Genomic DNA, 57671 nt, shown 5'->3' on the forward strand with positions numbered 1-57671 from the left:
GCTATATATAAAGTATTTGCTCATTTAAAACATAATCACCCTTTTAACAAGAGATGCTTATTATTTGGTATTGAATAATTTAAATACATTCAATGATACTTCTTAGCGTTTATATACGTAAATGTCTTTCAAACGATATGTACCGTAAAGTAGGAGCAGCTTACATTCATGACTATTATTATTTATTCGTTACTTTTAAAACATCTAACACTATTTTCGTTGCATCTGCAATAAGCTTATCATCGTACTTCGCATCCTCTTTCGCATGATTAGAAAGTATCGCAAGAATAATTGGCTTCTTATTTGGTGGCCAAATGATTGCGATATCATTCCTTGTTCCATAAGATCCAGAGCCAGTCTTATCGGCTACTTCCCATTCTCCTGGAACTCCAGCACGAATTAAGTTGTCCCCCGTAGTATTTCTTTTCATCAAATCTATTAAAAAGTTCCGATTCTCAATTGAAAGTATATCGCCTAGCGCATAAGCTTGAAGACTAGTAGCTAATGCCTTTGGGGTACTAGTGTCACGAGTGTCTCCTGGCTGCACTTCGTTTAATTCTGGTTCAAAACGTTCAGGATTTGTGACAGTATCTCCTATTTCTCTCAGTGATTTTTTGAATTCACTTGGCCCACCTAATTGCTTAAGAATAAGATTTTGTGCAGTATTATCGCTATATCGAATGGAAGCATCCGCAAGTTCTTTCAAAGTCATACCTGTATCTACATATTTTTCAGTAATTGGATTGTAATTCACAAGATCTTTGCTAGTATACTTAATTCTTTGTTCTAAATCTTCTATTGATTTCTTTTGTAACAGTGCTCCAACAGCAAGTGCTTTGTGGGTAGATGCGTATGCAAAACGTTCATCTGAACGATAAGTAACAGTTTGATTCGTACTTGTGTCCAATGCATAAATACCAAGTTTAGCATCATATTCTTTTTCAAGTTTAACAAAAGAATGATTACTTGTATTTTCTTGTTTTGTTTGTTTCGGAGGTTCGGATTGAATATTACTATTGGAACAGCCTATAAGCGTTACACATGAAAGTAATACTACAGGTAGCATCTTTTTATAATGCGAAATGTGAAAAAACTTCTTTGGAACGATCATACATTTTCAACCTCTTTCAAGAATTTATGGATTTTGTATTGGTATTTTACATACCAATACAATTAACAAATGTACAGGATAGGACTCATCTTGTATTTCTTGCATTACAAAAGGAGAGAACTACCAAGAACACCTTTTTATACGTAATAGACAATCTAAGTAACACATTTGTTCCATTTATGAGTACGGTTTTTAATATATCCATTAATTTTATTTATAAAAATCACAAAAACAACAAGCTTCATCACAATATCATTGGAAATATTATCTAAAGACGATGATTTTTCAAATGGCTTTTATCCTAGACGAATTAATGTCATGTTGTGGCTACGCAGATACATTCCTGACCATCTGCACGTTTGGAAGCCTGAAGACCACTTTATCTTTAGTAAACAATAAGATTTACAAAGTGAGAAACAATGAGAGGATTCCTTTTTTTCAACTAAAGGAGAGCTTTAGTTTATGGGACCTTCCTTAGTCTTTCTTTTTAGGGAATACCACATCACCATCAAGCTAAGGAAGGTTGTCTTTAAACCAGAAACTTATTCTATCCAAGGAAATATATTGCATTATATAATAAATACTATACCATTCTTACAAATAGCGGGAGAGACTCTATGAGAAAAGTAATAATTTATTTCGGAATCTTTTTTATGATTGTATTAAGCGGTTGTATCCGATTTGGAAAAGACACCACAAATACGATTTATCTCATTCCTGAAGCGTACGAAGGAGATTTAGTGGTACTATACAATGTACCTGGAGCGGAATTGTTGCCAGAAGAAGATAGTTTTCGTGTAGTTACATTCACCGCAGACGGAACCGCAGTAACATCTACAGCCGATATGAAATATGGTACGGTCAACGATACCTATTACACGGTAAACAAGGAAGGGAAGCGCACAAAACTTGACGAGAACTGCATACGCGCTGGTTCAAATGGAAGCGCTACTGAAAACGTTGGTGAAGAAAATGAGCACACTTTCCCATATGCAAAATTTGAAGTTACACAAAGTGCATGCTCACAAAGCTTTTCATCAAATGGAAGAGAAGTACCAGAAAATCAAGAACATCCTGTAGAAAATAAGCTGCGGGACTTACTGGCACGTGTAAAAGAGCAGTATATGAAAGTGAAAAGCTAGATTTTTAAATTTTAAAAAGGGTGAATTGATGAATGATGTTAGGGATAGGATTGATTGTGTTAGGCATTTTAATTGTTAGCATTGTATCTTACCGAGAAATAAAAAAAGCAGGGGGCGTAACCTGGATCGAAATTGTATTCTATCCCTTTGGATTATTAATAGGTGCGCTACTAGACCACTTTGATCTACCAGAGTTTTTAATCCTGTTAGGTTTACTATGTATTGTATTTGGTAGCTGTATGGTCATGGGCGTCAATATTCTATAAAATTGAGAGTTAAGCATCTGAATCAGATGCTTTTTTATTTTATTCTGTAATTCTTATTTTTAATGTCTTGTATGGTGAAGGCTAAGGCTAAGGCACATAAGGATAGCAGTGCAAGTATAAAGCTTAACCAGTTAAATGTACTGTCCATAATAAGTAGTGAGATGAAGATGCTAGAAAAATAAATTAACATCGCAATAAAAAGATATGTATCACGTTTTCAAGACTTTAAAGTTCCCATTCGTTTCGCCTCTACTATCTGACGCTATGTTATAAAAAAGAACCCGCACATCTGCAGATTTTCCTGATGATGATTTCAAAATATGTAACTCAGTCCTAACGATATGATATGTTGAGTTACTAAAAAATCAAATATAAAATTGTAAAAAACTTTTATAAATCTTAATACGTTAGAAATATAGGGACGAATCTTTACGAACTGTTTCCTATGAATACGATTCTATTAATCAATTAAAGAAAGAAACATTGGCAGATGGAACGATCAATGCGTATGGATATGATGGATTCGGAAACCGTACGTGTGATATTGTTGTAATTCTTCTGCAAATGGTAGTAGTTCATCTTGAATCGAGGGATTTATAAGAAAACGTCATCCTTTCTAATTTACCTTGCTTAGAAAAGATAACGCTTTTGAGGGTATTAAAACCTCTTGAGATGATGGAAATGTATCGTGACCCCCGTTTATGAAAAATAAAATTCTTTAAAAATGGAGAGCCGCGACCATAAACCTGCATTATTAATGTAGAATTGTGATGTCGGCTCTTTATTCACTAAAATGGCAAGTTAGTGAATAAATTGATCATATTTATTTAAAGTTTATTTTCGGGAGGAGGTTAAACAATGAGAGCACCATATCAAGTATTGATTTTTCCTTATATAAAAACTGACGATTCCATTCAATATGCCATTTTTAACCGAAGTGATTATGGTTATTGGCAAGGAATAGCTGGTGGTGGAGAAGATGGTGAGACTCCTATTGAATCAGCAAAACGGGAAGCGTTTGAAGAGGCTGGTATTATAAGAGAATGTCCATATATAACATTAGATTCTGTGTCTTCATTACCAGTAGAGGATGTAGTTGGAGGATTCCTTTGGGGAGAAGATGTTTATGTAATAAAAGAATTTTCTTTTGGAGTTAAAGTTCCTACAAAAAATATTTCATTATCTAAGGAACACTTCAATTATAAATGGTTATGCTTTGAGGAAGCAGTAACGCTTTTGAAATGGGATAGCAACAAAACAGCATTGTGGGAATTAAACAAAAGGCTATTAAAACAATTAAATTTTTAGCTAACAAAGACGTTAGTGGAACAAGAATTGAGCAATTTAAAAAAGCCTTGCCATACTTCAAATGCAGCAAGGCTTTTATTTTTCTTAGTGTGGGTTTTTTCTGATTTGCGGTCTGTGCCTCAACATCAATGGTAATAACTATAGGTTTTCTAAAACCAACTAGTGATCAAATCTATTTAAGGATTTTATATATATAATTGTTATGCTAACTCCAAAATCAAATTATAAAATGAACTATCCTAAACTTGAATCAATTTCATAATCTATTTCCACTACAATGATTTCATCATAAGTTTATACTTACTACAAAAACAAATAAACTCGTCCTACTAAGAGGGGAGTTTATTTGTTTTTTGTTTAGATAATGGAATGTTCATACAAAATTGCACACTATGTTCCATATTTTTTATAGAATACTTTATATCTAGCGTTTCAAGAATTTGTTTCACAATATACAGTCCTAAACCGCTTCCTCCAGTATTTCGATTCCTTGATTTTTCAATTCGATAAAACGGTTTGAAAATTTGTTGTATATCTTCTTCTTTAATATTGACACCTGTATTCATAATTTGTATTTTAATTTGACCTTGTTTAGGATCCTTACTTAACTGTATATAAACTTTTTCATTATGTGGTGAATACATAACCGCATTATGGATAATATTTTTACATGCTTTTTCTAAAAGAACATAATCTGTATAAACGGAAAGATCAGAATCAATTTCTTTTATTATTTGGATGTTTTTTTGTGAAGCGAAAAATTCGAGATCTTTTGTAATTGTATTTATTAACTTTGAAAGATTAACTTTTTCTACTTTTAGTTTAAAGGTGTGTTGTTCTAATTTCGATACGCTTAAAATTTCACGAACTAATTGTTCCATACTTTCAATAATTTGATGATTCTTCTTTAAATATTGATCGCGATTTTGATAAGGGCCAATATTGTATATCATTCCTTCTAAGTATCCTTTCATTACAGTAAGAGGGGACTTTAATTCATGTGCTACAATCGCAAAAAACTCTCTGCGTTTTGTTTCTATTTCTCTTTCTTTTTCAATATCATTTTTTAATTGTTCATTTGCTTTTTTTAAATCAAACATAGCTTGTTGCAAGTTAATAGACATGTCATTCAAACTATTAGATAATTCTCCTAACTCATCTGTAGAGCGAACCTCAATTTTTTCGGAGAAATCTAAATTTGCCATCTTTTGTGCACCTTCATTAATATAAATAAGTGGCTTTGTAATAAACCTGGAATAAAAATAAGCACTCCCTATACCAATAACGAGCACAATGATACTAATATAGGGGAGAAAGCGTACTAAAACCTGTGAAGCTTCATCAATCGGTTGAAATGTAGCAAACACTACAAGCGTTAAACTACCATCTTGAAATTGAATTGGTTTCGTAACGTTATATGAATTGCTAAGGGTACTTGCATTCTCGAATCGTGTTGCTTTAGTAACTACTGTTTTTTGCGTACCACTTTGAATAAAAGAAAATGAAGGAGAGTAAATCATTATTCCTTCTTTATTTTGAAGATAAAGCATCGCATTATTTTTTTGGGCGTATTCATCAAAAAGTGGTATCGCATCTTGAAACGTAAGATTTTTAGATTTATCAATGATTTCGTTTATCCCTGTTTGAAGTTGATCTGTTTTATATTGCTCATAAAACGTCGGAAGAAAGAAGTATAAAGTTAAATAAATCAATATTGCAAAGGATAATAAAATGAGAGATGTAGTCATAAAGAGTTTATAAGTAATTTGCTTCATTTTCATGAGTTTCACAATACTATTCATCAATTTTATATCCAATACCCTTTATTGTTTTAATATAAGGGATAGCTAATTTTTTGCGTAGGTTTTTAATATGTGTATCGATTATTCGTGTTTCTCCAAAATAATCGTAACCCCAAACCTTTTCTACGATATTTTCTCTTGTAAGTACTTTTCTCTCATTTTGAAATAGTAGTTGTAGAATTTCAAACTCTTTTGTCGTTAATATAATTTCAACGTCATTTACATATACTCTATATGCATCCACATCAATACGCACTTCTTTAAATATCAAATGATTATTTACATTTTTATCATAACTTCTTCTAAGTACAGCTTCGACTCGTCTAATCAAAACATGAAATGAAAAGGGCTTTGTTATATAATCATCGATCCCAAGGTCGAATCCTTTCATTTGATCTTCTTCTTCTTCTAACGCAGTTAGCATAATAATTGGTACGTTTGACTGACTTCGAATCATTTTAGAAACTTCAAACCCATTAAGATTGGGCATCATGACATCTAGAAGAACTAAATCAAATGATTGCTTATTAAATTGTGTCATACCCTCTAGTCCATCTGAAGCGACTACCACTGTATAATGCTGTGTCATTAAAAATTGTTTAATTAATTCCTGAATTTCTTGATCATCCTCTACCACGAGAATATGATAGTTTTTCATAATATCACCTCTGGTAGTCATTATAGCCGTACTATCTGGAGTTTATGTGGAGATACAATAGGAACTTCATAGGACGTTTAACGTATTAGCTTCATTTTCAAGAATGTGTATTCTCCAAAAAAATATTATTAGCCATATTCCGTTTTATGAAAAAATAATTGTATGCTTGAAAAAACTTATCGTATGAAAAGCTGAACGATTTATATTTCCAAAAAACTAATGTATAATATTGGGAATTACATGTGATTTCTTAAACTGTGTGAACATATACTTTCGCTACTTACTAGAAGGGGAAACGGAAATGAATTTCAATATAAAAAAAGCTAGCGAAATTATAGAGTGTACGTCACAAACTTTAGAGTTTTTTTGCTAATTTAGTAAACGCTTAAGGTGTGAACTAAGGATTATTTAAATCATGCGAGAAAGGTTGTGAAATTATTTGATGGGTTATAAAGCGATGCTGTTTGATTTAGATGATACATTACTTGATAGGGATACAGCAGTAGAGGCATTATTTTTAATTGTTTTAGAAAAGTGTTATGAAAATGTAGATGGTGCGGCTAAAAGCAACATGTTACAGAAATTCAAAGAATACGATAAAAGAGAATATGGCATAAGTAATAAAACGACGGTTTTAGAATCATTGTTTGATGAATTCACGCCGAGTTATAGATTGCCACGCAATTACATCCAAGATTTTTGGAATAATAATTTCCCTAGATGTTTTTCAATAGACCAAAATACTATTCATTTCTTAAATCAAATAAAGAAGCACTTTAAAGTTGGAATTATAACAAATGGCTCAACTCAGAGGCAAAAAGCTAAAATATTTAACACGAATTTAAATAGGTATTTTGAAACAATCATTATTTCTGAAGAAGTGGGATTTAGTAAACCTGATAAACGTATATTCGAACTAGCATTAAAAAAGCTAGATTTACAGCCGGAAAATACTTTATTTGTTGGGGATGACTTAGAAAAGGATATTGCTGGTCCTCAAAATGCAAATATAAAAGGTGTGTGGTTTAACCCTCAGAAAATCAAGAATACTACCAAAACACAACCATATGCCGAGATTAACACTTTGGATAGTTTGTTAAGTTATGTTACTCCACAATATTTGTATAACAAGTAAAAGCAATTTCATATATATATTCAAAAATATAAAAAAGAGAAACTATCCATTAATTTCATTGACCGTATTAGTAATAAAAAATAGAGGCGATTTTAATAGCTGCGGCTAATTTAATCTATGATTAATACGAAGTTTTGTAAAACAATTTTACTCATACTGTGTAAATTATAAAGGGGTGGGACTATGGAAATAAAAAAAGTAATAATCGATGGAATCAATATTGCGGTCATTAGAAACGATAAGGTATTAATATCGGATGTTCAGTCTGCATTAGATACTATGGCAACAGTTCAATATGAGGTAGATGCGAAACATATTATTATCCATAAATCTTTAATAAGTGAAGATTTCTTTGATCTAAAAACACGGCTTGCGGGCGATATCCTTCAAAAGTTTATAAACTACAAGGTAAAGATTGCTATTGTTGGAGATTTCTCTATGTATACTAGTAAAAGCTTAAAGGATTTTATTTATGAATGTAATAAAGGGAAAGATATTTTTTACTTAGCAACTGAACAACAAGCAATTGAAAAATTGAGTACATTGAAATAATCTAGTCAACCTGCATAATCATGTTCCACTAAAATACCCCTCTTTTTCACTTCGTTATTACTATATGTTATCTATATGATATATAAGAACTAACGTTTGTGATAAACTAAAAGATGGATAAAGGGGGCGTTTACTTGAACAACTTTAATGATATCATTCAAAATTTAAATAACATAGTATATAAACCTAATAACTTAATAATCACTAATCTAAAAGAAGAAAGACAAAACTCAGAGTATGCTGGGGGGTTATTTCACTTAAATGACAAAACGATACGTTTTAGAGTATCAAAAATTACTCCTAACAAAATTGGTCAATTTGTTTCTTTTTGGGAGAAAAATGAAAACATGCAAAATCAAGCGTTTTCTTATGACGCTGCTCCTGACTTATTAGTTATCACTTGTATTAACGATCATAAACTAGGACAATTTATTTTCCCAAAAGAGATTCTTCTTGAAGAAAAAATATTAAAAACTCAAAATCAAAAAGGAAAGATGGCTATGAGAGTTTATTCTATATGGGATAAACCTGTTAGTAATCAAGCTAAAAAGAGCCAAATGTGGCAACTTCAATATTTTATTGATTTAAGTAATATTAATAATGTATCCATAGACAAACTATTACATTTATATTCGTAACATCCCAGAGTAAATAAGAGGCATTTTAATGATGCCTCTTATTTTAATTCTTATATTAGGCAATCTTGTGAATTAGAATTTTTGTACCGGTACAGTTAAACGAAATGTACATTGTTACAGTACCTCATCACATATACAATCAGCATATATTATTTAAACTTATAACTTATTAAGGGGTGCTGAATATGACAAAGTTACAAGACCAACTCTTTACAAGATTAAACCTTGAAAAACGTACTGAAATAAAATTTGAAGAATTAAGTACAATACTCTTTGCATTTGCTCACACAATACCGTTTGAGAATTTAGATGTTATAGCAGGTAATATAAATGCAATTTCTATGAAAAACTTACAAGAGAAAATTTTAACTAGTTCCCGCGGTGGGCTTTGTTATGAATTAAATACTCTTTTTTATTATTTTTTAAAAGATAGTGGTTATGATGTACAACTCGCACTAGGTACTGTATATAAAAATGATATAAACGCTTGGGCACTTGAGGACGGACATATAACAATTATTTTAAATAAAGATAACGTACAGTATTTAATTGATGTAGGTATAGCTTCGTTAGTACCCCTCGTTCCTGTACCTTTTACTGGTGAGTCTGTTTCTTCAAAAAACGGTTCGTACCGGGTAAGACGAAAAGATACGAGTAAAGGCAATTATGTTCTAGAAAGAATAGATGTTGCTGGAGAATGGAAAGTTTGTCATGCTTTTTATACTCATATTATTGACGAGACAGTAGTAAACGATGTTCAAAGAAGAGTGGTAGAAGATGAAAAGTCTATTTTCAATAAAGGATCAATTGCAGTAAAGTTGACGAACGCTGGCCATATCTCTTTAACGAATTCTAATTTAACTAAAATGATGTATGGAGCAAAAACTAAGCGTGAAATTACAGAAGATCAATATAGAGAGCTTTTATATACTTTATTTACTATTGAGTTGTGATTGTACAAATAGCCTGTTCTTATTCGGAATCGGCTATTTGTATAATTTTTGGTTTAAAAGGTTTTCTTCTAATGTTTTTAATGTTTCTGCAGCCTCTTCATATGAATTAAAAACTGGTTCCTTTCCATCATCCTCTTGTAAAACCAGTTCTTCAAATAAAGATTTTTGTTCTTTTGAAACAGAATAATACTATTTAAAGTTTGATTTTCTAAATAGATATAATACACTAGAACAGTATAAAAAAGTATGTACAATGAATTTCGAATGTAAAGGAAGATTATTATGTCAGTTATCGATAAATTGAAACTTAATAAGTATACGAATATGGTTGTTATTAACGAACCAAGTGATTATGACATTTTCACAGGTAAAGAAACTGCATATTCAAAAGAACACGATGCTATTTTTATTTTTGTTGAAACGCTTGATGAAATGGTGAAACAAACGAATTTTATTATTAGTAATGAAGCATTATTACTTGAAAAAGGTTATATCTTTTTCGCATATCCGAAAAAAGGTAATGCTCGTTACAGTACGTTTATTCACCGCGATGAGATGTTTCCAGCATTAAGCGTTGGAGAAGATGGCTATGTAGGAGAAAGCGAAATTAAATTTGCTCGAATGGTAAGTATGGATGACGTCTTTACTGTTGTAGGCTTAAAGCGTGAAAAGAAAAAAGCGACGAAAACGCCTGCTATGAGTCAATGTGTTGCCGATTATGCAGGTCGAATTAAAGATGTTGAAGCTTTATTAGCTAATCATCCAAATGAACTTAAGTTTTATCAAAGTTTAACTCCTGGATATCAAAAAGATTGGGCACGTAATTTATTTTCAGTGAAACAAGAAAAAACACGTGAAAAACGCCTTGAGAAAATGATTGAAATCCTTTCACAAGGCTATAAAACAATTGAATTATTCCGTAAGCAGAAGAAATAACGATTAGGAAAGTCACAATGGTGAAATAATTAATTGCGATGAGTACATTGAAAAAAGGATTCCTTCTATTATACTTAAGAATGTTCTTATATTTATATAATTAGCAAAGAGAAAAGGTGTTTGAAATGAAATCGTATATTGTAGTTGGATCTGGAATTTTAGGAGCGTCTACTGCTTATCATCTGGCTAAGGCTGGTGCGAATGTTACTATCGTGGATCGCCAACAATTAGGGCAAGCCACTGATGCAGCAGCAGGTATAGTATGTCCATGGCTTTCACAACGTCGTAATAAAGCGTGGTATAAAATCGTTAAAGGCGGTGCGCGTTACTATTCGTCGTTAATTCAACAATTAGAAGAAGACGGTGAAACGGATACAGGATACAACCGTGTAGGTGCAATTAGTTTACATACTGACGAGAAAAAACTAGATCAAATGGAAGAGCGAGCTTATAAACGACGTGAAGATGCACCAGAGATTGGTGAAATTACGCGTTTATCAGCTGAAGAAACGAAAAAATTATTCCCGGCATTATCAGAAGAATATAGTTCTGTTCATATTAGTGGTGCTGCAAGAGTAAACGGAAGATTATTACGCAACGCATTAATAAGCGCTGCGAAAAAACATGGTGCAACTTTTTTAAAAGGCGATGCAGTATTAGTCCGTGAAGGGAATCATATTACGGGTGTTAAAGTAAATGATGAAACAATTTTAGCAGAAAAAGTTATTGTAACTGCAGGTGCATGGGCGAATGAAATATTAAACCCATTAGGAATTAATTTCTTAGTTACGTTCCAAAAAGGACAAATTGTTCACCTGCAAATGGAAAATACAGCAACAGAAAATATGCCAGTTGTTATGCCGCCAAACGATCAATACATTTTAACATTTGATAATGGTCATGTCGTAATTGGTGCGACACATGAAAACGACACTGGTTTTGATCATCGTGTAACAGCAGGTGGTTTACATGAAGTATTCCATAAAGCATTAGCAGTTGCACCTGGTTTAGAAAATGCTACAATGCTTGAAACAAGAGTTGGATTCAGACCATTCACGCCTGGATTCTTACCTGTTATTGGCCCACTACCTAACTTTGAAGGTATTCTCGTTGCGAATGGATTAGGAGCTTCAGGTTTAACGGCTGGTCCATATTTAGGATCTGAATTAGCTAAACTAGCGCTAGGACAACCAATTGAATTAGATTTAAATGATTATGACGTTGCTGGTGCAATTGAATAATAAAAAAGATTAGGAGCGAATCCTAATCTTTTTTATTTATAAATATTTTTTGTAATTATATCACTATCAATTCCAAAACGGGATATTTTGAATAAATGAAACCGTCAAAATAATTGTTGATGCGGAACCGGCCGTTAATAAAGTTACTATTTTTCGTCCATTCTGTTCTTTTGAAGGTTTTATAAGTTCTGTAATCAACACAATCCATATTATTATAGAAACTATAGAAATAATATTTATAGACATATGTAACACACTTCTTCTTGTTTTTACATGGACATTTCTTCTTTTGTAAAATAAAAGCAATAGGATAAGAAAATATGTACAGCGTTACAAATTAGTATTTTCCTGTCAGACCTCCTTTTTTAAATAGAAATACGACTGATAAAATGATAACAACAGCTTTCAAACTGCCCCAATATGGATACACAGCATGATCTGTTAAACTAGCATATTGAAAAATATTCTCTAAACCGAAAATCCCAATTATGACCGCTAAAAGGAATGAAGCTGATCCAAACTTCTCATTACGATAGAGGATAAATAAATACACTGCGAAAATTAGTGGTAAGATGATTTGTAGTACGATTGTCATCGTTGGTCCCCCTAGATTGTATATACTTATATTATATACAAAATTGTAATAAAAAGGAATATCGTTTGTTTAATACTAATAGAACTACTCTTATCATATTCTTCTATAAAAAGAAGCAAAAGGGGTGTAAAGTTAATTGACAAAAATTCAAGTTAGTTTACGGCCCATTGTTCATAATATAAATTTACCGACTGTGATGAAAACCACTATACTTCCGGGTGATTCAACTGAAAGACTATTTGTCGCAACTCAATTAGGAGAGATTTTTTACATAGGAGACGGAGCGATAAAGACATTTTTAAATATTCGTAATCGGATTATTAAATTAGGCACATCTGAAGAAGGCGTTTCTAGTAGTGGCTATGATGAGCGAGGGTTACTAGGACTAGCGTTTCATCCACAATTTAATCATAACGGTTTATTTTACCTTCATTATTCAGTAGCTGGAACTCAAGGGGCTGGTGCGCTTTCAGAACAATTTAAACCGAATCCTTGTGACCCTAAATCTTTAAACTTAAAGTGGGTAAATAGAGATGCTCAATATGACCATATTGATGCAATTGAGGAATGGGTTTTACAATCAAACGGTCAACCTGAAAAACGAAGAACATTACTTAATATAAGAAGGCCATTTTTCAATCATAACGGCGTTAATAGTTTAAATTTTTCACCGGAGACTGGAAAACTTGTTTTTACAAATGGAGATGGTGGATCAGGTTATGACCCATTTAATTTAAGCCAAGATGATTTAGAAATAGCAGGTAAAATCATTGAAATCGATGTAAGTAAAAATACAATCATACATAATCCTCCAGTAGTAACGCGCTTTAATGAACTTCCTTTATCTATACAAGAAACCCTTACAGTAATTGCGAAAGGTGTTCGAAATATAACCGGTATTACATTCCAAAGGTTTTATAATCAATATATCAAATACGCTGGAAATGTCGGACAGGATATCGTAGAGTCGATTTTCTCGTTTGTTCATTATAAATCAATTCCGGTTACAGAACTTGTTCAAACGTATTTAATGAGTTCTACTCCTAATCAAGAAGGATTTCTTAATTTTGGTTGGCGAGGATGGGAAGGAGATTTACCAACCTCTTTTATAAGACACTGTTCTGAGAATCCTACTTTGGATGAGAGGATAATGGCTTATTATGATGAAACAATCCAAACATCAGTGAAGCGTATTCAGCCTCTTATTAGTTATTTCCATAAAGACTCTAGACCGGATAAATTTGGAGGAACTTCACTTACAGGAGTTCAGCCATATATGGGGACTGCAATTCCAAATTTAACAGGTAGTGTCGTATTTACTGACCTCGCTAAGAAAGAAGATTCTCGTCCTCCAGTTAAAGGTGTTTTAGCATATACTAGAGCCGGTACAGACGGTAAACATAATGACTTTCATGTTATTGAAACCAATTATGATTTTGGTACGCAAGCAGCTTATTATATGAGTTTAGGAGCAAATTTGGATCAAACTAAATTATATTTAGGTGTTTACGGTTCTATGAAAGTATCTGATTTTAACAAAGGTACTATTTATGAGATTGTTCCTTGATATGATATAAACTCTCAGTCTACATTCTTCAAAATGCACGACCTGTCGTCTCCCTAAAAATACTACTATGAATAAATGACTCCTGGATAGTGAGTCATAACCATGCAGAAAGTAACACATAAACAAAAAGTGTATGAATAATATAGAAAGTGATTAATGAGGTATCTTTAGGGGGTATTTTGATGAATCGGTTTGTACGTTATTGGTATCAACTGATGATAGAGCATGACGCGAACTTTGTTCATAAAAGAAAGTTGTCCCTTGTAAATAAGTTAGCAATGACAGCTTTAATGAGCGCATTGGCCACCATGTTTCAAGTAGCTGGGAACTTAATTCCTGGTATAGGATTACTCATTAGTCCATTTGCGACGTTACCTATTTTCTTTGCTATTTGTTATTCTATTCGTGAGGGAATACTTTCTTATGTTCTAACTATTTTTCTATTATTTATTATTCAACCAAGCGAACTATTTGTTTTCCCTTTTACTACTGGCTTATTAGGTATAGCGTTAGGAGTATCCTTTTCAAGATTAAGGAGGAGAATATGGGTTGTTTCCTTTTCTGCGATATGCCTACTTATAGGTATTATGATCATTCTCGATATTTTCCGTTTTCCAGTACTTGGCCCTACTGTTCATACAACTTTAGACATAAAAATTATTTTATCAATCTTTGTACTGAGCTTTCTTTACTGCTGGATCTATGCAGGTTTTTGTAGAATAATATTGAATAGAGTATATAAAGTATTGTATTAATCATGTCATATAATAGTTTTAGACGAATATATGTTGTGATGATATATAAATTCAAAAAGAAGCAATTCACATGATAAAGTTATTGTTTAACACCAAAATACATCTACAATATAAGCTGTTCTCGTATATTTTCATAGATTGGAGAATTCATTCATGACTAACGTTGCGATTAGAAGGCCGAATTTGGATGATTTAGAGGAACTTCACTTGTTTTTCCGTATAGTTATTACGGATACATATAAAAATGAAGGATTATCACAATTATTGGATGACATAGAAAATGAAATTAACTCGAAAAAGCAATATTTAAAAGATGATTTTGATAGTAATGGAGAAAATCGTTACTTTTTATTAGCGATAGATACAAATAACGATAAAATGATTGGAACAATTGAAATTGGTCCAGCAAGTACATTGATTACTAGTTGTACAGGCGGTGTACTTAAGGATTTGTATGAAATAGGAACTGTATTTATACTTCCTGAGTATCAAAGAAAGGGTATAGGGAGTTTACTATTACATGCAATGCATCTTACATTACTTAGCAGAGGAATAACAGAATACTGTTTAGATAGTGGATACAAAAAAGCACAAAGTATATGGACAAAGAAGTTTGGAGAACCTAGTTATGTACTGAAGGATTATTGGGGAAAATCAAGTGATCATATGATTTGGAAGAAGAGTTTACATGATACACCTATAATATTTGAATTATAAAATGAAATATGCCTCTGGACATAGCTTTTCTTACGTATGTATGCTATTATTTATCTTTATAATAAAAGAGGACGTGAATGAACTTGATTAAAATTAATATTCCTGAAGCTGATGTTTCAATTACTGAACGTAAACAAGTTATTAAAGGAGACGAGGCAATCATTACTCCAATTAATGGTTTTATCGATTTCCACTTGTTCCCTAGAGATAAAGGCGGCATTTTTATGTTTTACAATATTAATGACGAACTGCTTTTCGTAGGTAAAGCTCGTAAAATTAGACAACGTATTAAAAAACACTTTGAAGACAATGTTTCACCAATTAAAAATCATCGTGACGAAGTATACCGTATTGATGCATGTATCGTAGAAGATCCAACAGAAAGAGAAATTTACGAAACATATATCATTAATGAATACAAAGCAAAATATAACGTTGATAAAGTATTCTATAAATAAGCAACATAAACGAAAAACAATCCTAGCATTTATACTGGGATTGTTTTTTTATTTAGCTTTATTCTTCATTTCTTTCTCCTTTTTTAAAATAATTAGCAGCAATTAAACAGAAAACCCCTATAAATAAAATTATTATTCCGAGCGTTTTATGTTTTCCTTCAAAGAAAGGAATGTCTGAAATAACATTAGTCATACATAATCCTAAAAACACAAGGATAGGTCCCACCCAAAGTAATACATTGCCGAATTTTGTGTGCCTCCACATATTAACCCACCTCGACTCTCTTTACATATATATCCATAATTTAAAAGTAAATTCTTAGAGAAATATAGTTTTTTTCATATCGAAAATTTAACCTTCATATATTGGAACAAGCAAACGAGAAAGGAGACCATCATGAATTGGTTAGAAGCATTTATTTTAGGTATAATTCAAGGGTTAACAGAGTTTTTACCGATTAGTAGTACAGGGCACCTTTATTTAGGACGGCATTTGTTTCAATTAGATGAAGCGGGATTGTTTTTAGATACGACGCTGCATATTGGGACTTTGCTTGCCGTGTTTATTTATTACAAAAAAGAATTTATATATTTAATGAAAAATCCATTTTCAAAGCTTATGTTATTACTTATCGTTGGGACGATACCTGCGGTTGTAATCGGTTTATTATTTAAAGACTTCTTTGAAGATATTTCAAAAACAGGCATTACCATCGGTTGGGAGTTTTTAGTGACAGGTTTCTTTCTATATATGGCCGATAAACAAAAGGATGGTCGTAAAAAAATGGACGACATTACATATAAAGATGCATTTATCATTGGTTCATTTCAAGCGGCTGCTATTTTCCCGGCAATTTCTCGCTCTGGAATGACGATTGTCGCTGCTTTATGGAGAAAACTAGACCGTGAAACAGCAGCATACTTTTCTTTTTTATTATCTACGCCAGCAATAGTCGGAGCAATCATCTTGCAATTTATAGATGTTTTTCAAGGGAAAGCAGAATCTATTTCTAGTACATCATTAATTGTCGGAACGTTATCAGCAGCTTTCTTTGGTTACATAGCAGTTTCATGGATAATTCAATATTTAAAACGTCATTCCTTAAAAGTATTCGCGTATTACGTATGGGGATTAGGTATTTTAATTTTAACGTTGCAATTTACTCATGTATTTTAATTATAATGATAAAGAAGCAATGTAATTAAGGTCCTGTTTCATTTATACACGACAGGATCTCTTTTTATTAAGGGGGAGAATATGTTTAATAAGGCTATTGTTATTGGTGGAAGTATGGCGGGAAAGTTTGCAGCAAAGGCATTATCAACTTCTTTTAAAGAAGTAATCATTTTAGAAGTCGGTGACAAATGGGATGGAAAAGCTTCAAGAAAAAGAGTTCCACAAAGCGATCATCCTCACGTGTTATTAAAAGGTGGAGAAAAAGCAATTGAAGAATTGTTTCCTACTATTACGAATGAATTAATAAAAGCGGGCAGTATTATAAATAACTTTACGCGTGATTTGAAATGGCATCAATTTGGTCTATGGAAACAACCATTCATAGGGGAAGTTCATATGATTCAACAAAGTCGTCCTTTATTAGAATGGCATATTCAAAAACGAATTGATCAAATTTCAAATATTACTATTACATATAAAACATTAGTTAATGGGTTATTAGTAGATGGGAAGCTTAACAAAGTGTGTGGAGTAAAAGTTAAATATTTAGAGACAGGCATGCAAGAAGAAGTTCATGCAGATATTGTAATTGATGCAAGTGGATTTGGCTCAAAAAGTATGGAGTGGCTACGAGAATACGAAATTGAAGTACAAGAAGAGAAAGTTCGTATCGATTTATTTTACGCAACAAAAATGTTCCAACTTAAAGAAAATGAGGAGTTAGACTGTTGTAATATGCTAATGTCTCCGAGTTTCCCTGAAAACCCTTATGGCGTTCTTATTCAAACGATTGAAGATAATCGTTATTTTGTTACTTTCAGTGGATACGCAAATGAGAAAGCACCACAAACAGATGATGAGTTTTATGATTTTGCTGAAAACCTATCAATTTCTAATGTTACAGACTTCCTAAACAAGGCTGAGGGAATTACTGATATAAAGACATACAAAATTCCCTATCAAGTACGCCGGCGATTTGATTTAGTTAACAATGTACCAGAAGGGTTGTTAGTAGTTGGAGATGCACAATGTCGTTTTGATCCTGTTTTCGGTCAAGGTGTTTCAGTTGCTGCTATGGAAGCTCACCAATTGCAATTACTTTTGCAAAGTAGAAAACAGCTCGATAAAACATTTACACAACAATTTTATAAAAAGACAGCTGACATAATAGAAATCCCTTGGGATATGACAACAACGGAAATATCACGTCACCCGCAGCTAAAGAGAGAATTAACTACGAAACAAAAATTTCAGCTATGGTATACGAAACAAATATATCGACTTTCCGCAAGTGATTCTGATGTTTATATTCGGTTAGTACGAGTGATGAATTTAATTCGTAGTCCATTTCACCTTTTTCATCCGAAAGTGCTACTAGCTGTATTACTTAATCGAAAGAAATAGCAGGAATATAATTGATTAAAAAAGAATGTATAACAGTTAGTAAATCAAGAAGGAGAATACGGGATGGAAATATACATAGAGAAACTAAAAAAACAAGATGCTGCGGATTTATTTACATTTGAACTTACGAATAAATCTTTTTTTGAAACGATGGTACCAAATCGTGGTTCGCAATATTTCGATTTTGAATATTTTCAAAAACTATTAGACGATTTATTAATAGAACAGGCAGATGGAAGTTCTTATTTTTATTTAATTCGTAATGAAGAAAAAGAAATTGTAGGACGAATTAACTTAGTAAATATAGATACCGAAACTCGAATCAGTTCGTTAGGTTATCGAGTCGGAGAAAAATTCACTAAAAAAGGAGTTGCAACAGCAGCTGTAAAATTAATTTTAGACGTAGCGAAAAATAATGAAATTAATGAGGTTCATGCTAAAACAACGACTAATAATCTTGCATCACAAATTGTACTAGAAAAAAGCGGATTTTCTTTTAAAAATGAAGCAGATACAACTTCTGTAGACTTAAACGGAGAACGTGTAAATTTTGTACATTATATTTGCAGAACTACTTCGTGTTCAAAATAATAGGGGGGACTTATTCATGAATGATTTACGATATCCAATTGGCCAATTTACATACAAGCGTCCTATTACTGAGGAAATGATTGATAAATGGATTCAAGAAATTGAGGATGTACCTACTGATTTAGCAAAGGCAATTAAAGATTTAGATCAGAAGCAGTTAGACACACCGTATCGCGTTGGTGGATGGACAGTTCGTCAAGTTGTTCATCACGTTGTTGATAGCCATATGAATAGTTACATACGCTTTAAATTAGCACTAACAGAAAAGAATCCAACTATTAAACCGTATAAAGAAGAAAAATGGGCAGAATTACCAGATTCGAAACTACCTGTAGATGTTTCACTAGTAATGCTAGATTCATTACATAAAAGATGGGTTAACCTTTTATATTCATTAGAACCTACTGATTTAGAAAAGACATTTAATCATCCTGAATCTGGTGAAACAAAACTGGCTGTTGCAATTGGACTATACGCATGGCACGGTCGTCATCATACAGCTCATATTACTTCATTAAGAAAGCGTCTAGATTGGTAAGATGAATATTATACTAAAAAGAGCAACTGAGAAAGATGCACTGGACATATTTACAATGCAAATTACATCATTTTATCCGTTATTAGAGAAGTATCAAGACTATGAGACGAGTCCAGCAAATGAGCCGATTCAACGAACGATGACAAGAATAAAATACCCAAATGGTGGATTTTATAAAATTATAGTAGATGGTCAGTTTGTTGGGGCAATGTGTATATATCATAAAGAAAAAACAAATCAATTTTGGATAAGTCCTATGTTCATACATCCAGAGTTTCAAGGAAACGGAATTGCTCAAAAAGTATTATTATTAATTGAGGAGATGTTTCCTGAAGCGATGAGTTGGGAACTTGCTACTATTTTAGAAGAAGAGAGAAATTGTTTTTTATATGAAAAGATAGGTTATAAAAGAACAGAAGTTATAAAGAAATTAAATGATAAAGCTACACTTATTTATTACAAAAAAGAAAGGTAAAGCATTAGAAGTACGCTTTACCTTTTTATGTTAATAGAGATTAAATATACAAAAATATTGTATATACTTCCAAAATATTCGGGTTAGTAATTTCATAAATGAATAAAAATACAAAATAACTATTTTGTCGTATATATTACTAACGCTTTTTGAATGCTTAAAATACTATCGTCACCTTTAAATTCTTTTGCAATTGGATCATCCATACTAGACACCCAAATTTTAAGCTCTGCATCTAAATCAAAATGCCCAGCTGTTTCAATGCTAAATTGTGTAATACTTTTATAAGGAATAGAATGATACTCTGTTTTTTTACCTGATATTCCTTGTTTATCTACTAAAATAAGACGACGATTTGTAAATACGATTAAATCGCGAATTAATTTATAAGCATGCTCAACTTTCTCATCGTCTAGCATAATCTTCTCTAAATCACGTTCTACACTTTCTGTACTCGCATTCGATGCATTTCCTAAAATACCGCTAAATAAGCCCATATGAAATTCCTCCTTTAATATATGTGGGATGTGTTACTTATATTGTACCATGCTACTTACTAAGAAATTATGACATTACTTTAGTAGTTTCTGGTTATTGTTGCAATTCAATTATATAACCTCATCTTAAAATCTTGTGCTAATATGTAAGTAAGAAAAAAGGAGTAGAGGGATATAGCATGAAGAATATTGGTTTAGTATTAGAGGGCGGAGGAATGAAAGGTTTATATACTGCAGGAGTACTCGAATATTTCATGGAACAAAACTTATTCTTTCCGTATGTAGTCGGTGTATCTGCTGGAGCGTGTATGGGAGCAACCTATTTGTCACGTCAAAAAGGAAGGAATAAGAAAGTAAATACAGAGCTAGTAGCAGATCACAGATATATATCTTATCGAAATTTAATCCGAAAACGTGAATTATTTGGTATGGATTTTCTATTTGACGAAGTACCAAACAAGATTGTACCTTTTGATTTTCAAACTTTCCTACATTCAAATGAACAGTTTGTAATTGGAACGACCGATTGCGATTCAGGACAGGCTGTTTATTATAATAAAAAGGAACATGGAAATGATATTTTAAAAATCATTCGTGCATCAAGCTCTGTACCGTTTATAGCACCTGCTGTAGAATATGATAATCGAAAATTGTTAGATGGAGGAATTATAGATCCTGTACCAATTTTGAAAGCGCAAAATGATGGTTATGAAAAGAATGTTGTTATTATGACAAAACCAGAAGGATATGAGAAGCAGCGAAATAAATTTTCTGGCCTGGCTAAAATTTTATATAGAAAATATCCGAAAATCGCAGAGACTTTAGTAGAGCATTATCGTTTTTATAATGAGACGATATCTTATATGAATCAAAAAGAACAAAAAGAAAATTTTTATGTTATTCAGCCTAGCGTACAACTTCCTATAAGCGGAATAGAAAGAAATAAGGAAAAGCTTGTTAATCTATATAATCTTGGGTATATCGATGCTCAATATCACTATGAAAATTTATTAAATTGGATAGAGAAATAAAGGAGTGGGTATTTGAAGTTAGGAAAACAAGTTATGTTTAATGAATTGCAAAAAATGCATAGTCCTCTATATAAACCATTTCCGAATTGTGACATTCAAAAAATACGGAAAGATTATAAAAATATGTTCACAGAAGATGATTGTATAAGCGCTGATTTAAATTATTATTGGATGCATACAGCAGGGACTTTGAGTTACGTACTTAATGAAAACGAAAAGGAGATTTCGTTTGAGCAAATAAAGTGGCTGAGAAAATCATTTTTCGAATGGTTTCCGCAATATCGTTCTATAGAAACAGAAATTGTGAAGTATCCCGTTTTGTATAGAGATTTCATGAATTATGAGAAAGCGCGAAAACTATTACTATATTATCTTGCTGAATAAAAATTAAAACGTACAAGTTATGCTGCTTGTGCGTTTTTTTTTTCATAAAAAATACAATTTTAATACCTTGTTTATATAGGGATTCTAATACGAAGAAAGAAGTACATATAGAATGATGTAAGGGAGGGAGAGGCGCTTAGATACCGTTTTCCTTTAATCCATTATCCATCTGGAAAAATTGAAACATATTCTTTTCATAGTTCAATTTTAAATAACACACGTAAAATTCATATTTATACGCCTCATGATTATTCTCACACTTCACATCTTCAAGAACTTCTCATTGTGTTTGATGGGAATTCTTTCGTTAATAACCTTTCAATCACAAGAACACTTAATTATTTAATATACGAAAAAGAAATCCCATCTTGTATTGCTGTTGCTATAGAACCAGTTGATCGACTAGAAGAGCTAACTTATAACGATAAAATGAATGCATTTTTAACGGAGGAATTACTTTCGTGGATTCACGCTAAGTATCGTGTGCATCAAGAAGCGAAACATACAACAATTGCCGGTTTCAGTCTTGGTGGCTTAGCAGCTTTTTATGCAGCGCTTCAAAATCCACATGTTTTCGGAAACGTGTTGTCAATGTCTGGATCCGTGCATTGGAAAAAGGATGGTTATGAAAATCAAATTCCTTGGACTGAAAATCAAATTTCATCTATAGATTTCAATACGAGTCAACCTCATTTTTACATAGCAGCAGGAGAACTTGAAAACAAACCTCTTTTAACAGCTAATAGACGCCTGTATAAAGCTTTAAAAGAAAAAGGATACCAAATTACTTATGAAGAGTTTCAAGGCGGTCATGACGGTGTTTGGTGGCGAGAAAAGTTATTTGATGGGTTGAAAGCATTAAAACCTACAAAAACGCTACTATAAAATATAAAAGGGAGAGATTTTATGAATCAAGAAGAACTAGATAAAAAACTAAAAAAGCAAGAGATTTTAGTAAAAGATGAGAAAGTTTGGTCCTATACGTATGAGGATCATATTAGTTCTATCGTTAAAGAAGCAGAAAAGAAAGGGTCTTTTGATAATTTGCCAGGTAAAGGGAAACCTCTAAATCTAGATAAAGATCTTTCGTATAATCCTGAAAAACAACTGTATAGAACTTTGAAAAATAATCATGTTTTACCTAGGTGGATTGAGCTTTCAAAGGAAATTGATGATTTAAAAGAAAGGCTAAAAGAAACTACAAATACTGCAGAAGCAGCGGATTTAATTCGAACTATTAATAAAAAGGTTTTAGAACATAATCTACTTTGTCCACCAAGTGCGCAAAAAACGAGGATGAAAACGGACTTTTAACAATTTTCAATGAAGCTATCTCTTACTATATAATTAAGTAAGGCATTTTCAATTCATTATTAAAGGGAGGCAAATGTGATGAAGAATACGTATCAACTTCAAATTCCGAAAGAACTAGAACAGTATCGTAGTATTTTAGAAGAAAGTGTGAAACCGTATGTTAAAGTTTCTGGAACATTAGCAGAGACAACTCTTTTTGAGAGTAAGTTTGGTGGTCATCCGTATTTACCTATAGATCAAGAGTATCCTAAAGACTCAAATGGGCAACCGATGATGCTACTTGCTCAATTAAACTTTGAAGAAATGCCTCATATTGAATATATGCCTCAAAATGGTATGTTACAGTTTTTCGTAAGTGCTGATGATGAGCTTTTTGGAGCAGATTTTGATCATCCAACTGACCAAAAAGACTTTCGAATTATGTATCATTCTACAATTACAGAAGATTTAACTAAGGTTATTACTGATTTCAGTTATTTAAACACTTTAGATTCAGAGGATTTTATCATACCTCAAGCAGCAAAACTAAAGTTTGAATTGAATTATCAACCAGTAACATCTAGAGATTATCGATTTGAAATGATTTTTAACGATAACATTGATTGGGAAGAAATCGTTGATAAAGAAAACAATACAGAATTAGGCGAACTGTATGATGATTTATGCGAAGATCAAGGGCATAAAATTGGTGGTTATCCATTTTTTACACAGACAGATCCAAGAGAATGGCAAGAAAAATACAAACAGCATGATGTGTTATTGCTGCAAATCGATACAGACGACTCATTACATATTATGTGGGGAGATTCTGGTGTTGCTAATTTCTTTATAAAGAAAGATGATTTGTTAAATCTAGATTTTTCCAATGTTATTTACAATTGGGATTGCTACTAAAAAGATATATATAATCTAATAGCAAGTTAAAAAATCTTCCTGAAGGTGAGGAAGATTTTTTTATGTTACAAATAAACGTTATGTTAACTAGCGTATAGAACAATAAGCGCATTAAAAGTCAAGCGTAAATGATAGAAATAACAACAAATAAAGTAAAGCTGTAAAACGTGTGTAAATAGCAATAAATTGAATAAGTAAAACATAAAATAAAATTATTAATTTATATGTTGTATAGAAATAATTTTTATGCAGAAAAATTATTTGTCGATTAAAAATGATTTGGATTCGTTAAATCTTAAGCAATTATTGATTAGGATTTGCTGTGATAGATTTATAGCAACATAAACAATAAAAACTGCAAAAATGCGTTTAGATACGATTTTATGTGAATCTCACTGAAAATCTCTGTCTCGTCTCATTAAGTATAGTTTACTTGGTTTTTGATACCTGATATTACTTTGTTTCTATAACTGCCTATAATATATATTATGTCAACTAATAAAAAGTAATAAACTTATTAAATATTAGTATTATTTTTTTATACTCCCCTTTTCTTTGTTTGTACGTGATTGATTAGTTCGTTACTTTTAAATCAGTGCAATTTGTTTGACTTTGCATTTATAATTTATATGTTCTTGAAAATGCTTTTTAATTAAACAACAAATAAAAAGCAACTTGTTTTAATTAAAGAACAAGTTGCTTTGAGAATGATTAATATATGTTTATTTATTAGTTTGCTACAGCAATTGCTTCGATTTCAATTACTAATTCGTCGTGAATTAGTTTGTTAACTTCTACAGCTGAACTTGCTGGTGGATTGTTTGTATTGATATACTGATCACATATTTCTCTATCTATCGCCATTTTTGAAATGACTGTTAGAAAAAATGTTAATTTTATAACCTCATTAAAGTTTAATCCGGAAGATTCAAAAGTAGTCTTTATATTTTCAAATACTTGTCTTGTTTGTAAACTTAAATCGTTAATTCCAACTATTCGACCATCAGTATTTATAGCGATTTTTCCAGATATATACGGTCCGTTTGGTGTTGCTAACCTCGACTATATGTGAATATCCAAAAGTGGCTGGCATCGTTTCTGGATTCAAAAATTTCTTTTGCAATAAACAATCTTCTAATATGTTATATCATAAAAGAATTCTTACTTATTAGTATATTATTCTTCTTTTTGCTGAAAAATAGTGTATTTACGCTCTAAATACAATCCTTTATCTTTATAAATCCACTTTGAAAATTTATTAACATTTTCTTTACCACTAAGGTATATGCGATATTGTTTTACTTTGTCAACAAAACTCGAATTTATTATTCTCAAGTATACCTTTAAAAGAATTCATAAAATTATATGATCCACCAACGAAGCTAACAAAGTATTTATGAGAGTTTACATGTCCATCCCCATCAAAATACCCACGAACAAAATGATGTAAATATTCTTCTGGTACTAAAGGAAATTCGATGTTACATGATTTACACGGCATGATTCCGTGTATGTTCATAATGTCGTCTTTTATTGTTTTACTATTAATGTTTAGCATATATACGCCAGTTTTTTTATTTTGGTAAAGTGGCTGGTTTGTGTTTAGTTCTTTTTTAATATCTTCTAAAATGTCACTTTCTTTTTGTGAGATACTGACACATTGGTTTTCTTTTTGGATTACACCATCTGCTGCTATAAACCCTAAAATATAAGCCATGTTATTTGACCACGTTTTAAAATAATCTTCTGTTATGTCATACTTTCTCCTCCAGCTCCCTATAGCGCGCCTTGGAACGTTGTTGTCTGTTAGAACCATACGAATATACCTTGCAGACACATTAGCAAGCATAGCAATTTCTGAGGTACTCTTCCCTTCTGCATACAGCTGGATGATTTCAGATTTTGATAGTTTACATTTTGACTTCTTTTTTCTCTCTATTTGCATCTACATCCTCTCCTTCCTATTGTTCATTAGAGACATATTCTCTTCTATAACATACAACGGAACATACGTTCTCAGATTCTTATAAGAGGAATTTTACTAAATTAAAATAATTTACATTTACTTCATATTAGTTTTATCTGCTGCTGAATAAATTCTATTTTATATATACGAATAATGAATTTGACGAATTTATGAAATGTACTGCATGTAAGATGAAAGGTAAAATGATATAGTTTAAAATACAAATAGCTACAATAACAACATACGTATATTGTTAAACGTAAAAAGGAGAACCAATGAATAAGAAATATACAAATCAAATTCATACTGATATGAGTTTTAAACCGAAAGATATTATAGGTTTAATGACGGATTATTTTAAAATGAAATCAAAGCTGCGTCCTATAAAGGATTTACCTATCGTTTTATCAAATAAAGACGATGAATCTTTAGAGAGTGTTACATGGTTTGGCCATTCTGCGTCTCTTTTAAAAGTAGAAGGTAAAAAGCTGTTATTAGATCCTATGCTTGGTGATGCATCTTCTACATTTCCTATTTTTAATAGTAAGCGGTATAGTGGTGTGTTTTCTTTAGAACGTGAAGACCTTCAAGAAATTGATGCGATTATCATTTCACATAATCACTATGACCACTTAAATTATAAAAGTATTATGGAGTTAAAAGATCGTACGAAGCATTTTTACGTTCCGACGGGAGTTGCACAATATCTTATTAAATGGGGTGTTTCACCTAGTAAGATTAGTGAGCATAAATGGTGGGATGAAATTACGTTTGATACTATTAAGTTAGTATGCGCTCCTGCAAGACATTTCTCTGGACGAAGTATGACAGATAGAGATCGTTCGTTATGATGTTCATGGCTTATTCTTGGTCAAGAAACTAAAGTCTTCTTTAGTGGTGATAGCGGATATGCTCCTCACTTTAAAGAAATTGGTGATAAATACGGTCCATTTGATCTTACTTTAATGGAATGCGGGCAATATGATACACGTTGGTCTGCTATTCATATGTTGCCAGAAGAGACGGTACAAGCTCATATTGACGTTAAAGGAGAATTACTACTTCCGATTCATTGGGGTGCTTTTACATTAGCGTTGCATGAATGGAGCGATCCAATTGAACGCGTTACGAAAGAAGCAAAACGTTTAGGAGTTACAGTTGCAACGCCACAAATTGGTGAATCAATTACATTAAAATCTACAAACTATCTTTCATCAACTTGGTGGCGCGAAGTTTAATTGTATATGTAAAAAAGAGCGAACCTTTTTATAAGGGATTCGCTCTTTTTGTAATTAGGTTTCTTTGCATTTAAGCGCACCTATTAGTTAAAAATTATCCGCTCTTTTATGTTAAAAGATTTACTTCTTTAAAAATATTTCTTAAATAATTACATCTGCTTCTTCCTATTAAATTTGCTGTCCAACATAACCAATTCTTCATTCCTATAATCTATTAATTTATGATTAGATAATACAAAATTGTGCTCTAATATGAATTCATTATGAAGTACTTCAGGTAATAATTTAGGTAACATCTCTCCTACACCGTAATTATAGTCGCTTAATATCCAAGACACACTTTTCCAATCTAAAATCCCTTCGGATACTTTTTTAGGTGTATCATATGTAACTTCATTTTGTAGTTCTACCACATAAACATACATGCCACCAGAGTATGAAAAGTCTTCCCACTTAACAATTCCTTTAAATTGAATTTGATTTTGCTTAACATCTATATCAGTCTCTTCTTTTATTTCACGGTTTCTCCCGGTTCTATCTTCCCTCCTACCCCGTTCCATAATCCTTTTACAGGGTCATATTCTCTATTTAGCATCAGTATTTCTTCATTTCTTTTTATGAAGCATAAAGTGTGCTTGTGCATAATGTAAGTCCTTCCTTTGTTCCTAATAAGCTCTTACTGGCGATATAAGATGTACTGCGGCAGATTGCTCTCCTGCTTCGATTAATATCGGTCTCATTGAACCACCAAAACTTAAAGTAACCATTTCTTCTGTTATTGCCCTTAAAGCATCTACCATAAATCGTCCGTCGAAAGATATATTTAATTGTTTTTCACCTTGAATCGCATCTACTTGTTGTGTTTCAGCTATTTTACCAATCTGAGAAGCGTTAGAAGAAATTTTAATTGTGGATTCATTGATGATTTCTAAGTTGACGTTGTTATTTGCCCATTCACTTGCTAATAAGCTTGATCGATCTACACCTTGTAAAATCTTTTTTCTTTCTACGTTAATAACCGTTTGAAATTCATTTGGAATGAGATTAGATATATTAGGATATTTCCCTTCAATGAGTCTTGAATAAAACGTAGTTGTTCCGAATGTAAAAATAACGTGACTGTCTGAAAGGTATATGTATACGAATTCCGTATGACTGTTCATTAATTTTAGAAGTTCACTAATGGTTGCGCTTGGTACGATACAATTTGCTTTCGCATCTGAAGAAATTAGCGTTTCACGTATAGCTAGTCTATGCGAGTCAGTTGCAGCGCAAACTAACTTATTATGATCTAACTCTATATGTACTCCGGTGAGAACAGGTCTGGATTCGTTTTTAGCTACTGCAAAGACAGTTTGTTTAAACACTTCAATCAATTGTTCTGTTTCTACTTGTATTTCTGCATGATCCTCTATAAGTGGTACATTCGGAAACTCATTTGCTGGAAGTCCATTTAAGTTTAATGTGATTTCTTCTGATTGTATCGTAATGATTTGTTCATTCTTACTTTTTATTACTATATCACTTGGCATTTTCTTTATAATTTCAATGAAATATTTTGCAGGTACAACAATAGTTCCTGCTTGTAATATAGTTGCAATCTGTTCGTCTTCGATTGAATTAGGTATAAATTTTTTAATAAAAACATTCGAGTTACTTGCGATTAAAGTAATTCCAGATTGATCGGCTGTTATTTTGATACCAGATAATATAGGAATTAAAACTTTTGTAGATATAGCTTTACTTACTTCTGAAAGTGCTTGAGTGATATGTTTGTGATTAACGATAAACTCCATGTTTTTCCCCGCCTTAAATGAAATGATTTATTTATAAAGATTGATGAACGATTGTTCCGTTAAAAAAGTAAGGTACTGTTTCTTTCCTTTGTAAAAAATCTAGTAACTGTTCAGGTATACGTAAATACGGTGCTGCTATATGTAATTCCATCCAAGTAATCTCTTCGATTTCTTTTGGACGGGATATATATGTCTCTCCGCCGATTATTTCACCTAAAAAATTAAAGAAAATGGCATGATGGCCTCTCTCCTCGAAAAAGGCTTCGCTTATGGAACAAATCCCCTTTACAGTTATATGTAGCCCTGTTTCTTCTTTTACTTCCCGAATGACTGCCTCTTCTAACGTTTCCCCAAATTTAACTGCGCCACCTGGTAATGTGTAATAAGATCCATTTTTCCCTTTGTTTTTTACCATTAAGATTTTTTCGTTCGTTTTATCGTACAAAAGCGCGTATGTAACATTAACCTTTTTCATATTTACCCCTTTATTAATAAGAATTTTCTGTCTCTATTTCATTTTACCAGATACATACAAATTAAAAAGAACGTATTTTGATATAGATGATTCAAAATACGTTCTTTTCAATTCATTAAATTTTATATATTGAGATTAATTAATTCCATACACTTTATAACCTTTTCTCTAAATAATAATGATTATGTCCTTTTGGATGATCTTCACTCACTCCAATTACTTTAAATCCATGTTTTTTATAAAAATCCGGAGCTTGAAAGCTAAACGTATCTAAGTTGATTAGCCTACATCCTTTTTCAATTGCAAATTCTTCGATAAGTTTTATTAATTTACTTCCGTATCCTTCGTGTCTGCATTCTTCAGAAACCCATAGGAAATCAACATGTACATGGTGCCAAAATGTTATAGCTGTTATACCTCCTACTATTTCCTCTTTTTCATTTTTCACTATAAAACTAACCTTTTCTGAAGGAGCTTTCTCTTCATTTGAAAGATGTTTTTGATTATATTCAATTACTTTTTCTCGTATGTAATTACTATCTTCTTGAACCCATTGTTTTACTATCTTCATTTTACATATCACGCTCCTTTTATTTTATCTATTCCATTTCATGATTGTATTGTCCTGTCTTTACTAAACAATGAAAGGAGCATAGTTAACGTTGTAATGAAAAAGAGCCCTACCATAAGGACTCTTTTTAAAACTAAGCTATTTTTCGATGTAACTGCTTGATTTCTTTTTTCTTCTCTATATTTGGTGGACGAATTAATATAGAAATAATGAAAGAAATCGCACATAAAACACCTATTGTAATAAAGGTTGGTTGAAATCCACCAAGTAATGCTCCAATGAATGAACCTGCAAGTGCACCAAATCCGAAACCTTGATATACAATCCCGTAATTTGTACTATGATTTTTTAAACCGAAGAAATCTCCGACAATAGCTGGGAATATTGTAATATTACCGCCGAAGCAAAAGGCGACACTTGCTACACAAGCAAAATAAACCCCGTAATTTAATGGAATGAAACTAAGAGCAAAGACGGACACTCCAATAATAATAAATGTTGCAGAGACAATTTTCATTCTACCAATTTTATCTGATAACGTTCCAAGAATGATTCTACCTACTGTATTAAAGACTGCAATCATTGCGACGGCGTTAGCGGCGGTTGCTGCACTAAGTCCAACGAGTTGTACGCCGATATCTTTTACCATACCAATTAAGTACAGACCACCCATACACGATGTGAATAACATGAAAAACAACAGATATACTTGTTTCGTTCTCATCATTTCACGTGGCGTATAGTCATTGTGTAATGTTTCTGTTACCGTATTACTTACAATCGCTTCACGTAAGAAGAACGATCCGATTAATACTAAAAGTAAGACGATAATGCCCCAATACAAAAATGCTTGTGATACACCAAGGCTATCGATAAGATTTCCGTTTATATATCTAAAAATTAAACTGCCCATTCCATATGCTGAAACAGATATTCCAGAAATAAGTCCTTTTCGATTTGGAAACCATTTAATTAAATTAGATAGTGACGTAATATAAGCTGTTCCATCCGCATATCCAACAACAACACCAGCTAATAAATATAGTAATGGTAAGGAAGAAACTTGTGAACTAAGTATTAAACCGAGTCCTAGAACAATTCCTGCAGTAGCGATAAGTTTACGAAGTCCTAATTTTCGCTGCAACTTTGCTGCAAACAAGGTTGAAAATGATAAAGAAAAGCTTGTTATGGAGAAAGTTATCGCAACTGAATTGAGATTCCATCCGAACTTACTTACAAGGGGTTGATTAAATAAACTCCATGTATAAATTGTTCCAAGGCCAATTTGAACAATGATTGTACCTAGAACAATTAATAGCGGATTTATAGAAGTTTGTTTCATACTAACTGTCCCCTTCTTTTACCTTGACATGAATTTTCACAGTTAGTATATCCATTGAAAAATACAAGATACTGTACGGAAAATGGAAATTAAGTTTATGTACACAAAAAGACACTTCATTATGAAGTGTCTTTTCGCAGGTTATATCAGATACATTTAAAGAAAGCTTTGTTAAGATAAGCCATTTTCAAGTGCTTATGTATATATGTTATCAAATATTTTCTTACATGTGATGGGACTTAAGACGTATTTTTTATTCGTCATATAGTCGGATAAGAAATTAATATTCGATTTCATCAAAATCTTTCGGTTGCGGTACAGTTTGCATGTTAGCTGCATCTTTCGGATCGCTAAAAATCGCATTTTGCTCTGTATTTACATCTTTAATATTTTGCTTTTTATCTTTACTCACTTTATCTTTCAAATTCTTTCACTCCTTTTTGTTATAGGAGTAATTATGCCCTATTACAGCTAGTAAATGTATCGGCGACTAAATTGCTAAATTCACGTAAATAATATAAGTAATTATCACCGCCGTAGTTATATCTTTTATTGTACATTTTCGCAACAACTACATTATACTCAGGTATTACTAAAATGGTTGGTCCAGTAATTCCTAATATTTGATACGAACCTTTTGGAACACGTTCACCAAGTTCACTTAATTGTTTTGGTTCATTTTGAACGAACCAAAACAACCCGTTTTGTGGTAGTTCATTATTTTTATAAGCTGGACTCTGCAAGCTAGTAGCAATTTTTATAACTTCTTTTGGAACAACTTGTTTACCATTTATTATGCCTTGATTTAAATGAAGGTTGCCCCAATAAGCAAACTCTCTAGCTGAGACAAACAGATTTTTTTCGGTACCGTCATTTACTGTACCGACCTCACTGATCGCGTCTTCATTTGGATTATTAACAACGTTAACTAAATTTTCATTTTGCTGTATTCTCCATCCTGTTTCTTGGAAATTAGCAGGAGTAAATACACGCTCCTTTAACAATTCAGGAAAACTTTTATTATAAAGCCGATAAATGAGATGCGTCACCATTCTTACATTAATATCTCTATACGCCCAATCTTGTCCAGCTTGAAATTCACGGAAAATTGTCCCGTCATCCGTTTCTCCTAGACCGTGTGAATGAGTTACTAAATGCCTAATCGTTGTTTTATCAAGTAATGTAGGATCAAAGTCTTTAAAATACTTTATCGCTTCATCATCAATAGAGTTTATTTTCCCATCATAAAGCGCATACGCTACCATGAATCCTAAATAACTTTTTCTCGCAGAAGCGACGTTGAACTGTGAAGATGCTGTTACTTTTTTACTAGTAGATGTATTTGAATGATATCCACTATAATGCTCTAGTACAATTTTGTTATCCTTTATAATACATAGCGCTGTAGCAGAACTATCGTTTTTCTTTTTTATACTCTCTACCCAAGAAATCAACTTATCGTATGTATACAAATAAATCCCCCTTAATACTCATAAAAATTTTCTTTTTTTTACTCTCTACCCAAGAAATCAACTTATCGTATGTATACAAATAAATCCCCCTTAATACTCATAAAAAATCACAACATGAAAGAAAAGTATTACTATAAACACCTTTCTTTCATGTGAAATATTATTGATTTTCTATACTTAAATAATCCACCAGTTCCAGCAATTAAAGCAGCTGAAACATCCTGCGCAACCTACACATCCGCCGCAACGTCCTGCACAACCACCGCATCTGCCGCCACATCCACCACAGCGTCCACCACAACCTCCGCAGCCACCGCAACGACGTCCATCGTCTTGAATATAATAGTATGGATATTGATTTTGTTGTTGATCCCAGTAAACTACATTACCAGATTGATAATCATTAAGGTTTAATGATTGTAGTTCTTGTTGAAACTGATTCATTACGAACCCCTCCATTTATAAGTAATTCCGCCCAAATGTAAAAAGTTTATATATTTTTGTAAACCAAATAGAAACAAAGCTACAGACTAAATACGTACATCAACAAAATATGAACTTACACTAGGTGGTGTACCTTGTTTTTTAGCCTATTTTCTTAATATCCTTTCGAAGGACGTATTTACTATACATAGAGTGATTTAAAAATTACTTATCCAACAATTTAGTAGTTCATCATTTAATTTTCTTTCTAGTAATTCTTTAACGGAGGGCATTGGCATGATTTTATAAGTTTTTAAAGATTCTTTACTATAATCTATCCAATGAAATGCTAAATGGGATTCTCTAGACTTTGGTGGTAAATCAATATACAACTCTTTTGAAGATACTTCAAAAATGTGGTTGATTTCATGATGAAGCATTTCTTTATCTTGCCATCGGTTTTCTATAACTCCTAAAAATTGTTTTATACTGCAGTTTACTCCAAGTTCTTCTCGTAGCTCTCTTATTAATGCATGCTCTGCTGATTCCCCGATTTCAACATGGCCACCTGGTAAAAAATAATGATGCCCAATATATTCAGCAACCAATAATTTCTCATCTTTTATCACGACTGCTCGTACAATTTGATGGAATTTACTTTTCAATTGATATTCCTCCTAGTCATTTACTTTATATTTGATTAAAATAGTCATTTAATATCGGTATAATATAAATGATAGGTGTTTCATACGGGTGAATTTCATTAATAATTTCAAGAGCACTTTTTACAAGTACTCGTTTACACTTTATTTCTACTTTACATTCTTGTCCTTTGCATATTTGACCAATTTCCCCGTTAAAAGGTGATGCACTGTCTAATGGTCTCCAGTATCCTTTTACAGAACTGTAGGACAGACAATGGTCATATTTTCCTGTTTTACAAGCACCAATTTTATTTAACGCATCCCTCAACATTTCAACGTATTCTTCAGGGATAAATACTTCAATTTCACTTCAGTAAATTGCATAATTCATTTCACAACTTTACTACATATAGTTAAACGAATACACGATATACTTCCTCACCATCATAATCATGTCCCAATGGTTGAAAACCGTAATTTTCATATAATTTCTTTGCACATATATTATCTTTATGTACTGTTAATCTTATTTCTTTACACGCCTTAAACGTATTTTTTATTAAATAAATACTTTCTTGTAATGCCGCTTTTCCATAACCATTACCTTGCTGCGATTGATCAATAATAAATCCGTTAATCCAATACATATCCGATGTCTCTATTACAACAGCATGCATAACAAAACCAACCATAAGGTCACCATCGTATATAGCAAATGGTATGTATTCTACATTGTCACCATCTGGTTTTATATATACTTTAGCAAGCGAAACTGCTACGGATGGAACAAATTTCAACTGATTTTCTTTAACTTGTAACTTTAATGCATCTTCCCAATTCTCTCTCGTAACAACCTTTAACTGGACATTCAATATTGTAAGCTCCTTTATAAAGAGGATATATTTTTATATTCAACGTAGTGAAATAATTCCCTTTTTCGACAACAACTTATAACATGATTTTTATAAAATCTTGAATGAATTTTTGTTCATCTATTTCTAGTGCTATACGGGCTCCTTCAGATATAGAGCTAGGGCGAAAATCAGCAAATGTTTGTCCTTTCGTATCTCCGTATGTATCTACATTTACTGTACGATGCACAAATTCAAAAAAACTTGGATTTACTAATCCACTTATTGCAACCACATCATGTAGCAAAGGTCCTTCCATAGATGGATTAAGCTTTTGGTATGCGGATAGATAGTAATCATACATGGGTTTCATTATCATATGAAATGGATTCGTTGTATTAGCTTGAATATAGCTAAATACATTTGGTGTTAACACAGCTTTGTTTGTTACATTTAAAGGGAATATTAATAAATTCTTTGCTTGATGGAAAACAATTTTACTTGCTATAGGATCTCCATACACGTTTGCCTCCGCTAATGGTGTTACATTTCCTACTTCTAAAAAGACACCACCCATGAAATAGATTCCTTTTACATTCAGCATTAAGTCACTCCACAAATTAAAAGCAATTGCTAACGAGGTAGATCTTCCTACATCGACAATCGTTAAATCTTTTTCGTACTTTACAAGAATCGCAGCGATACTACCAAAATTGTATATTGGAATAGATAATACGCTTTCTGGAACATGGATGGGCCCTAATCCTTCTGCTCCGTGAATTTCAGGGTAGTACGTAGTAATTTCTTCTGTAAGTGGTTTTGTTGCACCACTAATGACAGGAATGTCTTGTCTATTTGCTAACTGTAAAATATACGCTGCATTATGTGCAGCATGTATATGCTCAACATTTCCGTATCCAGTTACAATACCTACAATTTCAATTTCGGGATGCAGTAAACCATACATAATGGCAAATGAGTCATCAATACCTGGGTCTCCGAAAAATAATACTTTTTCCAAGAAATACTCTCCCCTCATAAAAACATAGAGTCATCAATAACTATGTATATGAAAAAAGCAAGTATATCTATGCGAATTTTAGAATGGATAATGTTTTACAAAATATTAAGAAAGGAACTAGCGTATGCTAATTCCTTTCTTAAGTAACCATTCTCAAATTTAATTACTTATCGTATCCTTCATAAATTGCATCATTTATTTGATTTTGTATTTTTTTATCATCAGGTACAGGTTTCCACCAATTTCCTGTAATAAATAACATAGTTAATAAATTATAACTATCACTAAAATAACTTTCTCTCTTATTCTTCATCCAATCCCAACCACTATTTACCCACTTTTGATTATTGCTACTCGTTATACTTGCAGCAATAAACGGTGAAACAAATACAGCAGTTGGATAACTACCAATATTTGATCCGTTTAATTGATAACCATCCACAATTTTTGAAGGATTTCCATTCGTTTTATTTTGAATCCATGAAGAGACTTTATCAGAAATGACTTTACTTCTTTTCTCGCCGTACATCGCATAGTCCATTACAATTCTCAACGGTACCCGACTAGCATTGTAATAATATGCATTTGTATATTCTGACTCATCTAAGAAATCTTTAGGTGCGGGTTGTGGTGGGTTTTTTACAGCAAAATCTGAAATAAGCCCTGTATTTGGAGAGTACTTATTACTAAATTGCATACATACATCGTACAAATTATTAATAACAGTAAGCCAAGTTTTATCACCTGTAAATTCATAAAATGCTCTAAGGTGTGACATCATCCAATCAGATGGCCTTGTATCAAGTGAACTTTTAGAATCCCAATCTCCTAAATTTAGTCGGTTATTATTCGTAACATTACTAGCTTTAATACCTTTTGTAATCATGTTTTGTGCTTCTTTCAAATAATTAACTGATCCATTTGATCCCCACTGCTTATGAGCAAGAAGAAGAGAATACGCAATATCTAAATCCCCATCAGTAGCAGAATCAAAATGACCTTGTGCTTTTTTACTATCTGCGACAACCCACCCCATTAAATTAGGATTTTGAGAGCTTTTAAAAGTTCTTGCTGTTTTAAATAAACCGTCATAGATTTTTTGAGCATTCGAATCATAACCAGCCATTAATACTGTAATTATCATCCCATACCCTTGACCTTCTGAAGTTCCAAGTGGCTTAAACCCATCCGCATCACCTGTAATCTCTCCTTTTACGTAATAACCATCAGGTAAAGAAGATAAATCATTTTTCAAATATTTCTTTTTCCAATTATCGTAGTAACTTCTTACAGAAGCATTTAAACTTTCCTGTGTAACATGATTCGGTTTTATAACACCTGCATAATTAACTTGCTGGGGAAATGGTTTCATTTCCTTTGCAGCAGCTACTTGTTGATTAACTATGGGAATAGAATTTTGTATTGAATTGTCCGTTACACTTGCTGAGAAACTAGAATTAGAAAAACTAGCTAGTCCGATTCCTGCAATTGAAATACATATGAAAATTTTTCTTTTTCCATTCATTATGTTGTCAGCTCCTTTTAAAATGTTTACTACATAAAATGTAGCATACAATATTTAACTGAAATACAAAATATTGTATTTATCAACATAAGAAAGAAACTATATCAAAAAGTATCATAAAATCATTATTTAATTAAGTTATATCGATTTATTGTTTACTAGATTCCTATGTTTTTCTTTTCTTACTACTCGTATATGAGCAATCAATATCCCAAGTATAGTAATCCCACCTCCAATTACAGAAATAAAAGTCGGTACTTCACCTAACCATACCCAAGCTATAAAGCACGCAGTGACTGGCGTTAAATATAGAGAACTTGTTGCCTCGGAAGCACCAGCACGAGATATAATATACGCTAAGGCAAGATACGGGAGTACTGTTGGAAATAAACCTAAATATATAACACTCACATTCACTTCAAGAGGAGCTGCTAGTATTTCTGTATAAATTCCCGGTAAGAAAATAAGCATACATACAGTGCTAGATAAAATTGTATATATGGTAAATGGCAAAAAGCCGTACTTTTTCAAGTAAGAAGTTTGGAAAACGAAAAATAGGCTTTCTGAAACGGCTGCTAATAATATAAATAATCCTCCGCTATTAAATTGAATAGAACCTCCTTGACTAAATGATATGAGAGCAATTCCAATAAAACTAATTACACCACCGATCCAACCATTTAATTTCATTTTTTCATTCAAAAAAACAGAAGCAAGAATTGCCGTTACAATAGGAGTAACTGAAACAATTAAACTTGCCGATCCAGCATTTACAGTTTTTTCACCGTAGTTTAATGCAATGTGATAAATAGTAAACCCTAAAGCACCGAATATAAAAATCGCTGGAATGTCTTTCAAATCAGGTAATCGTAGTTTGTATATAAAGGAAAACACAAGAAGTATGAATGAAGCGATTAACAAGCGTAGTAAAGTAAGATGTTCAGGTGTGTATGATTCAAGCCCCATACGAATTACCGGAAATGCAGTTCCCCATATTAGAATCGTAAAAGCGTGAGCACATATGATTTGGAAATCCCATTTTTTATTAAGCATGTTTTCTCTTCCTCTCCAATAAACCAACCATTTTCAAATTGCCAATTATTTCTTTTCATCATATTTAATAGTTGATACAATGTCTTCAACCAGTTATTTATCGAAAAAACCAACCACTTTTCATTTTTAAATAAACGAGGGAGTTTTTTATATGACAATCGATAAAAAGGTGCCTAAATATCGGCAGATAATAGACTATATGAAAGAAAAAATTGAAAACGGAGAATGGCCAATCGGAAGTAAGATTCCTAGCCAGCGGCAGTTAGCAAAGTTATTTCATGTAAATCGGAGTACTGTAATAACTGCGCTAGAAGAGCTTATGGCTGACGGCTTAATTCAAGGGCAAATCGGGGCAGGAACAATTGTTATGAATAATACGTGGTCCTTATTAGCAACGAATCCCCCGCCTAATTGGAGTGAATATGTAAAGGCTGGTATTCATAAACCAAGTAAGGTAATGGTACGTGAAATAAATGAAGCAGAATCAAATAAAACACTTATCCATCTTAGTAAAGGCGAACTTGCCCCGCATCTTTTCCCACTAGAAACGATGCAATCCATTATGAAAAACGTTAGTGAGGAATTAGATTATTTCGGATATGAGGAACAAAAAGGTTTTTTTCCGTTACGTGAAGCAATAAGTAATTACGTAAAATCGTTTGGAATACACGTATCGCCTAATTCTATATTAATCGTCTCCGGTGCATTACAAGCATTACAATTAATATCAATTGGTCTTTTACATAGAAAATCAACCGTTTTACTCGAACAACCTTCTTACTTATATTCACTTCATGTTTTTCAATCAGCAAATATACACCTATCTGGTATAGCGATGGATCATTACGGGATTTTACCTAGCGATTTATTAACACGTATTAAATATAGTCAAAAGAAAAATATTTTATATTCTATTCCTTGTTTTCAAAATCCAACAGGGATATTAATGTCTGAAAAGCGCCGGAAAGAAATATTAAAAGTATGTGAAAAGGAACAGTTACCTATCATCGAAGACGATATTTACCGTGAGCTATGGATTGATGAACCTCCTCCAGCTCCTTTAAAATCGATAGATAAACATGGACATGTATTATATGTTGGTAGCCTCTCTAAAACACTAACTCCAGGACTTAGAATTGGATGGATTATCGGACCAGAACCTGTTATTGATAGATTATCAGATATAAAAATGCAAACAGACTATGGGTCTAGTTCTTTATCTCAAAGAGTTGCTGCTGAATGGATAAATAAAGGTTTTTATGAAGACCATGTAGCGAACGTAAGAACGCATTTAAAAGAACGAAGAAAAATGATGGTACAAGCTTTACATATGTATTGTGCAGACATAGCAACTTGGGATATTCCTAGTGGTGGATTTTTTATATGGCTAAAGATTGTACCTAACATTCCGATGAAGAGACTATTTTTAGAGGCACTATCAAAAGGGATTCTTTTAAACCCAGGACGTATTTATGAAGAAGAATCAGATCAATGTATACGTTTATCGTATGGATATGCTTCTCCAGAACAAATAATTACCGGGATAAAATTGTTAAGTGGATTAATCCGTAAGTTAATGATATAACAAAAATCCTCTTTTATTTATAAGAGGATTTTTTGTGTACCTTATTTACCACAAACGCATTTCCTGTCCCAATAAAATAAGTTCTTCATAAGGATCTCCGTCAATTTTTAATACTTGAGCAAAAGCGGGTTCTGTTTTTAAACCGTTCTCTTTTAAGCGAATAATTTCTTCCCTTATATGTGGATGCTGCATTAATAACATGTGCTCTACTATCATATGTCTATATGCATTTTGGTTACGCACTGGATTAGGCTGAGCAAATAATTCAAATTCAAAACCTTCAAATTCAAAATTTACTTTTATCGATTCAGTATTTTTAATTTTTTTCTTTTTTATTTTGAATCCTTCATAAGAGCCATATAAAGATCTCATTTCTTGTTCAAAAACATCAAAGTTATGTACTTCCATTACAATATCTAAGTCAGATTGAAGCGTATCAACTCTTATAGGTATTGTCCCGCAAAGAACGGGACTATACAAAGCTAAATCCTGCATGATGTTTAGTTTATTCAAAACATCATATACCTTTTGTTGCTTGTCATTCCCTGATTGTAAATATGTAATAGATGTAAACATGGGAGTCTCTCCTTCATTTCACGTAATACGTGACTCACTAAATTCAAGAAAATTTGTCCGTTTAAATTTGTTCTAAGAGTACCTTTATTTCAATATATTAAGACGAATAAACAATATGTTTCAACTTTTCTCCTATACTGCAATACTATAAAAATAAAAAAGGAGGAATTATTATGAGCATTTTCAACATTCTTTTATCCATACACATTTTATTTGGAACAATATGCTTAATTACCGGTATTGTAGCGATGGTTGCTCAAAAGAAGAAAGGCAAACATACAGAATGGGGCGAAATATATCATGCATCTTATGTTGTTATCACCCTTACTGCAATCATATTGTCCATAATGAATTGGGATAAAATCGCATATTTATTTTATGTAGCAATTTTCTCTTATTCATTTGCGATTTATGGTTACCTTGCAAGAAAAAAGCGTTGGAAAAATTGGCTTCACCACCATATTAGAGGTATGTTAGGCTCTTATATTGGTGCCGTCACCGCACTTTTAGTAAATATAGGCATCCATATTCCTATTATAAATTTACTTCCGCCAATTTGGTTTTGGTTTTTACCTACTTTAATCGGCATTCCTCTCGTAGTCAGTGTATCAAAAAAATATAAAAAACGTAGTTAAAATTAGTTACATTTTGATTACTTTCTAGTTCATTTTTATTCCATGTTTCCTATGATATAATGGGTTGTATTGTTTTTTACCATCTACATTAAATATAGGAGGATTTTGATGATACTATCACAAGATAAAAACATTAAACTAGCGATACATGGAATTACTTTATTATCTTTCTTGGCCTTTTTCCTCTTTGGTAATACACTTTTCTTTATACCGCTCATACTTTATTTCGTTTTCAAATCACAAAGTATAAAAGAAATGAATCTAGAATCAGCCCTTTTTCAATTTGGAGTATGGCTCGCTGTATTTCTTTGGAACTTCGTAGTAGTCCGTACGCTCATGTTTTCCTTATTACACATTGACTTGAGTACAAATTCCTTGTTTGTTATTTTTGGAACAATTCCACTATATATAATACTTTTAGCTGCTGTAATTTTAGGACCAATTAAAGGGATTTTATATGAATTACAAAATAAAGAGTTTCATTATCCTATTGTTTCACGATGGGTGCATAGAACTAAATAAAAAGAATCCAATAAAGTTATTGGATTCTTTTTATTTTCTCTTTTGCATAGTTATTTAAACTTCGGCCCAATGTATTCAATGATATTACCATCATGAAAACAGCCGTATATCATTTCCTATCGGGTAATTCTTTTTATTTATGATTTTTTAAATCCAATATTGAATGTAAACGATCCGGATAATTAGTAAACATCCCGTCGACTCCCCATGAAAGTAACTTTTTCATATCTTTTTCATTATCTACTGTAAATGGATGAACTTCTAATCCGTGTTTCTTTATTTTCTTTACGTAAGCTGAATCAATATATTTGTAATTCATACCAAGACCAATGCAGTATGTTTTATACTTTTCTATCTCTAATTCATTTAATTGAACTGCCTTTTTATATGATAATAATTGTACTAGTGGGATATTAGCATGTAAACTATGAATCTTTTGCAGACTTTCTTCACTAAAGGATTGAATAATAACTTTATCACTTATTTGGTAGTACTTTACAATTTCTAATAGCTTTTCTTCCATACCCGGATATTCATCTGGTGACTTTGTTTCTATATAATAATTAGCATTATGCCCAAACATTTCTATAATTTCTTTTAACGTTGGAACTTTAGCATTTTCAAATTCTTTCTTTGCAAAATTCGGATATTTTTCATTGAAAAAAGAGCCTACATTTAGTTGCTTCATTTCTTCTAATGTATGTTCTTTTACTAACCCTTTACCGTTTGTTGTACGGTTTACGGTTTCATCATGCATAGCTAGTAAATGTCCGTCTTTTGTCATTTTGAGATCAATTTCTATATAATCCCCCTTCAATTGTTGGCCTAATTTATATGCTGCTATTGTATGTTCTGGTGCATACGCAGAAGCGCCTCTATGTGCGATATTTTTTATATGATTTGATTGATTAATAGCTTTAGTGTATTTATGTTCGTTTATTTGCCGAAAAATAAAGATACTTATTACTATGAAAAAACAAATGATTGTAATTAGAGATATTTTTTTCATAACGGTATGTTAACTCCTATATTTAAAACAATTTGACTTGTATGATTTACTCAAATAAATGTCGATTTCCAAAAACTGTCATTCGTCCTACAGCTTGAAAGCCCGACTTTTTATAAATATTGATTCCATCAGGTGAAGCTTGTAAAACGCAATAAGTATTTTTTAATTGCTTGGCTTCTTGCAGTAAGAAGTTAAACATAGTAGAACCGAATCCTCGTCCTCTCATCTCTTCTTGAGTTGCTATGTCATAAATACCAATACTATCTTTTGTACAGACCAGCGAACCAACAGTTACAACTTCATCTTTATACATGCCTAAGTATAGCTTCATATTTTCACTATTCCATAAATCGAAAGAAGAAATTTGATTATAGAATGATTGTACATGTATACCTTCCTCTGATGTACCGAATAGATCAGCTAGCGTTTCTCCAAATCTTTGTATTTGTCCGAGCGAAGATGCTTGTTGAATTGTAAAGCCTACTGGCGTGTCTATTGTTGGAGAAATTGTTTTTAAGTCTGCAACCATCGCAATACTATGTTCTGCTTCTTTTAAACCAAGTTTTAATAACTCGCTCTTAATAGTCTGCCCTTGTTCTTCATCCCAAAGCCAAACACACATTGGAAACTTCTTTTGATTATAGTATTCTACCTCCTTATTTAATTGCTTAGCTCTATCTGTTACATTATTGTTAAGTAAAGTAATGATATTAAATGTATCTGCAGGTAAACCACAGTCGACAGCAATGTAATCCTTCGTTTCTTTTACATTCATTCCTTGCACAAGTCTAGCAATATATGAGATTTTAAATGTAAAATTATCTAATAGTAACTGTTTATAATTCATAAATTGTGCTCCTTTCATAAAAATTAGTATCCGAACTCTTTGATTTTAAATATAACACATAAGTTATTTACCTTTTTCTATAAAAATATCTCTTTAATTTATGCGGGATAGCTGAAAAGAATTAAAAATGATATAACGTTGTCGGAATGAAAAAAGTGGTATATAATAAACATTAACATTACTAGTAATTATTTTAGGTATTCCTAGAATAAAGGAGCGATACATATGAAAATTACTATTTATTTCGGAAGTCATGAAGATCAAGATGTACGTACTATGGACTGTCATTTAGATGTAGAAGATACAGAAGAGATTGTTTCTGTATCATAATATAAATAAACGGGATAAACCCTATTCCCTACAGCGTTTAAGACACCTTTTACAGGTGTCTTTTTTGTTGTTTTTTTCATCAAAAACCCTTTACTTTAGAGTGTTTTAATAGTAAAATATACATATACGAACAAATGTTCTTTTACTTTAATTGTACATGAAGGGATGGTTTTTACAATGGCTCAAGCAAAGCGCAGAGGAAGAAAAAAGCAAACACCTATTATTTCAAATACAGGCTTTATCGGCTCTGTCTTTATTGATACATTGGAGTTACAAAAGAAATCCTATTATTTCGCTCGTAAAAAACTTCAAATTGTTCATCATGTACTTGATGGTCTATCTGGAGCAATGAGCGCATTATTTAAAGAACATAATATCACTGCATATATGTCATGTGTGTATTTACATAACCAAAAGAAAATCGGCTTTGTTCTTTCAACAAAACCTTTTGAACAAAGTGATGGTGTGTCTTATTTTATAAATTATTTGATCGAAAAGAATTTTTATGGTAACGAAGATGTAGAATACCAAGAAGTATTTAATACAGGTTTTATCGGTGTAGTATTCGCTGATTTATCTAGCATAGATCGCTTTAATTTTGAGTTTGAAATGGGTATGTTAACAAAGTTAATGAAAGATATGATTATTCCCGTTAAAGAACTCTTTTTACGCCATAATGTACCAGCTTATATCTCCACTTCTCATTTAGATGAGCAAAACAAATTAGGTTTCGTACTTTCTGTAAAACCATATGATGAACGTGCAGAAGCAGATTTATACTTTGAAATGTATTTAAAAGAGCGTGGATTATTTATTGGTGATGAAGAAGATGATATTGATAAGATTGTTATTAGAAAGACAGCTGAATTACGATAAAAAAGCGTAGGGGCATCATCCTGCGCTTTTTTATCTGTAACAATATCAAATAGTTACGTTAAACACTATAATCTTTGGAATGAATTTCTAAATTCAATTTATATGAATATACTTTATTTAAAATAAGAAATACTATCCCTCCTGCAATTGGAAGCGTGTAGGCCGGAATATAATTTAATAATAGACCTGATAATGTCAGTGCTATCGGCTGCATCATTTTACCTATACTTAATCCAATACTGAGCACTCTTCCCCTATATTCATCAGGAACTTCTTTTTGCATGAAATAAATTAAAGGAATATCAATTAACGCTATTATTAGCCCGAAAGAGAACATAACAACACAATACGTAATAACGCATACAAAATCATTTGCCTCAAAACTTTTGAATAAAACTGGAATTCCTGAAATAATCATAAAAACTGCCAACATTGAACTTAGCTTTTTCAAAAGATAAGAGTAAGAAAAACGATTAGTTATCTTTTTCACTAAAATTGCACCAATTATCATCCCTACTGGAAAAGTTCCTTGAATGATACCAAATTGCTTCGAACTAAGATTGAGAACTGTGTTAATAATGTATGGTAATGGAACAGTTACAGAAAATCCTAAGAAGAAATTAAGCGAAATTAAAATATGAAACGTATTCTTTAAGCTCTCCCTCTCCATTAAGTAAAAGTATCCCTCTTTTATATCTTTAATAAAATTAATTTCTCTTATTGAACATTCTTCCTTTATATCGTGCCCGAACAATTTAAAGTGAATAAACAGTATGGATATGCCAGAAAGGATAAATGAAATACCGTTTATCATTATAAAAAGTTTTATGTCTACAACAGCAAAAACGATACCACCTAACATAGGACCGAGAATTAAAGATACAGAATCGATAATTTTACTTATAGAATTAATACTCATTAACCTCTCTTTAGAGACGATATTCGGTTTTGCGGATTCTAATCCTATTCCAAAAAACGTTGTAAATACTGTTAAAAGAAAAGTAGTAGTATAAATGATGAATAAGTTTAATCCATAATTACTGCTCAATATATAAACAGTAATTAATAAGCCTCCACTTAGTAAATCCATACAAACGACCAGTTTCTTTTTATCAACTTTATCTGCGATTACACCTGCAAATGGATTCATAACAATCATTGGAATCGTTCCTAAAATAAGCGTAATTGCGAAATTCCATGCTGATCCGGTTATTTGTAACACATATAATCCTAATGCGAAACTATAAATAGAGCTACCAAATATTGATACTGTTTTCCCAAATGAATAGAGATAAATATTTCTTAGTTCTTGAGTACTTTGCTCATTTTGTGAATGTATTCGTAAACATCCCATAACTCTTTCCTCCCGTTTAACTTTGTATTACATACAGTGTAAGTTCTCGGGTCAACCCAATATCAATATGCTATTATTAAAAAGTTTTAAAAGAAAAATAAAAGAAGATGGGGTTAACCCCATCTTCTTCCGAAAAATGAATATGTATAAATTTCTTCTCCTTGAACGAAGAAATTTTCGTATTTCCCGCCTCTTTCCAAATAATTAGAAGTTCTTTCATCAATGGTTTGAAACTGTAGTTTTTGAATTTCTCCCTTAACTTTTGAAGAGGTAAAATTCTCTCGTAATTTAATTGATATATGACTATGTATGCTGAAATTTTTAAATAAAATATATGAGCTTAGCATATAACACTCTGGCTTAAAAAGTGGATTTAATTCATGCAACAAAAAGTTTTTATGCTCAAAACTATAATTACTTGTACCAGACTGATCAATGACAATATCAGCAGAATAATTCTGAATAGGTATGTTTAAAAAGTCGGCACAGATAAATAGAATGTTTCTTTTCGGGTTTCTTCTTTCAATTACATCTTTTAAAAATAAAAGTTTATTCAAATCTCGATCAACAGCAATATATAGACAATTTCCTGGTAGTTCCTCATAAATATTTCGTAAAAAGAACCCAATACCAGATCCTAAATCAAGTAGTATTTTTTCATTTAAATCTAGTTGCATTAGTTTCTTTTTCGCCCATTCTCCTCCTCTTTGAACATTTTCCAAAAAAGCAGTATCAGTTTCATGGATATAATCCGAAATAGAATCTTCAAGTGATGTCTTTTCATATGCTTTATATGAGTTTCCAGCTGTTAAAACCCCTGAAATAATCGCGTATTCTTCACCACAATTACAAATTAACTTTCCCTCAACAATTTGATTCTTATTGATAATGCCATCTTCAAGAATCAAATTTCCGTTACACTTAAAACACTTAAAACACTTAAAACACTTAAATACATTAAGTACGTTTAAATCTATCCCTAAAATTGAATTCGAAATTTTAGGGATAGATAAATTATTTAACGCTTCCTTTAATTTATCTTTTTGTTCCTCTAAATTTTTTATTTCCTGTTCAATCTTTTCATATTTCAATTTAAATAAAGATTGATAAAAAGTATTTTTTTCGTAATCTATAGATTTCCCTAAATTTTTATAAAGAAAAAGATCTTTAATTTCATTTAAGCTAAATCCTAGCCTTTTGTACTCTAAAATAAGTTCCATATCTTTTTGACAATACTCATCAAAAAAATAGTGCCCACCTTTCTTTTCAGGAATAATGAGACCGAGGTCTATATAATGTCTAATCGTATCTACACTTACAGTATTTACTTCTGCAAACTTACTGATTTTCATACTATCACTACCATTTATATATTTGTTTATACATACTTCTTTATTATTTTAAAAAATCCTTTCATCTCCCTATACAAAATTATTTATGGTATGAAAAAGATGTAATTCATTTTAGGGTTCCGTCACATACTCATCCAGCTAAGCTTATATAAGTTTAGCTATTCTTTTTTAATCTTGAATTTTGGCGTAAGTAATACAGTCTTTTTCTGTTTTCATTGAATTGGAATATGTAAGGTTACGTACTTTAACTATAGAGGACTTGTACTACCCGTTCCTATCAATTTCATAGACGTGTAGGATGTTATTTTATGGGAAGTGTTCTTGCTGTGGGATCGGCATTGTAAATATAGAATAGTCAAAAAAGTACTCCTAGGAGTACCTTTTTTGACTATTCTATATGTGCGAACGTTTTCAAAAATTATTGGATATAAATTGACGTACGCATTGTATTAAATGGCGCGTTTATAGATGTTTTTTGGTATTCAAATGTTCCTTGTTGATGTCCAGAAGCATCCCATTTGTAATACCAGCCAACGATTGGTTTTCCGCCGATTATTGTGGATCCAATACTTTTTACATTAGAACCATTCATTTTAGTAAATGGATTTTGACCGTATCCCATCTCTTTCGTTGTAATATATAAGTATTTTCCCCCGTGGTTACGTGATGTGCTAAAGCTGTTTGGGTTAATTGTTTCTACTCCGCCCAGCTCAGACTCTACTTGTACGACGTTTAGTGAAGTAAGTGGTGCTGCAGGTCCAGCTGAAGCTTCTGTTGCCATTCCTAAACCGACGAACGCTGTGATTGCTAACGATGAAATCCCTAGTGCTGCTTTTTTAAACATAAAAAACATCCCCTTCCATCTATTGTTTTCTCTTTCATTGCCAATATAATCCTAATAATATTATATGTAAATAGATTGTAACTGTATAAATATTAGTGCGAATATTCTATTATATGTTTCTACAATTCTATTACTTAATATGAATGACTTACAGTGTAAAACGAAATACACATTACAACTTGATTCTATTATTTTCATTGTTAGCTAGTCTATCCCGAATTTAAACCGCATGAACAATTATTGCTATTTTTTGGGTTCATAAACAGGTGTCTATGTTTGTTGTTACCATATAATAAAGTTACACTAAGCTGATGTCAGTACACGTAGAAACAATAAAAAAGAGCATATTTTAAAAGATTTATTAAAACATGCTCTTTTTTTATTAATTTGAATGAATCTTTCAGTAAAAAAGTGCATTGATTTGTATCCTTTATGTAATAGAAATAATCGTTTTAAAAATCTTGTTTTTGTGCTTTTTACTATTATTCTTAAAGATAATTTATTGAATGTTCTTATTGTACTCTAATTGATTTTGAATTCCTGATCTATCAATTTGAATCCAATACTCTGAAATTTTCCCGTTTTCTATTCTATATACCGCACTTGCTATTTGAGTTATAGGGAGGCCTGTAGGTTCGTATCCATCTATTTCTCCTATGTGTGTACCTACTTGCTTCCAGCGTACATATACTTTACTATCTTGTACTAATAATTCTTGAATTTCTAAAGAGAAATTTCCATATACTTCAATCATCTCTCTTACATGCTCAGCATAATCTTTTGGCGATCTGTATACTGTTTGTTCCTCTTCAGATATAACTTGATGTGCCAATACTTTATCTGCCATATATCGATTTGAAAAGTCTGGATTATTCCCTGAACGCACTTCTTTGAAGAAATTTCTAACAATTAGTTCTGGTTTCATTAAACATCCCCCTTAAAAATAAATCCAATACTAATATCACCTGAATGTATTAGATAAGTGTTATATTACTCATTCTCACTCTTTCTCAATAAGCATGTCAAGTTTGTAGTGTTGGCATGAAAATTGTAAACTTTCTTATGCTTTGTATTCTTCTGTTAATTATCAAAATTTTCTAACAACTAGTATTTACCATATTTTATATCCCATATTCCTAAGCTTCTTTATTCTAGAATGTTTTTACTACACTATTTATTTTTTCTTTTTCCCTTGCAGGAACAACTGTGATAACATTACCTTTATTATTTAAAGTCAGAGGATGTAGAAATTACAGATAGCTATCGATATGCTACCTACTACGTACTGGATGAAATCAAACATTTATGTGAAATCCAGCTAATAGGGAAATGATTCATGTGAAAAAGGAGATGCTATAGGTACTATAGCATCTCCTTTTATGTACTGATTCATAAAGAAAGACAGCGATTCTTCCTCTACCTTTGTTGTGCTATCTTTTTTGGATTAAGTCACCATGTAGTAGTAAATAAAAATGAGCTTAGTTTAAAAAACTAGTTGATATACATGGAATCAGGTACAGACATTAAAACATAAAAAAGGTCTCCTACTATTCCACTAGTAAAAATAATAAATCCCATATTACGTATTCCTTTAATTTTTGACCGTAATCCAATGATTCCAGCTAATAGCCCAGTTAAAGAAAATAGAATCCAGTATAATTCTGTAGGAATATCAAGAAGTTTATTCTCAGCAATCCCCATTCCCCCAAAAATAAAAGGCAGTACGACAAAGGAAAGACTAAGTAATCCTAGTATACTTACGAGTAAGTTACGATGTTTAATCCCAATAATAATTAAATACAATCCACCAAAAAATCCGCATAACACGAGATAAGGCATATAGTAGATCCAAAGTAAACTCAAAATGATCATATGTAACTCCCTCCAATTTTTCTGCATTCTCTATAATTTTAAGGGGTTATTTGACTGTCTGAATCCGTTGCTAATTGATTCATTTGATTTAGCGCTTCTTCTAAATCAAATGAATTAAACCAACGGTAATCCTGTTTGTCTAAAATACGATAATGCTGACTAATCAGATTTTGTTGTAAACGAAAGTTCCCTTTTTCTTGAATCTGTTTCCACCAGATTTTTCCTCCCAATGTTTTTTCTTTGAAATTGCTAGTGCTACTGTGGGCCATTGTTTCGATTACTACTAATGGATCATCCCCAAGAGCATTCTGTAAAACTTCACTATCTCTAAACAATGCACAAATAGCAATGGTGTTGGTCCAGCCTGCATTCGTTCTCCCTTTCTCAATTTGAACAAGCGTTTTTTTGGATATCCCGAGAATTTCAGCCATTTTATCTTGTGTATATCTTTTTTCAGTACGTATTAACTTTATTTTCGTTGAAATGAGTTCAATTGTATGATCTTTATTCACTTTCTCTCCTCCAAAAGTAACTAATGTTTTATTTAGTGTAATTTTACACTAAAATAATTCCGTTTTCAACTCGATCCTCCCTAAATATTGTAAGAAATAATCGGATAAGCCATAAATAGAGCATTCCACAGTTTTCTATGAGGTATTGAGGAATCATCGATTTCTAAGCTCGATGGAGATTTGGCAGGGTTCCATTTCATTTTAATTAAATAAAAAACCCGTGAATGATTCACGGGTTTTACTTTAATAACTAATTGCTATTGTTCCCTCACCTGCATGAACAGCAAATGAAATCGGTAATGGATATAGTTTGAAGTCCATTTCAGGGAATGCTTGTCTTATATCTGAAATCCATTCTTCAGCTCCATCTTTGTCATTAGCATGGAACATATGAAGTACTTTAGGTAATTCTTTTTCAAGCTCATTTTTAATATATTCTCGACATTTTTGGATTTTACGAACTTTCTTTTCAAGTAAAAGTTCGCCGCCTTTTACTTCTAATATTAAGTTGACACTTAATAAACTTCCAAGTAAAAATTGAACTCCCTTTACACGTCCACTTGCATACAAACCTTTTAAGCTCTTTGGAAATACATGAAAAGGTCTTCTTTTTTCATCTACTAATGTTTTGTGTATATCTTGTAAAGTCATACCATCATTGTATAACAATTTCGCTTTTCTAATTAGTTCATCCATTGGATAACTTGTCGTTTCACTGTCTAATACCGTTAATGGGAACCCTGCCATTTCTGCAGCTAATTTCATGTTTTGATAGGTTCCACTTACTTTTCCGCTAATAGCAACTGCAAATCCTTCTTCATATTCTTCTTTGCATTTCGTAAATAACTCTACCATTTCCCCAATGTTAGGTTGTGATGTAGTGACTGTCTTACCTTCGTTTAACGCATTATAAACACGTTCACGTACACCTTCTTCACAATCTTTGTACGACACACCATCAATAATAACTTCGATTGGGATAACAAAGTTATCTCCTTCTGTTGTAAAACTCGCAGTTGTACTATCAGTAATCCAAGCAACACGCTTCATGTTGTTCCTCCCTTAATTCAATTCCTCTTTTCTAATTTTTCTATATATTTATGCTATGAAAAGAGAATATCCCTGTAATAGTAACAGGACTTTATTGTTTTGGCTATAGTAGATGAAAATTAAATGTGACTATTTCTTGTCTGTTTCACCAATAAAAAAAGAAAATCGGAGCATATGTCCGATTTTCTTCTTCCATACATTATTTAAAATTTTCATTATCTAAAATTACAACATAATCATTCGTCAATCGCCCAGCTTCTTTCGTATAACTGACAAGCCTTTGTATGTTATCACAACAAATTTTTGCTCCCCATACGAGTAACGGTACGCCGATAAAATCGATATGAAACCTCCTAGAAAACAGACCACCAAAAGTCATTGGTAAAGGCACTGTAGGTGATGTATTAGAAAAAATAATCTTTTCATGGCTTTCATAATGTTTTTGTAGAATCTCTCCTAAATGCTTCATCGCAGGTACAACGACTTTTGATGCGCCACATCCAATCGTATATACAGGATTGCCATTTTCGTCTATTCCATGAAAAATAATTTTCCCCATATCTTCTGTTTTTAATTTATTGAAGTACTCTACATTTAATATTTCTTCTTTCGTTAACTTCCGATCAGTTGGTAATTTATTTAAATGATACGCTGCAGCTAGTGAAGTTGTATGTGTACCACCGAAGTCTGTGTAAATGAATATCATATTATCATCCCTTGTTGTAAATGTTCAATGTTATTTAGTATTACCGTTCATAGCGTTGTTAAACAAGGGAAGAATGAAATTACGCTTTTTGTGTTAATTCATTATATTTTTTCCAAATATAATATCTTCTACTAATTACAGTACCTAATGTGATACATAAAAAGGCATTCGTTACAATCGTTAATGTTTGATGCGTACTGCCAGAAAACATACTCTGCTTAATCACAACTTTTGCACCTAAAATAACAAGTAGAATAATTGTACTTAAACAATTTCCCTTTCGTAATACATGACCTGTTTCACTATCTAATCGAAATGTTAATGCTTTCCCCCTAATAACCCCAAGACCAAATCCAATTCCGAGCGTTGCAACAAATAGTAGTACTTGTAATATAGTTAATTGCCCCATATGAAAAATGGACTGGATTGTTACGAGGCACAGCAAAGCCGGAATGATCCAAATACGATTAATATTCACTTTATATTCCTTACCTTGCATTAATATAATTATAAGAATAACAAATAGAATATCCATTTAGAGTCCTCCTATATACTTGTTTGCCTTTGAAAATTATATTCGCCTCTTTTCATTCCATACTTGAAACACGATAGCTACTTTAAAGTGTATAATGTGAAATGTAATTTCCCATCAATCTTACTCATTAGTTATAAAAATAAAAAGACATACTTTTTACTCGTACGTCTTTATTACCATTATTATTACATTCATAAACTCGTTTAACTTTTATCAATACATTTTATATCTTTAGAATTAGTTTTATTTACTACTTGCATGTTAAATGTAGCAGCTAGCTTTAAAGTGATTTTATAAATAAAATAACCAACAATAGAACCTAGAACGTTACAGATCACATCATCAATATCAGTAATACGTGCCGATCCACTAAATAAAGACTCAATTAGTTGTAATAATTCAATACTAACTGATATGGTAAATCCTAATAAAATAGTATTTTTAATCTTTTTATATGTATCCCATATAATTGGTGCTAAAAAACCTAAAGGCATTAATAATAAAACGTTCCCACCAACATTTCTTACGATTAGACCGATCATAAATAGGACATCACCATCATAAGCACTTCCTATTTGACCAATATCCTTAAAAATTGATGCAAAGGGAATAATATTAACTGAACGACTAAGATTTTCAGCACTAGAAGGAAAACCAATTGGTAAAGGAAATAAAGTTACGGCAACAACCATACAAATGTATACTACGAATAGAAAACGAATTAATTCTTTCCACCAATTTACATGTTTTTTATTTTTCATCCCAATTAAAATACTTCGTACAATTAAATAGGAGATGACTCCAAAAACAATAAACATACTACCGTTTAATATATACACATTTTTCCCACCTCTTTAATATTACATATAAATATCGATATACAATCATAAAACAGTGTTAATCAATTACAGAAAGTCTTCATTTAATAATTAAAATGAAGACTTTTAATCAAACGTTTATCGAAATATAAAGAGTACATTTCAAGGCAAATGCTAGCATGAGCTCTTTAAACTTTTTCAAAAAGATTTTTCTAGTTCTTTCATTAATTTTTCAGGTCCTGCTCCTTTATTCGAAGGAATAACTAATGTAATTCCTAAGTCTGGATAAACAGCCGAGCGAAAACTAACACCTGGATCATAGCCCATTATATGATATTTAAAAATATTATTTTGTCTTGTTTCAATCCATATTCCATAGCCGTAAAACTGATTATTATTTACTTGAATGTGAGGAGTTAAAAGTAAATTAGTATATTCTTGGCTTAATATTTCATAGTTAAATAATGCTTCCCAGAACTTAAGCATGTCTGGTGCGGTAATATAAGCACCGCCATCAGAACCACCTTTTATCGGTATAGAATATGCATTTGTTCTCCATTTTTGGCTATTTACATCTTTTATATATCCAAGAGCGGTGTGCTTTGGTAATGTATCTAAAGAGAAATAACCGGAATCATTCATGCCAATTGGATTGAATATTTTTTGCTCTATATATTCCGCAAACTCAAGTCCTGTTTGTTCTTCTATTATTAATCCCAGTACGATAAAGCCTGCATTGTTATAGTGAAACTTACTTCCTGGTGCAAACATCATATTATTGTTTTGAAATAATGGTAAAAAGTCTTTTAAACTTTTTAAAAGGTACATAGGTGTTTGCTTCCAAAGACCCTCAAAGTTATCCATTATACTTTCGTCAAAATAATCTGGAATACCAGAACTATGTGTTAAAAGTTGGTGTATTGTAATATCATCATTGAAGTTTGGAAATTTAATATGTAGACAATCTTTTAACTTTGTATGAAAAGTAATTACACCTTTTTCAACAAGTTGACAGATGCCGATTGCAGTGAATAATTTACATCCTGAAGCAATTCCGAATTTTGTTTGTAGTGTATTGTTTATACATTCACTTCTATTTGCGTAACCAAACGCCTCTTCATAGATTAAGTTTTTTTCTTTTTTTACTAAAACTACCCCAGAGAAATCTATATTCCGATACATCTCTTTTACAATTTTGTCTATTTCCCCTTTTGTTTTTATCACGACAACCACCCTTGTCTTTTCTTATTGTTCTTTCCCCTTATTATTTTTCCATATAAAGGGGAAAGAACCCTTTAATTGAATACGATAAATTATTAATAAGAACACAAAATTCATTTCGAATTTATTGATTCATCGGAACCCCACTTAAATTGTGATGGTAATAAAGTAAATACACACAATACGATAGTTATAAACAGCATTCCTAATGCTCCTACAATGACTACAAGTTGTATAGAGATGAATTGCGTTGCAACAGCAGACAATATTGTAATAAAAATTGTTACTACTGCAATAAAGAGCCCATATATACTCCCAATCCGTCCCATCATATGAACAGGAACGTTATTTTGGTAAAATGTATAATACCCTGTATTTGCATATGCCATAGAGAAAGATAAAATAAGAAATCCGGTAGCAGCTATTAAAAATCCACTTGAAAAAGCGTAGATTAAATATCCGAGTGCGATGAATAATGATCCTATCCCAATTAGAAATGAAGGTGCTAATCTTTTTGATAAAATTGTATTTGTTATGGCGCCTAAAATACAGCCCGCTCCACCAATACTTACTAAAAAGCCATACTCACTATCTGTTAACAATAAAATTTCTTTCGCAAATGATAATTCAAGTGAATCAGTTGCGGTAGCTAGTACCATCATTCCTTGGAATAAGAAGTACACACATACGACATACACATGTTTTCTACTAAAATTTATAACAGTGTTCCAATCTTTTTTTAATAGTGAAATAGATATTGTATTACTAGGTGAATGAGAATCTTCTTTTTTATCAAGATTGGGTAAAAGTAGTGTAATTAATCCTGATAAGAGAAATGCTATAGTATTCATATATATAGTAAACTCTGGTGTACTCACTATTAATAAAGCTCCCGCTACCGCCGGACCAATTAAAAATGCACCGGATGATATTAAGCTACGTAGTGAATTGAAACGTTGTCTTAGCTCTACTGGAATTAATTTCGTCATATACGTCATAGTAGTCGGCTCATAAATTGCGCTGGCCATACTTATAAAGAATACGAATACATAAACAATCCAAAGTGATGGAAGTAAAGGTAACATAGCGATACATATTGCACGATATATATCAAGGTGTATCATTAATTTTCGTTTATTTAAACGATCAATCATACTTCCTGACCAAGCGTTTGTAAATAAAGCGGCTAGTGGCTTAATTACATATAAAGTAGCAACAGCTAAGGCTGAGCCACCCATATTATAGACAAGTACATTCAGTGCTATTAAGTAAATCCATGCACCTAAATTCGCGATACCAACTCCGGACAGTAGTAATAAAGGATATTTCCAATCTTTAAGTATTTTTTTCACTTTAGGCCCCCGCTTTCCATATTGTTTTAAAACAATAAAAAATCCCACCCCCAAGACTTATAGTCTTAGGGACGAGATTTATCATCGCGGTGCCACCCTAGTTTATTAATATGTCGCCATATTAAACTTATCAGGTACTGCATTGTTTTCATGCTTATACCGTAGCTCTATAACGGGAGCTCCCGTCACACCATCCTCTTATATAAGATTCCGATGTGCTGCTCAGAGGCTTGGTTCAATAAAGAATTTTTGCTCCTTTTCAGCTTTATGGAGCTCTCTGTGAAAAATTCATTTTATTTACTCTTCTCTTCACTGCATTTGATTTTTTCCATATTATCACATATGTATTTAACTGTAAATAATAAATAATCACATATTTCAAGTTACGCCAATGTTAATAGTCTTATTTATTATTTTTTCTAAAAATTACGGTGCGTGAAAATACTAGAATCTCAAAAAAGAGCCCATTATATATAGACCCTTCAAAATGTCCAAATTAATTCGTAATTGCCTCTACTAACGGTTGTAGTGGTGGTTCTAATTCTAGTTTTAACGTATCACCTTCTTGTAAATCTTGCCCTTTTTCAATACTTTGATTCGTTACATAACCCGTCCCTGAAGTTTTTAAATCTAATTTTAAAAGCTTAGAGAAATACATAACATCACGCATGGACCAACCTTTTACATTTGGCATTTTTGCGTTATTTCCTAATAGAAATACGCGATCTCCTTCACTCATTACCTCACCAGACTGTGGATATTGTTTTATTATTTTTCCTTCTCCTAAAATAACCGGCTGTAACTTCTCTTTTTCTACACTTTCCTCTACTGTATCCATCGATTGATTCACATAATTTTGTACTTTTAATTGAGATTGCTTCGTTACATCTGCAATTTGTTTTTCTGTATATGGTTTCACCTTTAAATATTCAAGACTATTTTTTAAAACTGGTTTAAATATTTCAGCAAGAGGCTGGGCTCCATACTCGTCGCCCTTTAATTTCGGCTGCTTAATAGCTAAATATACGATTAACTCTGGGTCATCAATTGGAGCCATTCCTAAAAATGAAAAAATATAATTTTCTTTCCCTTCCATATATCGTCCATTTTCAGGGTTCGGAATTTGTGCTGTTCCTGTCTTACCTCCAATTGGATAACC

General features: G+C 31.9%; 61 protein-coding genes, 6 pseudogenes and 1 other annotated feature (1 of these 68 only partly in view). Of the genes and pseudogenes, 28 read left to right on the forward strand and 39 right to left on the reverse strand.

The genetic code is table 11. The features are described 5' to 3' along the window. Positions 1-178 precede the first annotated feature (178 nt). Positions 179-1111: a class A beta-lactamase gene (bla, locus tag JDS92_RS05875; protein WP_097958649.1), complete on the reverse strand. Its 933-nt coding sequence runs from the start codon at positions 1109-1111 to the stop codon at positions 179-181. A gap of 617 nt (positions 1112-1728) precedes the next feature. Here bla and JDS92_RS05880 point away from each other — a divergent pair. The 3 genes from JDS92_RS05880 (at position 1729) to JDS92_RS05895 (ending at position 3827) form a co-directional block, all read left to right on the forward strand. Further along, entirely contained in the window at positions 1729-2253 is a 525-nt protein-coding gene (locus JDS92_RS05880; RefSeq protein WP_199631644.1) for a DUF6843 domain-containing protein, read from the forward strand. A 32-nt stretch (positions 2254-2285) separates the two neighbouring features. Beyond that, positions 2286-2519 carry a hypothetical protein gene (locus JDS92_RS05885; protein ID WP_000979111.1) on the forward strand — a complete coding sequence of 78 codons (234 nt, stop codon included), beginning with the start codon at positions 2286-2288 and terminating at the stop codon, positions 2517-2519. An 858-nt stretch (positions 2520-3377) separates the two neighbouring features. Continuing rightward, on the forward strand, positions 3378-3827 hold the full coding sequence (locus JDS92_RS05895) for an NUDIX hydrolase (RefSeq protein ID WP_001202610.1): 450 nt from the start codon (positions 3378-3380) through the stop codon (positions 3825-3827). 329 nt (positions 3828-4156) lie between these two features. On the opposite strand, the gene JDS92_RS05900 is transcribed toward JDS92_RS05895, so the two are convergent. After that, a complete protein-coding gene (locus JDS92_RS05900; protein WP_199631645.1) occupies positions 4157-5629 on the reverse strand; it encodes a sensor histidine kinase in 1473 nt (490 codons plus the stop codon). Next, a complete protein-coding gene (locus tag JDS92_RS05905; protein ID WP_000800728.1) occupies positions 5622-6287 on the reverse strand; it encodes a response regulator transcription factor in 666 nt (221 codons plus the stop codon). The genes JDS92_RS05900 and JDS92_RS05905 overlap by 8 nt, the downstream gene beginning before the upstream one ends. A gap of 442 nt (positions 6288-6729) precedes the next feature. Between JDS92_RS05905 and JDS92_RS05910 the strand changes: the two genes are divergently transcribed. From JDS92_RS05910 to JDS92_RS05935, 6 genes are all read left to right on the forward strand, one after another. Next, the gene (locus JDS92_RS05910; RefSeq protein ID WP_199631673.1) at positions 6730-7422 is read left to right on the forward strand and encodes an HAD family hydrolase; all 693 of its coding nucleotides are present in this window, start codon (positions 6730-6732) and stop codon (positions 7420-7422) included. A 183-nt stretch (positions 7423-7605) separates the two neighbouring features. After that, positions 7606-7974, forward strand: coding sequence for a DUF4180 domain-containing protein (locus JDS92_RS05915; protein WP_097958643.1), 369 nt, complete (start codon positions 7606-7608; stop codon positions 7972-7974). A gap of 134 nt (positions 7975-8108) precedes the next feature. After that, positions 8109-8612: a MepB family protein gene (locus JDS92_RS05920; protein ID WP_242475985.1), complete on the forward strand. Its 504-nt coding sequence runs from the start codon at positions 8109-8111 to the stop codon at positions 8610-8612. A gap of 185 nt (positions 8613-8797) precedes the next feature. Further along, the gene (locus tag JDS92_RS05925; RefSeq protein WP_199631647.1) at positions 8798-9565 is read left to right on the forward strand and encodes an arylamine N-acetyltransferase family protein; all 768 of its coding nucleotides are present in this window, start codon (positions 8798-8800) and stop codon (positions 9563-9565) included. Positions 9566-9847: 282 nt separating this feature from the next. Further along, complete coding sequence (locus tag JDS92_RS05930; protein ID WP_000110851.1) at positions 9848-10501, forward strand: YdeI/OmpD-associated family protein; 654 nt, start codon at positions 9848-9850, stop codon at positions 10499-10501. A 125-nt stretch (positions 10502-10626) separates the two neighbouring features. Beyond that, positions 10627-11742 (forward strand): NAD(P)/FAD-dependent oxidoreductase, encoded by a 1116-nt coding sequence (locus JDS92_RS05935; protein ID WP_033663300.1) that lies wholly within the window; start codon positions 10627-10629, stop codon positions 11740-11742. 66 nt (positions 11743-11808) lie between these two features. Here the strand turns inward: JDS92_RS05935 and JDS92_RS05940 are convergent, their stop codons facing one another. Both JDS92_RS05940 and JDS92_RS05945 read right to left on the reverse strand, forming a co-directional pair. Further along, a complete protein-coding gene (locus JDS92_RS05940; RefSeq protein ID WP_140158463.1) occupies positions 11809-11988 on the reverse strand; it encodes a hypothetical protein in 180 nt (59 codons plus the stop codon). 91 nt (positions 11989-12079) lie between these two features. Then, positions 12080-12337: a hypothetical protein gene (locus JDS92_RS05945; RefSeq protein ID WP_000158007.1), complete on the reverse strand. Its 258-nt coding sequence runs from the start codon at positions 12335-12337 to the stop codon at positions 12080-12082. Between the two features lie 136 nt (positions 12338-12473). Between JDS92_RS05945 and JDS92_RS05950 the strand changes: the two genes are divergently transcribed. The 4 genes from JDS92_RS05950 (at position 12474) to JDS92_RS05965 (ending at position 15834) form a co-directional block, all read left to right on the forward strand. Then, positions 12474-13904: a PQQ-dependent sugar dehydrogenase gene (locus JDS92_RS05950; protein ID WP_199631648.1), complete on the forward strand. Its 1431-nt coding sequence runs from the start codon at positions 12474-12476 to the stop codon at positions 13902-13904. 182 nt (positions 13905-14086) lie between these two features. Continuing rightward, complete coding sequence (locus JDS92_RS05955; protein WP_097958639.1) at positions 14087-14659, forward strand: YybS family protein; 573 nt, start codon at positions 14087-14089, stop codon at positions 14657-14659. Between the two features lie 153 nt (positions 14660-14812). Further along, the gene (locus JDS92_RS05960) at positions 14813-15376 is read left to right on the forward strand and encodes a GNAT family N-acetyltransferase (protein WP_000185950.1); all 564 of its coding nucleotides are present in this window, start codon (positions 14813-14815) and stop codon (positions 15374-15376) included. Positions 15377-15453: 77 nt separating this feature from the next. Then, positions 15454-15834: a nucleotide excision repair endonuclease gene (locus JDS92_RS05965; RefSeq protein WP_001048938.1), complete on the forward strand. Its 381-nt coding sequence runs from the start codon at positions 15454-15456 to the stop codon at positions 15832-15834. A 58-nt stretch (positions 15835-15892) separates the two neighbouring features. Here JDS92_RS05965 and JDS92_RS05970 read toward each other — a convergent pair whose 3' ends face one another. Then, on the reverse strand, positions 15893-16099 hold the full coding sequence (locus JDS92_RS05970) for a hypothetical protein (RefSeq protein ID WP_000269008.1): 207 nt from the start codon (positions 16097-16099) through the stop codon (positions 15893-15895). 132 nt (positions 16100-16231) lie between these two features. Here JDS92_RS05970 and JDS92_RS05975 point away from each other — a divergent pair, with 132 nt between their 5' ends. The 5 genes from JDS92_RS05975 (at position 16232) to JDS92_RS05995 (ending at position 20019) form a co-directional block, all read left to right on the forward strand. After that, positions 16232-17011, forward strand: coding sequence for an undecaprenyl-diphosphate phosphatase (locus JDS92_RS05975; protein ID WP_199631649.1), 780 nt, complete (start codon positions 16232-16234; stop codon positions 17009-17011). A gap of 81 nt (positions 17012-17092) precedes the next feature. Beyond that, on the forward strand, positions 17093-18415 hold the full coding sequence (locus JDS92_RS05980; protein WP_000482067.1) for an NAD(P)/FAD-dependent oxidoreductase: 1323 nt from the start codon (positions 17093-17095) through the stop codon (positions 18413-18415). 63 nt (positions 18416-18478) lie between these two features. Continuing rightward, complete coding sequence (locus tag JDS92_RS05985; protein WP_087969297.1) at positions 18479-19006, forward strand: GNAT family N-acetyltransferase; 528 nt, start codon at positions 18479-18481, stop codon at positions 19004-19006. Between the two features lie 16 nt (positions 19007-19022). Then, entirely contained in the window at positions 19023-19544 is a 522-nt protein-coding gene (locus tag JDS92_RS05990; RefSeq protein ID WP_000999060.1) for a YfiT family bacillithiol transferase, read from the forward strand. Between the two features lies 1 nt (position 19545). Then, the gene (locus JDS92_RS05995) at positions 19546-20019 is read left to right on the forward strand and encodes a GNAT family N-acetyltransferase (protein WP_001021459.1); all 474 of its coding nucleotides are present in this window, start codon (positions 19546-19548) and stop codon (positions 20017-20019) included. 119 nt (positions 20020-20138) lie between these two features. Here the strand turns inward: JDS92_RS05995 and JDS92_RS06000 are convergent, their stop codons facing one another. Continuing rightward, positions 20139-20516, reverse strand: coding sequence for a PH domain-containing protein (locus tag JDS92_RS06000; RefSeq protein ID WP_000522466.1), 378 nt, complete (start codon positions 20514-20516; stop codon positions 20139-20141). Positions 20517-20695: 179 nt separating this feature from the next. Between JDS92_RS06000 and JDS92_RS06005 the strand changes: the two genes are divergently transcribed. The 5 genes and pseudogenes from JDS92_RS06005 to JDS92_RS06025 all read left to right on the forward strand — a co-directional run bounded on the left by JDS92_RS06005 (position 20696) and on the right by JDS92_RS06025 (position 24139). Further along, a complete protein-coding gene (locus JDS92_RS06005) occupies positions 20696-21547 on the forward strand; it encodes a patatin-like phospholipase family protein (protein WP_097958634.1) in 852 nt (283 codons plus the stop codon). Positions 21548-21559: 12 nt separating this feature from the next. Then, positions 21560-21931, forward strand: coding sequence for a YxiJ-like family protein (locus JDS92_RS06010; RefSeq protein ID WP_199631650.1), 372 nt, complete (start codon positions 21560-21562; stop codon positions 21929-21931). Positions 21932-22075: 144 nt separating this feature from the next. Then, positions 22076-22816: pseudogene (locus JDS92_RS06015) on the forward strand (alpha/beta hydrolase); the annotation flags it as partial. A 21-nt stretch (positions 22817-22837) separates the two neighbouring features. After that, a complete protein-coding gene (locus tag JDS92_RS06020) occupies positions 22838-23245 on the forward strand; it encodes a DnaJ family domain-containing protein (RefSeq protein ID WP_001070918.1) in 408 nt (135 codons plus the stop codon). Between the two features lie 78 nt (positions 23246-23323). Next, a complete protein-coding gene (locus JDS92_RS06025) occupies positions 23324-24139 on the forward strand; it encodes a YwqG family protein (protein ID WP_199631651.1) in 816 nt (271 codons plus the stop codon). 729 nt (positions 24140-24868) lie between these two features. Here JDS92_RS06025 and JDS92_RS06030 read toward each other — a convergent pair. Continuing rightward, positions 24869-25262, reverse strand: a pseudogene (locus JDS92_RS06030) (RidA family protein). A gap of 53 nt (positions 25263-25315) precedes the next feature. Further along, positions 25316-26084, reverse strand: a pseudogene (locus JDS92_RS06035) (LAGLIDADG family homing endonuclease). Between the two features lie 296 nt (positions 26085-26380). Here JDS92_RS06035 and JDS92_RS06040 point away from each other — a divergent pair. Then, positions 26381-27343, forward strand: a pseudogene (locus tag JDS92_RS06040) (MBL fold metallo-hydrolase). Between the two features lie 149 nt (positions 27344-27492). On the opposite strand, the pseudogene JDS92_RS06045 reads toward JDS92_RS06040, so the two are convergent. From JDS92_RS06045 to JDS92_RS06110, 14 genes and pseudogenes are all read right to left on the reverse strand, one after another. After that, a pseudogene (locus tag JDS92_RS06045) lies at positions 27493-27986 on the reverse strand (NUDIX hydrolase). Between the two features lie 22 nt (positions 27987-28008). Then, on the reverse strand, positions 28009-29139 hold the full coding sequence (gene dnaN / locus JDS92_RS06050; RefSeq protein WP_199631652.1) for a DNA polymerase III subunit beta: 1131 nt from the start codon (positions 29137-29139) through the stop codon (positions 28009-28011). A 31-nt stretch (positions 29140-29170) separates the two neighbouring features. After that, complete coding sequence (locus JDS92_RS06055; RefSeq protein WP_000757632.1) at positions 29171-29614, reverse strand: NUDIX hydrolase; 444 nt, start codon at positions 29612-29614, stop codon at positions 29171-29173. A 154-nt stretch (positions 29615-29768) separates the two neighbouring features. Further along, entirely contained in the window at positions 29769-30185 is a 417-nt protein-coding gene (locus JDS92_RS06060) for a GNAT family N-acetyltransferase (RefSeq protein WP_000706730.1), read from the reverse strand. Positions 30186-30318: 133 nt separating this feature from the next. Continuing rightward, a complete protein-coding gene (locus tag JDS92_RS06065) occupies positions 30319-31527 on the reverse strand; it encodes an L-lactate MFS transporter (RefSeq protein ID WP_199631653.1) in 1209 nt (402 codons plus the stop codon). Between the two features lie 280 nt (positions 31528-31807). Continuing rightward, positions 31808-31951 (reverse strand): hypothetical protein, encoded by a 144-nt coding sequence (locus JDS92_RS06070; RefSeq protein WP_000653682.1) that lies wholly within the window; start codon positions 31949-31951, stop codon positions 31808-31810. Positions 31952-31982: 31 nt separating this feature from the next. Further along, positions 31983-32999, reverse strand: coding sequence for a serine hydrolase domain-containing protein (locus tag JDS92_RS06075; protein WP_199631654.1), 1017 nt, complete (start codon positions 32997-32999; stop codon positions 31983-31985). Positions 33000-33176: 177 nt separating this feature from the next. After that, positions 33177-33443, reverse strand: coding sequence for a heterocycloanthracin/sonorensin family bacteriocin (locus tag JDS92_RS06080; RefSeq protein WP_001071378.1), 267 nt, complete (start codon positions 33441-33443; stop codon positions 33177-33179). Between the two features lie 197 nt (positions 33444-33640). After that, positions 33641-34087, reverse strand: a complete 447-nt coding sequence (locus JDS92_RS06085) for an NUDIX domain-containing protein (RefSeq protein WP_097958624.1) — start codon at positions 34085-34087, stop codon at positions 33641-33643. A 25-nt stretch (positions 34088-34112) separates the two neighbouring features. Then, a pseudogene (gene cutA / locus JDS92_RS06090) lies at positions 34113-34450 on the reverse strand (divalent cation tolerance protein CutA). A 29-nt stretch (positions 34451-34479) separates the two neighbouring features. Continuing rightward, the gene (locus JDS92_RS06095) at positions 34480-34938 is read right to left on the reverse strand and encodes a GNAT family N-acetyltransferase (RefSeq protein ID WP_087969310.1); all 459 of its coding nucleotides are present in this window, start codon (positions 34936-34938) and stop codon (positions 34480-34482) included. A 76-nt stretch (positions 34939-35014) separates the two neighbouring features. After that, complete coding sequence (locus JDS92_RS06100; RefSeq protein WP_199631656.1) at positions 35015-35938, reverse strand: nucleoside hydrolase; 924 nt, start codon at positions 35936-35938, stop codon at positions 35015-35017. A 163-nt stretch (positions 35939-36101) separates the two neighbouring features. After that, positions 36102-37463 (reverse strand): family 8 glycosyl hydrolase, encoded by a 1362-nt coding sequence (locus tag JDS92_RS06105; RefSeq protein ID WP_199631657.1) that lies wholly within the window; start codon positions 37461-37463, stop codon positions 36102-36104. Positions 37464-37601: 138 nt separating this feature from the next. Then, positions 37602-38516, reverse strand: a complete 915-nt coding sequence (locus JDS92_RS06110) for a DMT family transporter (RefSeq protein ID WP_199631658.1) — start codon at positions 38514-38516, stop codon at positions 37602-37604. A 151-nt stretch (positions 38517-38667) separates the two neighbouring features. Between JDS92_RS06110 and pdxR the strand changes: the two genes are divergently transcribed. Beyond that, on the forward strand, positions 38668-40101 hold the full coding sequence (gene pdxR / locus JDS92_RS06115) for a MocR-like pyridoxine biosynthesis transcription factor PdxR (protein ID WP_199631659.1): 1434 nt from the start codon (positions 38668-38670) through the stop codon (positions 40099-40101). A 45-nt stretch (positions 40102-40146) separates the two neighbouring features. Here the strand turns inward: pdxR and JDS92_RS06120 are convergent, their stop codons facing one another. After that, entirely contained in the window at positions 40147-40677 is a 531-nt protein-coding gene (locus tag JDS92_RS06120; protein WP_199631660.1) for a DUF4269 domain-containing protein, read from the reverse strand. A gap of 173 nt (positions 40678-40850) precedes the next feature. On the opposite strand from JDS92_RS06120, the gene JDS92_RS06125 reads away from it, so the two are divergent. Together JDS92_RS06125 and JDS92_RS06130 are read left to right on the forward strand one after the other, a co-directional pair. Then, the gene (locus tag JDS92_RS06125) at positions 40851-41312 is read left to right on the forward strand and encodes a DUF2306 domain-containing protein (RefSeq protein ID WP_199631661.1); all 462 of its coding nucleotides are present in this window, start codon (positions 40851-40853) and stop codon (positions 41310-41312) included. Positions 41313-41420: 108 nt separating this feature from the next. Next, a complete protein-coding gene (locus tag JDS92_RS06130; RefSeq protein WP_000603895.1) occupies positions 41421-41834 on the forward strand; it encodes a magnetosome magnetite crystal formation protein family in 414 nt (137 codons plus the stop codon). Positions 41835-41967: 133 nt separating this feature from the next. Here the strand turns inward: JDS92_RS06130 and JDS92_RS06135 are convergent, their stop codons facing one another. After that, positions 41968-42843, reverse strand: a complete 876-nt coding sequence (locus JDS92_RS06135) for a glycerophosphodiester phosphodiesterase (protein WP_097958615.1) — start codon at positions 42841-42843, stop codon at positions 41968-41970. A 46-nt stretch (positions 42844-42889) separates the two neighbouring features. Continuing rightward, positions 42890-43690, reverse strand: a complete 801-nt coding sequence (locus tag JDS92_RS06140; RefSeq protein WP_097958614.1) for a GNAT family N-acetyltransferase — start codon at positions 43688-43690, stop codon at positions 42890-42892. Between the two features lie 495 nt (positions 43691-44185). Here JDS92_RS06140 and JDS92_RS06145 point away from each other — a divergent pair, with 495 nt between their 5' ends. Further along, on the forward strand, positions 44186-44896 hold the full coding sequence (locus tag JDS92_RS06145; protein ID WP_199631662.1) for a hypothetical protein: 711 nt from the start codon (positions 44186-44188) through the stop codon (positions 44894-44896). A gap of 58 nt (positions 44897-44954) precedes the next feature. Here JDS92_RS06145 and JDS92_RS06150 read toward each other — a convergent pair whose 3' ends face one another. From JDS92_RS06150 to JDS92_RS06210, 13 genes are all read right to left on the reverse strand, one after another. Next, positions 44955-46250, reverse strand: coding sequence for an MFS transporter (locus JDS92_RS06150; RefSeq protein WP_199631663.1), 1296 nt, complete (start codon positions 46248-46250; stop codon positions 44955-44957). A gap of 113 nt (positions 46251-46363) precedes the next feature. Beyond that, on the reverse strand, positions 46364-47602 hold the full coding sequence (locus JDS92_RS06155) for a methyltransferase domain-containing protein (protein WP_199631664.1): 1239 nt from the start codon (positions 47600-47602) through the stop codon (positions 46364-46366). A 418-nt stretch (positions 47603-48020) separates the two neighbouring features. After that, positions 48021-48446: a DUF4879 domain-containing protein gene (locus tag JDS92_RS06160; RefSeq protein WP_000472913.1), complete on the reverse strand. Its 426-nt coding sequence runs from the start codon at positions 48444-48446 to the stop codon at positions 48021-48023. Positions 48447-48945: 499 nt separating this feature from the next. Further along, positions 48946-49371 carry an ester cyclase gene (locus tag JDS92_RS06165; protein WP_000801762.1) on the reverse strand — a complete coding sequence of 142 codons (426 nt, stop codon included), beginning with the start codon at positions 49369-49371 and terminating at the stop codon, positions 48946-48948. 566 nt (positions 49372-49937) lie between these two features. Then, on the reverse strand, positions 49938-50318 hold the full coding sequence (locus JDS92_RS06170; protein WP_199631665.1) for an ammonia permease: 381 nt from the start codon (positions 50316-50318) through the stop codon (positions 49938-49940). Between the two features lie 38 nt (positions 50319-50356). Beyond that, complete coding sequence (locus JDS92_RS06175; RefSeq protein ID WP_001030624.1) at positions 50357-50830, reverse strand: helix-turn-helix transcriptional regulator; 474 nt, start codon at positions 50828-50830, stop codon at positions 50357-50359. Between the two features lie 243 nt (positions 50831-51073). Next, the gene (locus JDS92_RS06180; protein WP_000831953.1) at positions 51074-51880 is read right to left on the reverse strand and encodes a DegV family protein; all 807 of its coding nucleotides are present in this window, start codon (positions 51878-51880) and stop codon (positions 51074-51076) included. A 199-nt stretch (positions 51881-52079) separates the two neighbouring features. Further along, positions 52080-52586, reverse strand: coding sequence for a DUF3189 family protein (locus JDS92_RS06185; protein WP_000576344.1), 507 nt, complete (start codon positions 52584-52586; stop codon positions 52080-52082). Positions 52587-52665: 79 nt separating this feature from the next. Further along, positions 52666-53121 (reverse strand): CcdC protein domain-containing protein, encoded by a 456-nt coding sequence (locus JDS92_RS06190; RefSeq protein ID WP_098106574.1) that lies wholly within the window; start codon positions 53119-53121, stop codon positions 52666-52668. Between the two features lie 203 nt (positions 53122-53324). Continuing rightward, positions 53325-53960: a VanZ family protein gene (locus tag JDS92_RS06195; protein ID WP_000275661.1), complete on the reverse strand. Its 636-nt coding sequence runs from the start codon at positions 53958-53960 to the stop codon at positions 53325-53327. A gap of 177 nt (positions 53961-54137) precedes the next feature. After that, positions 54138-55163: a serine hydrolase domain-containing protein gene (locus JDS92_RS06200; RefSeq protein WP_142345909.1), complete on the reverse strand. Its 1026-nt coding sequence runs from the start codon at positions 55161-55163 to the stop codon at positions 54138-54140. Positions 55164-55273: 110 nt separating this feature from the next. Then, positions 55274-56512 (reverse strand): MFS transporter, encoded by a 1239-nt coding sequence (locus JDS92_RS06205; protein WP_098911934.1) that lies wholly within the window; start codon positions 56510-56512, stop codon positions 55274-55276. Between the two features lie 64 nt (positions 56513-56576). Beyond that, positions 56577-56834 (reverse strand) — a binding site (T-box leader). Positions 56835-57008: 174 nt separating this feature from the next. Next, positions 57009-57671: the end of a penicillin-binding protein gene (locus tag JDS92_RS06210; RefSeq protein ID WP_199631666.1), read on the reverse strand. The gene runs 1476 nt beyond the window's last position; only the last 663 of its 2139 coding nucleotides appear in the window; its start codon lies off the right edge, out of view; its stop codon occupies positions 57009-57011.

The organism is Bacillus cereus group sp. N12 (assembly GCF_016483575.1).
Lineage (GTDB): Bacteria > Bacillota > Bacilli > Bacillales > Bacillaceae_G > Bacillus_A > Bacillus_A toyonensis.

What these genes read in the sequence shown, in the direction of transcription:
- JDS92_RS06150 (WP_199631663.1), bottom strand. Translation starts at nt 46,250, where the DNA reads ATGGGATGTTTACGAATACATTCACAAAATGAGCAAAGTACTCAAGAA.
- JDS92_RS06180 (WP_000831953.1), bottom strand. Translation starts at nt 51,880, where the DNA reads ATGAAGCGTGTTGCTTGGATTACTGATAGTACAACTGCGAGTTTTACA.
- JDS92_RS05915 (WP_097958643.1), top strand. Translation starts at nt 7,606, where the DNA reads ATGGAAATAAAAAAAGTAATAATCGATGGAATCAATATTGCGGTCATT.
- JDS92_RS05955 (WP_097958639.1), top strand. Translation starts at nt 14,087, where the DNA reads ATGAATCGGTTTGTACGTTATTGGTATCAACTGATGATAGAGCATGAC.
- JDS92_RS05930 (WP_000110851.1), top strand. Translation starts at nt 9,848, where the DNA reads ATGTCAGTTATCGATAAATTGAAACTTAATAAGTATACGAATATGGTT.
- dnaN (WP_199631652.1), bottom strand. Translation starts at nt 29,139, where the DNA reads ATGGAGTTTATCGTTAATCACAAACATATCACTCAAGCACTTTCAGAA.
- JDS92_RS05895 (WP_001202610.1), top strand. Translation starts at nt 3,378, where the DNA reads ATGAGAGCACCATATCAAGTATTGATTTTTCCTTATATAAAAACTGAC.
- pdxR (WP_199631659.1), top strand. Translation starts at nt 38,668, where the DNA reads ATGACAATCGATAAAAAGGTGCCTAAATATCGGCAGATAATAGACTAT.
- JDS92_RS05965 (WP_001048938.1), top strand. Translation starts at nt 15,454, where the DNA reads ATGAACTTGATTAAAATTAATATTCCTGAAGCTGATGTTTCAATTACT.
- JDS92_RS06005 (WP_097958634.1), top strand. Translation starts at nt 20,696, where the DNA reads ATGAAGAATATTGGTTTAGTATTAGAGGGCGGAGGAATGAAAGGTTTA.
- JDS92_RS05925 (WP_199631647.1), top strand. Translation starts at nt 8,798, where the DNA reads ATGACAAAGTTACAAGACCAACTCTTTACAAGATTAAACCTTGAAAAA.
- JDS92_RS06140 (WP_097958614.1), bottom strand. Translation starts at nt 43,690, where the DNA reads ATGAATTATAAACAGTTACTATTAGATAATTTTACATTTAAAATCTCA.
- JDS92_RS06105 (WP_199631657.1), bottom strand. Translation starts at nt 37,463, where the DNA reads ATGAATGGAAAAAGAAAAATTTTCATATGTATTTCAATTGCAGGAATC.
- JDS92_RS06055 (WP_000757632.1), bottom strand. Translation starts at nt 29,614, where the DNA reads ATGAAAAAGGTTAATGTTACATACGCGCTTTTGTACGATAAAACGAAC.
- JDS92_RS06185 (WP_000576344.1), bottom strand. Translation starts at nt 52,586, where the DNA reads ATGATATTCATTTACACAGACTTCGGTGGTACACATACAACTTCACTA.
- JDS92_RS06125 (WP_199631661.1), top strand. Translation starts at nt 40,851, where the DNA reads ATGAGCATTTTCAACATTCTTTTATCCATACACATTTTATTTGGAACA.
- JDS92_RS06000 (WP_000522466.1), bottom strand. Translation starts at nt 20,516, where the DNA reads ATGGGCTTATTTAGCGGTATTTTAGGAAATGCATCGAATGCGAGTACA.
- JDS92_RS06145 (WP_199631662.1), top strand. Translation starts at nt 44,186, where the DNA reads ATGGTTTTTACAATGGCTCAAGCAAAGCGCAGAGGAAGAAAAAAGCAA.
- JDS92_RS06120 (WP_199631660.1), bottom strand. Translation starts at nt 40,677, where the DNA reads ATGTTTACATCTATTACATATTTACAATCAGGGAATGACAAGCAACAA.
- JDS92_RS06190 (WP_098106574.1), bottom strand. Translation starts at nt 53,121, where the DNA reads ATGGATATTCTATTTGTTATTCTTATAATTATATTAATGCAAGGTAAG.
- JDS92_RS05980 (WP_000482067.1), top strand. Translation starts at nt 17,093, where the DNA reads ATGTTTAATAAGGCTATTGTTATTGGTGGAAGTATGGCGGGAAAGTTT.
- JDS92_RS05995 (WP_001021459.1), top strand. Translation starts at nt 19,546, where the DNA reads ATGAATATTATACTAAAAAGAGCAACTGAGAAAGATGCACTGGACATA.
- JDS92_RS05935 (WP_033663300.1), top strand. Translation starts at nt 10,627, where the DNA reads ATGAAATCGTATATTGTAGTTGGATCTGGAATTTTAGGAGCGTCTACT.
- JDS92_RS06170 (WP_199631665.1), bottom strand. Translation starts at nt 50,318, where the DNA reads ATGATCATTTTGAGTTTACTTTGGATCTACTATATGCCTTATCTCGTG.
- JDS92_RS05885 (WP_000979111.1), top strand. Translation starts at nt 2,286, where the DNA reads ATGATGTTAGGGATAGGATTGATTGTGTTAGGCATTTTAATTGTTAGC.
- bla (WP_097958649.1), bottom strand. Translation starts at nt 1,111, where the DNA reads ATGATCGTTCCAAAGAAGTTTTTTCACATTTCGCATTATAAAAAGATG.
- JDS92_RS06060 (WP_000706730.1), bottom strand. Translation starts at nt 30,185, where the DNA reads ATGAAGATAGTAAAACAATGGGTTCAAGAAGATAGTAATTACATACGA.
- JDS92_RS05985 (WP_087969297.1), top strand. Translation starts at nt 18,479, where the DNA reads ATGGAAATATACATAGAGAAACTAAAAAAACAAGATGCTGCGGATTTA.
- JDS92_RS05940 (WP_140158463.1), bottom strand. Translation starts at nt 11,988, where the DNA reads ATGTCTATAAATATTATTTCTATAGTTTCTATAATAATATGGATTGTG.
- JDS92_RS06080 (WP_001071378.1), bottom strand. Translation starts at nt 33,443, where the DNA reads ATGAATCAGTTTCAACAAGAACTACAATCATTAAACCTTAATGATTAT.
- JDS92_RS06020 (WP_001070918.1), top strand. Translation starts at nt 22,838, where the DNA reads ATGAATCAAGAAGAACTAGATAAAAAACTAAAAAAGCAAGAGATTTTA.
- JDS92_RS05975 (WP_199631649.1), top strand. Translation starts at nt 16,232, where the DNA reads ATGAATTGGTTAGAAGCATTTATTTTAGGTATAATTCAAGGGTTAACA.
- JDS92_RS06130 (WP_000603895.1), top strand. Translation starts at nt 41,421, where the DNA reads ATGATACTATCACAAGATAAAAACATTAAACTAGCGATACATGGAATT.
- JDS92_RS05990 (WP_000999060.1), top strand. Translation starts at nt 19,023, where the DNA reads ATGAATGATTTACGATATCCAATTGGCCAATTTACATACAAGCGTCCT.
- JDS92_RS05970 (WP_000269008.1), bottom strand. Translation starts at nt 16,099, where the DNA reads ATGTGGAGGCACACAAAATTCGGCAATGTATTACTTTGGGTGGGACCT.
- JDS92_RS05905 (WP_000800728.1), bottom strand. Translation starts at nt 6,287, where the DNA reads ATGAAAAACTATCATATTCTCGTGGTAGAGGATGATCAAGAAATTCAG.
- JDS92_RS06110 (WP_199631658.1), bottom strand. Translation starts at nt 38,516, where the DNA reads ATGCTTAATAAAAAATGGGATTTCCAAATCATATGTGCTCACGCTTTT.
- JDS92_RS06025 (WP_199631651.1), top strand. Translation starts at nt 23,324, where the DNA reads ATGAAGAATACGTATCAACTTCAAATTCCGAAAGAACTAGAACAGTAT.
- JDS92_RS05960 (WP_000185950.1), top strand. Translation starts at nt 14,813, where the DNA reads ATGACTAACGTTGCGATTAGAAGGCCGAATTTGGATGATTTAGAGGAA.
- JDS92_RS06155 (WP_199631664.1), bottom strand. Translation starts at nt 47,602, where the DNA reads ATGAAAATCAGTAAGTTTGCAGAAGTAAATACTGTAAGTGTAGATACG.
- JDS92_RS06135 (WP_097958615.1), bottom strand. Translation starts at nt 42,843, where the DNA reads ATGAAAAAAATATCTCTAATTACAATCATTTGTTTTTTCATAGTAATA.
- JDS92_RS05910 (WP_199631673.1), top strand. Translation starts at nt 6,730, where the DNA reads ATGGGTTATAAAGCGATGCTGTTTGATTTAGATGATACATTACTTGAT.
- JDS92_RS05945 (WP_000158007.1), bottom strand. Translation starts at nt 12,337, where the DNA reads ATGACAATCGTACTACAAATCATCTTACCACTAATTTTCGCAGTGTAT.
- JDS92_RS06065 (WP_199631653.1), bottom strand. Translation starts at nt 31,527, where the DNA reads ATGAAACAAACTTCTATAAATCCGCTATTAATTGTTCTAGGTACAATC.
- JDS92_RS06165 (WP_000801762.1), bottom strand. Translation starts at nt 49,371, where the DNA reads ATGAAACCAGAACTAATTGTTAGAAATTTCTTCAAAGAAGTGCGTTCA.
- JDS92_RS06160 (WP_000472913.1), bottom strand. Translation starts at nt 48,446, where the DNA reads ATGTTTAAAAAAGCAGCACTAGGGATTTCATCGTTAGCAATCACAGCG.
- JDS92_RS05900 (WP_199631645.1), bottom strand. Translation starts at nt 5,629, where the DNA reads ATGAATAGTATTGTGAAACTCATGAAAATGAAGCAAATTACTTATAAA.
- JDS92_RS05880 (WP_199631644.1), top strand. Translation starts at nt 1,729, where the DNA reads ATGAGAAAAGTAATAATTTATTTCGGAATCTTTTTTATGATTGTATTA.